At 74.0% G+C, this 56212-nt stretch carries 51 protein-coding genes and 3 pseudogenes (1 of these 54 running past the window's edge); 29 read left to right on the top strand and 25 right to left on the bottom strand.

Translation table 11 applies throughout. The features are described from left to right. Together AC069R_RS18630 and AC069R_RS18625 are read left to right on the top strand one after the other, a co-directional pair. A protein-coding gene (locus AC069R_RS18630) for an MBL fold metallo-hydrolase (RefSeq protein WP_478767880.1) crosses the window boundary here: on the top strand, positions 1–42 show its end. It extends 828 nt beyond the left edge of the window; only the last 42 of its 870 coding nucleotides appear in the window; its start codon lies off the left edge, out of view; its stop codon occupies positions 40–42. A gap of 31 nt (positions 43–73) precedes the next feature. After that, the gene (locus AC069R_RS18625; RefSeq protein WP_478767879.1) at positions 74–460 is read left to right on the top strand and encodes a DUF2267 domain-containing protein; all 387 of its coding nucleotides are present in this window, start codon (positions 74–76) and stop codon (positions 458–460) included. An 85-nt stretch (positions 461–545) separates the two neighbouring features. Here the strand turns inward: AC069R_RS18625 and AC069R_RS18620 are convergent, their stop codons facing one another. Together AC069R_RS18620 and AC069R_RS18615 are read right to left on the bottom strand one after the other, a co-directional pair. Further along, on the bottom strand, positions 546–1256 hold the full coding sequence (locus tag AC069R_RS18620; protein WP_478767878.1) for a dienelactone hydrolase family protein: 711 nt from the start codon (positions 1254–1256) through the stop codon (positions 546–548). Between the two features lie 123 nt (positions 1257–1379). Next, a complete protein-coding gene (locus tag AC069R_RS18615) occupies positions 1380–2753 on the bottom strand; it encodes a hypothetical protein (protein ID WP_478767877.1) in 1374 nt (457 codons plus the stop codon). 114 nt (positions 2754–2867) lie between these two features. Between AC069R_RS18615 and AC069R_RS18610 the strand changes: the two genes are divergently transcribed. Continuing rightward, positions 2868–4127: a molybdopterin-dependent oxidoreductase gene (locus AC069R_RS18610; RefSeq protein WP_478767876.1), complete on the top strand. Its 1260-nt coding sequence runs from the start codon at positions 2868–2870 to the stop codon at positions 4125–4127. Between the two features lie 322 nt (positions 4128–4449). On the opposite strand, the gene AC069R_RS18605 is transcribed toward AC069R_RS18610, so the two are convergent. The 3 genes from AC069R_RS18605 to AC069R_RS18595 are packed head-to-tail and all read right to left on the bottom strand — an operon-like array spanning position 4450 to position 6511. Then, positions 4450–5202 carry a class I SAM-dependent methyltransferase gene (locus tag AC069R_RS18605; RefSeq protein WP_478767874.1) on the bottom strand — a complete coding sequence of 251 codons (753 nt, stop codon included), beginning with the start codon at positions 5200–5202 and terminating at the stop codon, positions 4450–4452. After that, a complete protein-coding gene (locus tag AC069R_RS18600; RefSeq protein WP_478767873.1) occupies positions 5199–5816 on the bottom strand; it encodes a TIGR04282 family arsenosugar biosynthesis glycosyltransferase in 618 nt (205 codons plus the stop codon). The genes AC069R_RS18605 and AC069R_RS18600 overlap by 4 nt, the downstream gene beginning before the upstream one ends. Next, positions 5813–6511, bottom strand: a complete 699-nt coding sequence (locus AC069R_RS18595) for a glycosyltransferase family 2 protein (protein WP_478767871.1) — start codon at positions 6509–6511, stop codon at positions 5813–5815. Before AC069R_RS18595 ends, AC069R_RS18600 begins: the two co-directional genes overlap by 4 nt. 113 nt (positions 6512–6624) lie before the next feature. Here AC069R_RS18595 and AC069R_RS18590 point away from each other — a divergent pair, with 113 nt between their 5' ends. Together AC069R_RS18590 and AC069R_RS18585 are read left to right on the top strand one after the other, a co-directional pair. After that, positions 6625–7461 (top strand): response regulator transcription factor, encoded by an 837-nt coding sequence (locus AC069R_RS18590; RefSeq protein ID WP_478767870.1) that lies wholly within the window; start codon positions 6625–6627, stop codon positions 7459–7461. A gap of 2 nt (positions 7462–7463) precedes the next feature. Continuing rightward, complete coding sequence (locus AC069R_RS18585) at positions 7464–8573, top strand: sensor histidine kinase (RefSeq protein ID WP_478767868.1); 1110 nt, start codon at positions 7464–7466, stop codon at positions 8571–8573. Between the two features lie 50 nt (positions 8574–8623). Here the strand turns inward: AC069R_RS18585 and AC069R_RS18580 are convergent, their stop codons facing one another. From AC069R_RS18580 to AC069R_RS18565, 4 genes are all read right to left on the bottom strand, one after another. Further along, the gene (locus tag AC069R_RS18580) at positions 8624–9625 is read right to left on the bottom strand and encodes an NAD-dependent epimerase/dehydratase family protein (RefSeq protein ID WP_478767867.1); all 1002 of its coding nucleotides are present in this window, start codon (positions 9623–9625) and stop codon (positions 8624–8626) included. Positions 9626–9704: 79 nt separating this feature from the next. Then, positions 9705–10559 (bottom strand): SCO2400 family protein, encoded by an 855-nt coding sequence (locus tag AC069R_RS18575; protein WP_478767865.1) that lies wholly within the window; start codon positions 10557–10559, stop codon positions 9705–9707. Between the two features lie 129 nt (positions 10560–10688). Then, positions 10689–13571, bottom strand: a complete 2883-nt coding sequence (locus AC069R_RS18570; RefSeq protein WP_478767863.1) for a lectin — start codon at positions 13569–13571, stop codon at positions 10689–10691. 228 nt (positions 13572–13799) lie between these two features. After that, complete coding sequence (locus tag AC069R_RS18565; RefSeq protein ID WP_478767862.1) at positions 13800–15449, bottom strand: penicillin-binding transpeptidase domain-containing protein; 1650 nt, start codon at positions 15447–15449, stop codon at positions 13800–13802. A gap of 178 nt (positions 15450–15627) precedes the next feature. Here AC069R_RS18565 and AC069R_RS18560 point away from each other — a divergent pair, with 178 nt between their 5' ends. Beyond that, a complete protein-coding gene (locus AC069R_RS18560) occupies positions 15628–18087 on the top strand; it encodes a SpoIIE family protein phosphatase (protein WP_478767860.1) in 2460 nt (819 codons plus the stop codon). A 19-nt stretch (positions 18088–18106) separates the two neighbouring features. Here the strand turns inward: AC069R_RS18560 and AC069R_RS18555 are convergent, their stop codons facing one another. The 3 genes from AC069R_RS18555 to AC069R_RS18545 form a co-directional block, all read right to left on the bottom strand. Further along, entirely contained in the window at positions 18107–19210 is a 1104-nt protein-coding gene (locus tag AC069R_RS18555; RefSeq protein WP_478767897.1) for a PP2C family protein-serine/threonine phosphatase, read from the bottom strand. A gap of 223 nt (positions 19211–19433) precedes the next feature. Continuing rightward, positions 19434–19589: a DUF6131 family protein gene (locus AC069R_RS18550; RefSeq protein ID WP_086807291.1), complete on the bottom strand. Its 156-nt coding sequence runs from the start codon at positions 19587–19589 to the stop codon at positions 19434–19436. Between the two features lie 181 nt (positions 19590–19770). Then, positions 19771–20340, bottom strand: a complete 570-nt coding sequence (locus AC069R_RS18545; protein ID WP_478767858.1) for a TetR/AcrR family transcriptional regulator — start codon at positions 20338–20340, stop codon at positions 19771–19773. A 288-nt stretch (positions 20341–20628) separates the two neighbouring features. On the opposite strand from AC069R_RS18545, the gene AC069R_RS18540 reads away from it, so the two are divergent. The 9 genes from AC069R_RS18540 to AC069R_RS18500 all read left to right on the top strand — a co-directional run bounded on the left by AC069R_RS18540 (position 20629) and on the right by AC069R_RS18500 (position 28915). Further along, the gene (locus AC069R_RS18540) at positions 20629–21201 is read left to right on the top strand and encodes a (2Fe-2S)-binding protein (RefSeq protein ID WP_478767857.1); all 573 of its coding nucleotides are present in this window, start codon (positions 20629–20631) and stop codon (positions 21199–21201) included. After that, positions 21198–22190 (top strand): FAD binding domain-containing protein, encoded by a 993-nt coding sequence (locus AC069R_RS18535; RefSeq protein ID WP_478767855.1) that lies wholly within the window; start codon positions 21198–21200, stop codon positions 22188–22190. The genes AC069R_RS18540 and AC069R_RS18535 overlap by 4 nt, the downstream gene beginning before the upstream one ends. After that, a complete protein-coding gene (locus AC069R_RS18530) occupies positions 22187–24322 on the top strand; it encodes a xanthine dehydrogenase family protein molybdopterin-binding subunit (RefSeq protein WP_478767854.1) in 2136 nt (711 codons plus the stop codon). Before AC069R_RS18535 ends, AC069R_RS18530 begins: the two co-directional genes overlap by 4 nt. Beyond that, positions 24315–25454: an XdhC family protein gene (locus AC069R_RS18525; protein WP_478767853.1), complete on the top strand. Its 1140-nt coding sequence runs from the start codon at positions 24315–24317 to the stop codon at positions 25452–25454. The genes AC069R_RS18530 and AC069R_RS18525 overlap by 8 nt, the downstream gene beginning before the upstream one ends. A 78-nt stretch (positions 25455–25532) precedes the next feature. Next, complete coding sequence (locus tag AC069R_RS18520; RefSeq protein ID WP_478767852.1) at positions 25533–26819, top strand: FAD-dependent oxidoreductase; 1287 nt, start codon at positions 25533–25535, stop codon at positions 26817–26819. A 77-nt stretch (positions 26820–26896) separates the two neighbouring features. Further along, complete coding sequence (locus tag AC069R_RS18515; protein WP_478767851.1) at positions 26897–27853, top strand: hypothetical protein; 957 nt, start codon at positions 26897–26899, stop codon at positions 27851–27853. A 128-nt stretch (positions 27854–27981) separates the two neighbouring features. Next, positions 27982–28146 (top strand): 50S ribosomal protein L33, encoded by a 165-nt coding sequence (rpmG, locus tag AC069R_RS18510; protein WP_478767850.1) that lies wholly within the window; start codon positions 27982–27984, stop codon positions 28144–28146. A gap of 276 nt (positions 28147–28422) precedes the next feature. Further along, positions 28423–28680: a DUF6400 family protein gene (locus tag AC069R_RS18505; RefSeq protein WP_478767849.1), complete on the top strand. Its 258-nt coding sequence runs from the start codon at positions 28423–28425 to the stop codon at positions 28678–28680. Next, complete coding sequence (locus AC069R_RS18500) at positions 28667–28915, top strand: hypothetical protein (RefSeq protein WP_478767848.1); 249 nt, start codon at positions 28667–28669, stop codon at positions 28913–28915. The genes AC069R_RS18505 and AC069R_RS18500 overlap by 14 nt, the downstream gene beginning before the upstream one ends. A 27-nt stretch (positions 28916–28942) precedes the next feature. On the opposite strand, the gene AC069R_RS18495 is transcribed toward AC069R_RS18500, so the two are convergent. Beyond that, complete coding sequence (locus tag AC069R_RS18495) at positions 28943–29749, bottom strand: SGNH/GDSL hydrolase family protein (protein WP_478767847.1); 807 nt, start codon at positions 29747–29749, stop codon at positions 28943–28945. Between the two features lie 329 nt (positions 29750–30078). Here AC069R_RS18495 and rox point away from each other — a divergent pair, with 329 nt between their 5' ends. After that, on the top strand, positions 30079–31512 hold the full coding sequence (gene rox / locus AC069R_RS18490; protein WP_478767846.1) for a rifampin monooxygenase: 1434 nt from the start codon (positions 30079–30081) through the stop codon (positions 31510–31512). Between the two features lie 555 nt (positions 31513–32067). On the opposite strand, the gene AC069R_RS18485 is transcribed toward rox, so the two are convergent. Beyond that, the gene (locus AC069R_RS18485) at positions 32068–32997 is read right to left on the bottom strand and encodes an SDR family oxidoreductase (protein ID WP_478767845.1); all 930 of its coding nucleotides are present in this window, start codon (positions 32995–32997) and stop codon (positions 32068–32070) included. Between the two features lie 86 nt (positions 32998–33083). On the opposite strand from AC069R_RS18485, the gene AC069R_RS18480 reads away from it, so the two are divergent. Both AC069R_RS18480 and AC069R_RS18475 read left to right on the top strand, forming a co-directional pair. Beyond that, positions 33084–33671: a TetR/AcrR family transcriptional regulator gene (locus AC069R_RS18480; RefSeq protein ID WP_478767844.1), complete on the top strand. Its 588-nt coding sequence runs from the start codon at positions 33084–33086 to the stop codon at positions 33669–33671. 103 nt (positions 33672–33774) lie between these two features. Next, positions 33775–34086, top strand: a complete 312-nt coding sequence (locus tag AC069R_RS18475; protein ID WP_478767843.1) for a hypothetical protein — start codon at positions 33775–33777, stop codon at positions 34084–34086. Between the two features lie 390 nt (positions 34087–34476). Here AC069R_RS18475 and AC069R_RS18470 read toward each other — a convergent pair whose 3' ends face one another. After that, the gene (locus AC069R_RS18470) at positions 34477–35301 is read right to left on the bottom strand and encodes a trypsin-like serine peptidase (protein WP_478767842.1); all 825 of its coding nucleotides are present in this window, start codon (positions 35299–35301) and stop codon (positions 34477–34479) included. 587 nt (positions 35302–35888) lie between these two features. Here AC069R_RS18470 and AC069R_RS18465 point away from each other — a divergent pair. From AC069R_RS18465 to katG, 4 genes are all read left to right on the top strand, one after another. After that, complete coding sequence (locus AC069R_RS18465; RefSeq protein ID WP_478767841.1) at positions 35889–36590, top strand: acetate uptake transporter; 702 nt, start codon at positions 35889–35891, stop codon at positions 36588–36590. 117 nt (positions 36591–36707) lie between these two features. Beyond that, positions 36708–37445, top strand: a complete 738-nt coding sequence (locus AC069R_RS18460; protein ID WP_478767840.1) for a hypothetical protein — start codon at positions 36708–36710, stop codon at positions 37443–37445. 369 nt (positions 37446–37814) lie between these two features. Beyond that, a complete protein-coding gene (locus tag AC069R_RS18455; RefSeq protein ID WP_478767839.1) occupies positions 37815–38252 on the top strand; it encodes a Fur family transcriptional regulator in 438 nt (145 codons plus the stop codon). Positions 38253–38285: 33 nt separating this feature from the next. Beyond that, entirely contained in the window at positions 38286–40514 is a 2229-nt protein-coding gene (katG, locus tag AC069R_RS18450) for a catalase/peroxidase HPI (protein ID WP_478767838.1), read from the top strand. 333 nt (positions 40515–40847) lie between these two features. On the opposite strand, the gene AC069R_RS18445 is transcribed toward katG, so the two are convergent. Next, positions 40848–41795, bottom strand: coding sequence for a serine hydrolase (locus AC069R_RS18445; protein WP_478767837.1), 948 nt, complete (start codon positions 41793–41795; stop codon positions 40848–40850). Next, on the bottom strand, positions 41792–42763 hold the full coding sequence (locus AC069R_RS18440; RefSeq protein WP_478767836.1) for a LysR family transcriptional regulator: 972 nt from the start codon (positions 42761–42763) through the stop codon (positions 41792–41794). Before AC069R_RS18440 ends, AC069R_RS18445 begins: the two co-directional genes overlap by 4 nt. Before the next feature lie 126 nt (positions 42764–42889). On the opposite strand from AC069R_RS18440, the gene bla reads away from it, so the two are divergent. Next, entirely contained in the window at positions 42890–43801 is a 912-nt protein-coding gene (gene bla, locus AC069R_RS18435) for a class A beta-lactamase (RefSeq protein ID WP_478767835.1), read from the top strand. Between the two features lie 61 nt (positions 43802–43862). On the opposite strand, the gene AC069R_RS18430 is transcribed toward bla, so the two are convergent. From AC069R_RS18430 to AC069R_RS18415, 4 genes and pseudogenes are all read right to left on the bottom strand, one after another. Further along, positions 43863–44213, bottom strand: a complete 351-nt coding sequence (locus AC069R_RS18430; RefSeq protein ID WP_478767834.1) for an ArsR/SmtB family transcription factor — start codon at positions 44211–44213, stop codon at positions 43863–43865. A 143-nt stretch (positions 44214–44356) separates the two neighbouring features. Continuing rightward, positions 44357–44749 (bottom strand): VOC family protein, encoded by a 393-nt coding sequence (locus AC069R_RS18425; protein WP_478767833.1) that lies wholly within the window; start codon positions 44747–44749, stop codon positions 44357–44359. Between the two features lie 98 nt (positions 44750–44847). Next, positions 44848–44942, bottom strand: a pseudogene (locus AC069R_RS18420). Positions 44943–45209: 267 nt separating this feature from the next. After that, positions 45210–45716 (bottom strand): annotated as a pseudogene (locus AC069R_RS18415) (MFS transporter); the annotation flags it as partial. Between the two features lie 419 nt (positions 45717–46135). On the opposite strand from AC069R_RS18415, the gene AC069R_RS18410 reads away from it, so the two are divergent. After that, entirely contained in the window at positions 46136–46522 is a 387-nt protein-coding gene (locus AC069R_RS18410) for a VOC family protein (protein ID WP_478767832.1), read from the top strand. A gap of 359 nt (positions 46523–46881) precedes the next feature. Continuing rightward, on the top strand, positions 46882–47574 hold the full coding sequence (locus tag AC069R_RS18405) for a helix-turn-helix domain-containing protein (RefSeq protein ID WP_478767831.1): 693 nt from the start codon (positions 46882–46884) through the stop codon (positions 47572–47574). Positions 47575–47809: 235 nt separating this feature from the next. Here AC069R_RS18405 and AC069R_RS18400 read toward each other — a convergent pair whose 3' ends face one another. Next, on the bottom strand, positions 47810–48445 hold the full coding sequence (locus AC069R_RS18400; RefSeq protein WP_478767830.1) for a CBS domain-containing protein: 636 nt from the start codon (positions 48443–48445) through the stop codon (positions 47810–47812). A gap of 357 nt (positions 48446–48802) precedes the next feature. Between AC069R_RS18400 and AC069R_RS18395 the strand changes: the two genes are divergently transcribed. Beyond that, the gene (locus AC069R_RS18395; protein WP_478767829.1) at positions 48803–49681 is read left to right on the top strand and encodes a universal stress protein; all 879 of its coding nucleotides are present in this window, start codon (positions 48803–48805) and stop codon (positions 49679–49681) included. 13 nt (positions 49682–49694) lie between these two features. Here AC069R_RS18395 and AC069R_RS18390 read toward each other — a convergent pair. The 3 genes and pseudogenes from AC069R_RS18390 to AC069R_RS18380 all read right to left on the bottom strand — a co-directional run bounded on the left by AC069R_RS18390 (position 49695) and on the right by AC069R_RS18380 (position 52976). Next, a pseudogene (locus tag AC069R_RS18390) lies at positions 49695–49789 on the bottom strand. Positions 49790–49884: 95 nt separating this feature from the next. After that, the gene (locus tag AC069R_RS18385) at positions 49885–51459 is read right to left on the bottom strand and encodes an amidohydrolase (protein WP_478767828.1); all 1575 of its coding nucleotides are present in this window, start codon (positions 51457–51459) and stop codon (positions 49885–49887) included. Between the two features lie 26 nt (positions 51460–51485). Further along, positions 51486–52976 carry an APC family permease gene (locus AC069R_RS18380; protein WP_478767827.1) on the bottom strand — a complete coding sequence of 497 codons (1491 nt, stop codon included), beginning with the start codon at positions 52974–52976 and terminating at the stop codon, positions 51486–51488. 223 nt (positions 52977–53199) lie between these two features. Between AC069R_RS18380 and AC069R_RS18375 the strand changes: the two genes are divergently transcribed. From AC069R_RS18375 to AC069R_RS18365, 3 genes are all read left to right on the top strand, one after another. Continuing rightward, a complete protein-coding gene (locus AC069R_RS18375) occupies positions 53200–53823 on the top strand; it encodes a TetR/AcrR family transcriptional regulator (RefSeq protein WP_478767826.1) in 624 nt (207 codons plus the stop codon). 309 nt (positions 53824–54132) lie between these two features. Then, on the top strand, positions 54133–54945 hold the full coding sequence (locus AC069R_RS18370; RefSeq protein WP_478767825.1) for a hypothetical protein: 813 nt from the start codon (positions 54133–54135) through the stop codon (positions 54943–54945). Positions 54946–55121: 176 nt separating this feature from the next. Next, positions 55122–55751 (top strand): sigma-70 family RNA polymerase sigma factor, encoded by a 630-nt coding sequence (locus AC069R_RS18365; protein WP_478767824.1) that lies wholly within the window; start codon positions 55122–55124, stop codon positions 55749–55751. Positions 55752–56212 lie beyond the last annotated feature (461 nt).

Below are 56212 nucleotides of genomic sequence, written 5' to 3'. Positions count from 1 at the left end.
CTGCGCCCGCGTCCCGTGGACTTCACGGCCGTACGGTGGTGAGGGGGACGGCGTTCGGCAGCGGGAGGTCACCGTGCGGCTGGCGGAGTTTCTGAGCCGGGTCCAGGACCGCGGGGAGTACCGGAGCGAGGAGGAGGCCGAGCACGTCAGCGAGGCCGTGCTGTGGACGCTGGCCACCCGGATCACCCCGGAGGAGGCCGACGAGCTGGCGGCGCGGCTGCCCGCACCGCTGGACGAGGCCCTGCACCGGGACCGGGGCTGCGCCGAGTCCTTCGGCCGGGAGGAGTTCCTGCGGCGGGTGGCCCAGCAGACCGGCGCCCGGCCGCGCACGGCGGAGTGGGACGCGGGCGCGGTGCTCTCCACCGTCGCCGACTCCGTCCCCGGCGGCGAGCTGGACGGCCTGCTGGCCCGGCTCCCGGTCGACTACGCGGACCTGTTCGGAAGGCCGGAGCCCGCCTGAGCGGGGAAGGGGACTGGTAAGCGGGGCCGGGGGTTCGGAAGCGGGGCCGTAAGTGGGGCGCGGACTTACCGCTGTGCGTCCCCGCCTACGCCTCACTCCCGTGCGTCTCCGTCTCCAGCCCCCGTTCGCGCTGTTCCCGTTCCTCCCGCATGGCCCGCAGCCGTTCGTCGCACCACCGCCTGGCCGCCTCGGAGACCTGGGCCAGCGCGCGCGGGTCCTCGAACAGATGGGTGGCGTCCGGTACGACGTGCAGGGCGTGCGGGGCCCGCAGCCGCCGGGCCGCGCCCTGGTTGAGCCGCAGCACCTCGTGGTCCTGCCCGCCGACGACCAGCAGGACCGGCGCCCGCACCTTCTCCAGCGCCTCGCCCGCCAGATCGGGCCGCCCGTCCCGCGACACCACGGCCAGCACCCGGTCGGGCCGTTCGGCGGCGGCCGTCAGCGCGGCGGCGGTGCCGGTGCTCGCGCCGAACAGCACCACCGGCGTGCCCCGCGTGTCCGGCTGCTCGTCGAGCCAGTCGATCGCGCCCACCAGACGGTGCGCGAGGAGTGGGATGTCGAAGCGGTGCTCGCCGTTCAGCGCGTCGTGCCGCTCCTCCCGCTCGCTGAGCAGGTCGAGCAGCAGCGTGCCGTACCCGGCCGTGCGCAGCTCGGCGGCCACGGTCCGGTTGCGGGTGCTGTGCCGGGAGCTGCCGTTGCCGTGCGCGAACAGCACCACCGCGCGCGAGGATGCCTGGACCACGAGGTCGCCGTGGAGCGCGGCGTCGTCCATGCGGACGAGAACCATCTCGGAGATCATCGGCCTCAACCCTTTCCGGGGCGCCGTTCCCGCCGAGCGATACGGCCCGGATGTCCACCTCCCATCATGCCCACGGCACCCGGCCCCCGGCACCCGCAGAGCCGCGGACCGGGAGGACCGCCGTCACCAGCCGGTCAGCAGCAGATGATTGAGCAGCAGCGCGAGCACGGCCTGGGCGGCGAGCCAGGGCCGGGGGCGGGGCAGCAGCGCGCAGGCGGGCAGCAGCCACAGCGCGAAGGGCAGCCAGATCCGCTCGGTCTCGGCCTTGCTCATGCCGGACAGGTCGGCCGCCAGCAGGGCGAGCAGCCCGGCGCAGACGAGGAGGGCGAGCCGGGCCCGCGAGCCGGTACGGCGGTGCAGCAGCTCGGCGCCGGTGCGGCGCAGGGCCGCCGCGGTGGCCGGCCCGGTGATGAGCACGGCGCAGGCGAGATCGGCCCACACCCAGTAGCCGTAGGGGCGGACGCCTCCCACACCCTGGTAGTAACGGATCGTCAGGAGCTGGTACCCGTGCCACCAGTTGAAACCGGCGAGCGTGAACACCGCCGGGAAGACCGCCAGTCCGGCGAGCAGGGGAAGCAACAGGGCGGGCCGGGCGCGTAGTTCGCGGCGGGCGAGGAGGAGCATCGCCGCGCCCACGAGGGCGAGGAGTGCGAGGCCGTACGAGAGGTAGCAGGTCAGCCCGGACAGCAGGCCCGCGCCGGCCGCCGCCCAGGGGGAGCGACGGGTCAGGGCGAGGGCCAGCAGGGCCAGCGCCCAGGCGGCGACCGCCGCGAAGTAGCCGTCGGCGGAGACGCCCTGCCACACCGCGGCCGGGGCCAGCACCGTGAACGGGGCCGCCCGCCGCGCGAGCGCCTCGCCGGCCAGGGCGCGCACGGCGATCAGCACCGCCACGCATCCGCTCGCGCCGACGAGAACGCAGAACATCCCGGCCCAGCCGCCGCCCCGCAGCCCGATCCGGTCGAGCAGGACGAAGGTCAGCGTGGCCGCCGGGGGATGCCCCGCGACATGGGCGGGCCAGGGGCGGGGTGTGCCGCTGACGATGTGCCGGGTGAAGTCGTGCAGGGCGGCCGGGATGTCATGGAAGCGGCCGATCACCCGCAGGTACTCCTCACGGGCGGTCAGCCGGCCGGCGATGCCCCGCTGCCAGCCGTCCACCAGCGCCAGCGAGACGATCCACGCCAGCGCGGTCGCCCAGGCCGCCGCGAGCAGCCCGCGCCAGGGCAGCCGGGCCGCGAGCACGGGACCCTGCACCACGGTCGCCGCCGCCACGGCCAGTGCGGCGGGGGTGCCGGGGCCGGCGTGCGGGTCCCAGTCGGCGAACAGCGGGGGCCAGTGCACGAACAGCGAACGGTGCACGGCCTGGATATGGCGGCCGACCAGGACCGCCGCCGTCACGAGCAGGGCGGCGGCAGCGGCGGCGTACAGATCGCGTCGCCCGGCACGGGAGGGATGTGCCGCGGGGCGGGCAGCGGGGTCTCGGTGGGGAAGGAGGGTCACACCCGGCACGCTAGGCCGGGCGGGCGGCGCCGGGCCGCCGTCCGGGCCGGACGTCAGGGTTTCGTCACCGGTCGTACCGCCTGTCCCGGACGTCTTGCGGCTTACGGTCGGCACATGCGCGACCAAGACCGCCTCCCCAGCTCACCGGGTTTCTGGCGCAGCCCCCTGCGCGGCCCGTGGTTCACCTCGGTGCTCGGCCTCGTCCTTCTCGCCGGCGTCACCGTGCTGTTCGTGACCGGCCTGGTGTCGTACGCCGCCTACAACCCGAACCTGTCCCCCGTGAACGACACGACGCCGGACAAGGGATTGCTCGGCTTCTACCTGTTCGCCTGGCCGACCGACCCCGTGTGGCTGTACCGCCTCACCCAGGGCGTCCACGTCACCCTCGGGATCACCCTGATCCCCGTCCTGCTGGCCAAGCTGTGGTCGGTGGTGCCCCGGCTGTTCACCCTGCCCCCGGCCCGCTCCGTCGCCCACGGCCTGGAACGCGTCTCCCTGTTGCTGCTCGTCGGCGGCGGCCTGTTCGAGTTCACCACCGGCGTGCTCAACATCCAGCTGGACTACGTCTTTCCGGGCTCCTTCTACCCGCTGCACTTCTACGGCGCCTGGGTATTCTTCGCGGCCTTCGCCGCCCACGCCGCGCTCAAGACGCCCAAGGCGCTGCGCACCGTACGACGGCGGCTGCGCGGCGAACCCGAGGAAGGCGGCACGCCCGCCCCCGACACCCTGGTCGCCCCGCGTCCCGCTCCGCCCACCGTCAGCCGGCGCGGCGCTCTCGGACTGGTCGGCGGCGGCTCGCTGCTGCTGCTCCTGACCACGGTCGGACAGAGCCTCGGCGGCCCCTTCCGCCGTGCCGCCCTGCTCGCACCCCACGGCACGGCCGATCCGAACGGCGGACCCAACGGCTTCCAGATCAACAAGACCGCCGCCTACGCCGGGATCACCACGGCCGACACCCACGAGGACGCCTGGCGGCTCGTCGTCACCGGCCGCACCGGCACCGTCCGCCTCAGCCGCGCCGAGCTGCTCCGACTGCCGCTGCACAGCGCCTCGTTGCCCATCGCCTGCGTGGAGGGCTGGTCGACCGCCGACCAGTGGTGGCGCGGGGTACGGCTGCGCGACCTGGCCGCGCTGGTCGGCTACGACGGCGATCCGCCGGACGTGCTGGTGGAGTCCCTGCAACGACACGGTGCCTTCCGCCGCGCGGCCCTGCGCGCCAACCAGGTGGCCGATCCGCGCGCCCTGCTCGTCCTGTACGTCAACGGCGAGGAACTGTCCCCCGACCACGGCCACCCGGCGCGGATCATCGTGCCCGCCGCACCCGGTGTGCTCAACACCAAATGGGTAGCCCGGCTGACCTTCGGAGCCCTGTGATGACGCCCCGCCGGATGCGCCTCGCGCTCGGCAGTCCCTTCCAACTGCTGCTGCTCGCCTGCTCCTTCGTGCTCGCCGCCTATGCCGGGATCCGGCTGCTGGCCGGCGACTGGCGCGCGGTGGCGCTGTGGATCGTGGGCGCCGCCCTGCTGCACGACCTCGTGCTGGTGCCCCTGTACGCGGCGGCCGACCGGGCGGTGACCCACGGTCTCGCGGCGGCCGGCCGGCGTGGCTGGACCCCTTGCGTACGGGGCCCGGCCGTGCTGTCCGCGCTGCTGCTCCTCGTGTGGTTCCCTCTGATCAGCGGTATGACGGCCGAGCGCTACCGATTGGCGACCGGTCTGTCGCCGGACGGCTTCCTCACCCGCTGGCTGCTGATCACCGCCGTACTGTTCGGCGGTTCCGCCGTGCTGCTGGCGTGGCGGGTGCGCAGGGCGGCGAAGCACCGGCCGCCCGCGCCCCAGTGAGCGACGCGCCGCCACCCGGCCCGGCGCGCATGGCGCAGCAGGGCCGGGGTGCCGAGCCGGGCCCACGGGAACGGGGCACCGCCGGCGCCCGGCCCCGCGCTCACGTCGACCACCTCGACGTGAGCGCGTTCATCGACGTCGACCGGCACGGTCTCCGCGATCAGCAGACCGCCCGGCCGAAGCAGCGCGGCCACCCGCTCCAGCAGCGCGGCCGGGTCCCCGCCGATGCCGATGTTGCCGTCCATCAGCAGCACGGTGCCCCAGCGGCCCTCGGCGGGCAGCGCCTCGAACACCGAGCGGCGCAGCACCGGACCGCCGAGCCCCGTGGTGTGCGCCACGGCCGCGTCGCTGACGTCGATGCCGAGCACGGGACGGCCTCGGGCGGCGAGTTCCGCCACCAGCCTTCCCGGCCCGCAGCCGACGTCGAGCACGGTGCCCTCGCAGCGGTCCAGCACCGCGAGGTCGACCGCATCGGCCCGGCCGCACCAGCGCTCCACCTCCAGCGGCAGCAGCCAGCCGTCGACCCGGCGCAGGAACAGCGGGCCCCGGCCGGTGCGCAGCGCGGTGGCGTACGGGTCGGCGGCGGCCCAGGCGACCGAGCCGCTCATCGGGGCAGCCCCGCGGCGCAGCGGGCCATCTCGGCGGCGAACCGGCCGCGCGGAGCCAGCGCGGCGACCGCCCGGGCATCGGCGGCGACATCGACGTCCCGCAGCCGGGGCAGGTCACGCACCCGCAGCCCGGCGGCGGTCAGCCGGGCCCGCTGCGCGGCGCCGGTACCGGGCGTGGACATGGGGACGCCGCGCAGCAGCGCCGGGTCGGGCTCGGCCAGCCCCAGCGCCCAGAACCCGCCGTCCCGCGCCGGGCCCAGCCACGCGTCGCAGTCGGTGAAGTCCACCGTGAGCAGCTCCGGCGTGACCTGCGGGGTGTCCATGCCGATCAGCAGCGCGGGTCCGGCGCAGTGCGCGAAGGCGTCCGCCAGCCGCTCGTCCAGGCCGCCCGCGCACTGCGGTACGACCTCGAAGCCCGGCGGCAGCCAGGGGCCGGGTGTCCCGTCCAGCACGAGGACACGCCGGGACGCGGGTGTCCGCGCCACGGCGTGCAGGGTGTCGGCGAGCGCCGCCTCGGCGAGCCGCGCCGCTTCCGGCGGGCTGAACGGCGGAGTCAGCCGGGTCTTGGCCCTGCCGGGACGGGGCTCCTTGGCGATGACGAGCAAGGTGGTCACTGCGCCGTCCTCTCCCGGGCGCGGGCCGGGGCCTCGGTCAGCACCCGGCGCATGTCCCGCACCGCCTGCCAGGTACCGGTCCAGGTCCCCGTCACCTTGGAGGTACCGGTGCGGGGGAGGTACGGCACGTCGTACTCGGCGATCCGCCAGCCGGCGTCGGCGGCACGTACCACCATCTCCAGCGGGTACCCGCTGCGCCGGTCCGTGAGACCCAGCCCGAGCAGCGCCTCGCGCCGGGCGGCACGCAGCGGCCCCAGGTCGTGCAGCCGAAGACCGGTGCGGCGGCGCAGCATCCGCGCCAGCGCGAGGTTCCCGGCCCTGGCGTGCACCGGCCAGGTCCCTCGCGCCACCGGGCGCCTGCGGCTCAGCACCAGATCGGCCCTGCGCTCCTGGATCCGCTGGACGAAGGGCACCAGCAGGGCCGGGTCCAGCGAGGCGTCGCAGTCGCAGAAGCACACGATGCCGGCCGTGGCGGCGGTCAGCCCGGCATGGCACGCGGCACCGAAGCCGCGCCGCGGTTCGTCCACCACGGTGGCGCCCAGCGTCCGGGCGATGCGGGCCGAGCCGTCGCTGGAGCCGTTGTCGACGACGAGAGCACGCCAGCCCGCCGGGATCCGGCCGAGCACCCAGGGCAGGGCCTCGGCCTCGTCCAGACAGGGCAACACCACGTCGACGGACGGAGAAGAGATCGTCATGCCTCTCACCCTACGAACGCGAACCGGGCATAACGGACTGTCGGTCCTTACGAAACGCGGACACCGCACCCGCCGCCGCGCCCGCTCGCCGCGGGCGGTGGGACGCTTGGGGCATGCGAGCGCAGTACGGGCCCGACCGGGCCCCCACCACGGACGACGACCTGGTACGAGGCACGGACGACCCGGTACGCGACAGGGACGACCGGGTACGCGACACGGACGACCAGGCGCGAGGGCGGGACCGGGACGCAGCCCGCGCCCGGATCCTGGTCGTGGACGACGACCCCACCGTCTCCGAGGTCGTCGCCGGATACCTGGACCGCGCCGGCCACACGGTCGACCGCGCCGACGACGGCCCGACCGCACTCGCCCGCGCCCGTGACCGGTGGCCCGATCTCGTCGTCCTCGACCTGATGCTGCCCGGCATGGACGGCCTGGAGGTGTGCCGGCGGCTGCGGGAACAGGGGCCCGTGCCCGTCATCATGCTCACCGCCCGCGGCGACGAGGAGGACCGGATCCTCGGCCTGGAGGTCGGCGCCGACGACTACGTCACCAAGCCCTTCAGCCCCCGCGAACTCGTGCTCCGCGTGGAGTCGGTGCTGCGCCGCAGCCGCCCCGCTGCCACCGGGGGCATCGGGCACGGGCTGGCCGCCGCCGGTCTCGCGCTCGACCCCGACGCCCGCCGCGCCACCAAGAACGGCCGCGAACTCTCCCTCACCCTCCGGGAGTTCGACCTGCTCGCCTTCTTCCTGCGCCACCCCGGCCGGGCCTTCGCCCGCGAGGACCTGATGCGCGAGGTCTGGGGCTGGGACTTCGGCGACCTGTCCACCGTCACGGTCCATGTCCGCCGGCTGCGCGGCAAGGTCGAGGACGACCCGGCCCGGCCCCGGCTGATCCGGACCGTCTGGGGCGTCGGCTACCGCTTCGAGCCGGACGGCGCGGAGGACTGACCGTGCGCGACCTCCTCCTCATCGCCCTGTACGCCTTCGCCGCGGCCGCCGCCACCGGGCTCGCCGGGGCGGGCGTGCTGCGGCTGATCCGGCGGCGCTCGCTCACCGCCTCCCTCACCGTCGTCGCCGCCGTCGGGGTCCTCGCCATGCTCGCCGGGACCCTCGCCGTCGCCTGGGCGATGTTCCTGTCCCCGCACGACCTGACCGCCGTCACCACCGTCGTCGCCATGGCGGCCGTCGTCTCCCTGGCCACCGCCCTGCTGCTGGGCCGCTGGGTGGTCGCCCGCAGCCGCGAACTCGCGGACGCCGCACGCTCCTTCGGGGACGGCGGTGCCTTCGCCGCACCCGGCGGACCCGCGACCGCCGAACTGGAGGAACTCAGCCGCGAGTTGGCCGCCACCAGTGCCCGGCTCGCCGAATCCCGCGAGCGGGAGCGGGCGTTGGAGGCGTCCCGGCGGGAACTGGTCGCCTGGATCTCGCACGATCTGCGCACCCCGCTCGCCGGACTGCGCGCCATGGCCGAGGCCCTGGAGGACGGGGTGGCCGCCGACCCCGACCGCTATCTGCGGCAGATCCGCGCCGAGGTGGAACGCCTGGACGGCATGGTCGGCGACCTCTTCGAACTCTCCCGCATCCACGCGGGCACCCTCTCCCTGAGCCTCGCCCGGATCTCCCTGTACGACCTGGTCGGCGACGCGCTGGCCGGCGCCGACCCGCTGGCCCGCGAGCACGGGGTGCGGCTGGTGGGCGAGGGCGTCGCACCCGTGCCGGTGGAGGTGGACGGCCGGGAGATGAGCCGGGTGCTGGGCAATCTGCTGGTCAACGCCATCCGCCGGACCCCCGCCGACGGCACGGTCGCCGTCGCGGCCGAACGCACCGACGAGGGCGTGGTGCTGTCCGTCACCGACGGCTGCGGCGGCATCCCGGAGGAGGACCTGCCGCGCGTCTTCGACACCGGCTGGCGCGGCACCGACGCCCGGACACCCCCCGCGGGCGCGGGCCTCGGCCTCGCCATCGTGCGCGGCATCGTGGAGGCCCACCGGGGCCGGGCCACCGTCCGCAACATCCCCGGCGGCTGCCGCTTCGAGGTGACCCTGCCCGCCGCGCGCTAGGCTCCGCGACCCCGCCGAGATCCGAAAGAGAGGCCCTGGGAGCCGGAAGCTCAGTCCTCCCGCAGCCCGGCCCGCGCGAACTCCCGTACCCCGTCCGCGAATCCGACCCGTGGCCGCCACCCCAGCGCGGCCCGCAGCCGGGACGAGTCGGCGGTGATATGCCGTACGTCCCCCAGCCGGTACTCCCCGGTGACCACCGGTGCCGGGCCGCCGCACGCCTCGGCGAGCGCCCGTGCCAGTTCGCCGACGGTACGGGGCTCACCGCTGCCGGTGTTGTACACCGTGAGGGCTCCCGGCGCGGACTGGGCCTCCAGCGCGGCCAGGTTCGCCGCCGCCACGTCCCGGACGTGCACGAAGTCCCGCCGCTGGCCGCCGTCCTCGAAGACCCGCGGCGCCTGACCGCGGGCGAGAGCGGAGCGGAAGAAGGAGGCGACTCCGGCGTAGGGGGTGTCGCGGGGCATCCGCGGCCCGTACACGTTGTGGTAGCGCAGGGAGACCGCCGTGCCACCGGTGGCACGGGCCCAGGCGGCGGCCAGATGCTCCTGGGCGAGCTTGGTCGCCGCGTACACATTGCGGGGATCGGCCGGGGCGTCCTCCCCGACCAGTCCGGGTGACAGCGCGGCCCCGCATGCCGGGCAGCGGGGCTCGAACCGGCCCGCGTCGAGGTCGGCCACGGCGCGCGGGCCCGGCCGTACGGCACCGTGGTCCGGGCAGGTGTAGCGGCCCTCGCCGTAGACCACCATGGACCCGGCGAGGACCAGGTGCCGTACGCCCGCCTCTGCCATCGCGGTGAGCAGCACGGCTGTACCGAGGTCGTTGCGCGAGACGTACTCCGGGGCGTCCGCGACGCCGTTGCCGAGACCGACCATCGCCGCCTGATGGCACACGGCGTCCACCCCGGCCAGCGCGGCCGCCACCGCCCGTGCGCCCCGCACATCCGCGCCGGGGTCCGCCCGGACGTCGTACACCACCGGCTCGTGGCCGCGCGCCCGCAGCGCCTCGACGATGTGGGAACCGATGAACCCGGCGCCGCCGGTGACCAGTACACGCATACGGCCACGCTAGACGGGGCCCGCGCCACGCCTCGGGAAAACGCGGGTCATGTCACGACTCCGTAAGGCGTGCCGGTGCTCAGCCGATGCAGAGCACCAGCACGCAGAGCTGTTCCGGCGAGGTCGACGCGCGAGCGGGGGGTGTGCTCTCGCCGGAGCCGCCGGTGGTGGGGGAGGGCGCGGGGGCGGGGGTGGACGGCGTGGTGGGGGCCGGTGGGGTGGTGTGGCCGGTCGCCGGGGGTGTGGGGGTGGTGGCGCGGGTCGGCGCGGCGGTGCGGTGGGTGACCGGGGTGGCGGGGGCGGCGGAGTCCGGGTGGGGGTGCGCGGGCGCCGGGGGGTGGGTCGTGACGGCCTGCCGTACGGGGCTCGTGCCGTCCGGTGTCCGGGGCGCCGGGGTGGAGTGCCGGGCCGGGTGCGTGCCGGGCGGGGCCGACGGGTCGGGGGCCTGGTCGGGCGCCTCGTCCTGTGGTGCGGTGCCCGTGGCCCGGTCGTCCGGCGGCGTGGCCGCCTGCGCGCGGTCGGCGGTGTGCCGGTCCAGCGAGGCGAGGGTCAGCCCGCCCCCGACGAGGGCGACCGCGGTGGCGACCACGGCCCGGCGCTGGTTCTTCTTCCAGCGGGCCAACTGCCTGCGGCGCGCGGCCCGGCCCTGACGCACCGGCGGCGCGGACGCGATGTCGGCGGGCGGGTCCGGTTCACCGGGGGAGGGGGCCCACGCCGACTCGAACTCCGGCTGGTACGCGGGGCTTTCCGGCGCGGTGGATATCGGGTCGTCGTACCACCCGTCGTCCGGCACCGGAGCCCGGCTCGCCGTCCCCGCGGCGCCCACCGGGGATCCGCAGGTGCCGGGCGGGGCGATGTCCGGGGCGTAGGCGCCGCAGCCGGGGCACACCAGCGCGCCGTTGAGGTGCCGGCGGCACTCGGAGCAGTAGTCCATCTGCTTCTTCCGGTCTCGTACGGAGGATCGAGCGGCCAGCCACGCTAACGGGGCTTTCGAAAGGCCCTGTGCAGCCGGTGTGTCACTCCTGCGCAGATTCTCCGCCGGTCGTGCGGCCTTCCGAGCCGGTCAGGCTCCGGAGCCGAAGCCCAGCGCGAACACATGCAGGCCACCGCCGCCGACATCGGACGGCAGCCGCACGCTGCGCACCGTCTTGCCCGGAGCGAGGGCGACCGGCGCCGTGGCGAAGACGTCCGTGGTGACGTTCTCGGGCGCGGCCTTGGCATGGTTGCGGTAGGGGGTCGTGACCGCGACGGTGGTGCCGGGCAGCGGGGTGGCGCGTCCGGCGTTCAGCGTCCAGTCGGAGAAGCCGACGGGCACCGTCTGGGTCGTGCCGTCGGTGTAGGTGACGAGCGCCGTGCCCGAGGAGGGGCCGTTGTTCGCCGCGCCCAGGAAGGACAGCGTGCCCGAACCGCGCACGCGCAGCGTCTGGCCGTTCGCCAGGTAGTTGTCGGCCGTGGCGGGCGCCGACCTGGGCCAGGTGAAGGTGACACCGCCGACCGTGAGCCGGGCGCCCGGAGTGACGCCCGCGGCGGCGAGGGCGGCGGCCGAGTAGCTGTGGCCCGCGCCGTCGAAGTCGGCCGAGTCGGACGCGGTGTCGGCGGAGGTGCCGACGTCGGTGTAGCCCTCGGCGCCCGGATAGGAGCGCGGGGCCGCCGAACTGCCCGACGCCCAGGCCGGGTTGGGTGCGGTGTCGAGAGTGAAGGCGAGGGTGCCGCCGGTGGTGAGGGCGCCCGCGGGGGCGTACGCCTTGTTCCAGGCCGCGCCGCGCCAGGTGGCCGACCGTACGTACGGGGCGTCGTCCGCGGCGCCCTTGCCGTCGATGGTGAGGGTACGGCCGGACGGGAGGGTGACCTGGGCGCGGGGGAACAGGGGGCTGCCGAGGGCGAGATCGGCGGTGCCCGGTGTCTCGGGGTACATCCCGAGCGCGGACCACACGTACCACGAACTCATCTCGCCCAGGTCGTCGTTGCCCGCGAGACCGGCCGGGCCGTCGGTCCAGATCTGGTCCTGGACCTGCCGCACCACCTGCTGGGTGCGGTAGGGCAGGCCGATGTAGTCGTACTCCCACGGGATGTCGAGGCTCGGCTCGTTGCCGAGATTGGTGTACCCGCCGGCGCCGGTGAGCGAGGACAGGTCGGTGTCCAGGAACTTCGCCAGCGCCGCGGCGCCGCCCATCGCGGTGGCCAGCCCGTGCACGTCGAACGGCACCATCGGCGTGTACTGCCAGGAGTCGCCCTCCACGAAGGACGCCCCGGAGGTCGGCGAGAACCCCGCCGTCCAGGTGCCCGAGGCGTCGCGCGGCTGGAGGAAGCCGGTGCCGTAGTGGAACAGGTTGCGCCAGTCGCGTGCCCGGTTCACGAACCGGCGCTGGTCGGCGCGGTCGCCGAGGGAGCCGGCGAGCGCGGAGACCGCGAAGTCGGCCGCGCCGTACTCCAGCGTGGTGGAGACGGGCCCGTAGGCGTTGCAGCAGCCGTAGCTGCCGTTCCGGGGCAGCCGGCCCAGCTGCTCAAGATAGGCGAGGCCGGGCCGGTTGTCGTTGGCGGCGGTGGCCTCGTGGACCATCCCGCGCAGGGCCTCGGCGGCGTCGAAGTGCCGGGCGCCGAAGGCGTAGTAGCCGGCGATCATCCCGTCCGCCGGGTCGCCGACCATGACATGCGTCTCGCCGTTGTTCTCCGACCACTTGGGGAACAGGCCGGTCTGGCGGTAGTCGTCCAGCATCGACTGCGCGGTGTCGGCGGCGGTCCCCGGCGCGAGCAGCGCCTCCAGCTGGGCCTGGGAGCGGTAGACGTCCCAGCCCGAGTAGTTGGCATAGGCCGCGCCGTGCCCCGCGTCCACGGTGTGCACGGTGCCGTCGAAGCCCGGATAGCGGCGGTCGCTGTCGCTGATCACGTTCGGGTGCAGCAGGGAGTGGTAGAGCGCGGTGTAGAAGACCGTCTGCCGGCTCGGTGTGCCCCCGGCGATCCGCACCCGGCCGAGCAGCGCGTTCCAGTCCCGGTGCGCCGCGTCGCGCACCCGGTCGAGGTCCCAGCCGGGGTTCTCGACCCGGCGGTTGCGCACGGCGCCGGCCACCGAGACGTACGACAGGCCCACCTTGGCCTGGACCGTGCGGTGCGCGGTGGTGTCGAAGGTGACGTAGCCGTCGCTCCCGGTCGCGGCCGGGGTGAAGGTGCGCCCGGAGTGCGGCAGCCGGCCGTGCGGCACCGGCCGGTTGGGGGTCTCGGGGGCGTTGGGCGGGGCGACGGTCGCGGGGGCGGCGGGCGCGGCGGTGACCGGTACCGTGCCGCTCGCGGTGAACGGCCGGTCGAAGACCATGTCGAAGTAGACGGTGTACGCGTTGTGCATCCCGCAGAAGTTGCCGCTGGTGACCTGCCCGCTCACCTCGTCGTCGCCCACGGCGTCGAACTGCACGTCCGAGTCGCCCGCCTGACTGTCCATCAGCTTGAACAGCAGGTTCGCCCGGTCCGTCGCGGGAAACGTGAACCGCGCCATGCCGCTGCGGGTGGTCGCGGTCAGCTCCGTGCGCACCCCGTTGTCCAGATCGACGGCGTACGAACCGGGGGAGGCGGACTCGGCCGTGTGCGAGAAGCCGGCCGTGGCCCCGGTGTCGAGTGCTCCGGTGGTCGGCAGCACCGGGATGTCACCGGCGGCGCGGCAGCCGGGCCCCGCGATATGGGTCAGGCTGAAGCCGGTGATCGCGGAGTCGCCGTACGCGTAACCGCCGCCATAGGGCCGGTGGGGGGTGTCGGGGCTCCACTGGACCATCCCGAAGGGGGCGTCGGCGCCGGGGAAGTCGTCGGCCGCGTTGGCCGTCCCGATGAACGGGTCCACCAGGGCGGCCGGGTCGGCGACCGGCACCGGTGCCTCCGGCGCGGCATGGGCCGGGGCGGCCCCGAGCGCCACCAGCAGGGCGCCGGCGGCGAGCAGTCCCCGTCCTCTCGGTCGTGCCATGGCGACCAGGTCCCTTCGTCGGCAGGCTGAACAGCCCGAAGCGGATGGCTTCACGAGACGCAACGAGACACATGACAACGTTGTTTCGGTGGGGCGGCGGTCAACACGCCGTACGTCCGGGAACGTTGAGCCTTCCGGCCCTGGGGTGTCAAGTACGGGCCCACCGGAATCGGCCGAGATCGCGGAGGGCTTCCGGCCCGGTGGCGTCCACCGGGCCGGGAGCGCCGCTCAGTCGGTCGTCAGCAGGCGTCGTACGACATAACCGGCGGAGTCCACGCCGGAGGTGCCGCCCTCGACCAGGGCCGCGACCGCGATGTGCGGGTTGTACGCGGTCAGCCAGCCGTTGGTGTGGTCGCCCTCCTCGGCGGTGCCGGTCTTGGCGCCGACCCCGGCGAGGCCGCTCAGCCGGGGTGCGGCGGTGCCACCGGTGGCGGCCGCGCGCATCATCGACTGGAGGTAGCCGGCCGTGCGGGGCGTGATGGGCCGCGGCGCGTTCGCCTGCTGCTGCCCCGGCACGATGATGGGCTGCCGGAAGGCGCCGCCGCGCACGGTGGCCGCGACGGACGCCATGAACAGCGGGGTGGCCTCGACCCGGCCCTGCCCGATGAACTGGGCCGCCTGGTCGCTGCCCTGCGCGTCCTCCGGAATGCTCGGGTCGCTGGTGGCGACCCCGCCGCCGATGGACCAGCTGCCCATGCCGAAGACGTTCACCGCCTCGTCGTGCAGGGCGGAGGCGTCACCGTCGTGCACCAGGTAGTGGAAGCCGTCCTTGATGAAGGAGGTGTTGCAGGACACGGCGAAGGCCTGCGCCAGATTGGACCCCGGATTCGCCTTCACGCCGGGGTCGTTGTGGAACAACTGGCTGTTGGCCATCAGGGAGTCGGTGCACGGCGCCGGGCTGGCCGGGGTCAGGCCCGCCTTGTCGAACAGGGCCGCCGAGGTGATGATCTTCATGGTGGAGCCGGGGGACTTGATGCCGTTGATGGCGATGTCCCCGTCCGCGCCCGTGTGCGCGACCGCCAGGATGTGCCCGTTGCTCCAGTCGATGGCCACCGACCCCGCGGGCCTGCCCCCGAGGTGCGGGTCCTTCACCGCCTGCTCCGCCGCCGTCTGGAGCCGGGCGTCGATCGTGGTTCTGACGACCGGCGCGGTGCCCTTCTTGAAGGTCTTCAGCGTCTTCACGCCCACCCCGTCGGCGTCCACGACGGCCACACCGGTGCCGGGACGGCCGCCGGTGGCCTTGCCGTTCTGCCGGATCGTCGCCGCGATGTCCCGCAGCGAGTCGAACCCCGACAGGTCCGTCCTGCCGTCGGCGGCCACCACCTTCGCGTCGCTCGCTTCCGCGGGCAGCGTGCCCGCGGTCAGTGACTGGTCGTCCCCGAGGCCCGGATACAGCACCGAGTTGTTCCAGTGCACCGCCATCGCGCCGTTGTCGCTCTTGCGCACGGCCACCGCGCTGGGATAGCTCCAACTCCCGCCCGCCACCTGCGCGGTGACGGTGAAGGTGACCTTGGTGGCCCCGGCGGTCACGCTCGACGGCCCGGCCGCGAGAACGTTGTCGAAGGTCACCTTCTTCAGGCGCAGGCCGTCCTTGTACTGCCGCAGGGCCGGGGCCGCCGCGTCCGGCGCGTCGGTCTCACCGGCCGCGCCGCCCACGTTCTGCCCGGACCAGTGGTCCAGGAACGACCGGGCCAGCTTCACCGCCTCGGGCCCGGAGGGCGGTGTGTCCGACGCCGCCGACGGGTCGAAGCCCGTGTCCTGCGCCCGGTCGGCCGTACCACCGGTCAGCCCGTGCAGGAGGTTGTAGGTGCCTATTCCCCCCAGAACGAGCAGCGCGGTGGACGTACCGGCTATGCCGATCTTCACAGCTCTGTTCATGTGCTGGATCGTATGTACGTTCCATGAAGTGACGAGGCGACTACGGCGGGATCGTTACCGGAACGTCAATAGGGACTGCTCAAAAATCCGGCGGGACGGGACCGGTCGGCCCGGCGGCGCCCCTCTCCCCGGCTCTCGGACGATTAAACCAGTCGATACTGGTGTAAAAGTGAGACTGATGGAACCATCGCGCACGAGCGACACGGCAGCCACGTCCGTGGGGTCGGCGGACCTCTTCGACGCGTCCACGGACGCGGCCGCGGTGATCGCCCAGGACGGTGCGGTGGTCGGCTGGACCCGCGGCGCCGAGGCGCTGCTCGGCTACTCCGCGCCGGAGATGGTCGGAGCCCCGGCCGGCCGCCTGCTCGCCGCGCCCGAGGACCCCGCACGCGCCGCCGGCATCGCGGCGCGCTGCCGTGGCGGAAACGGCTGGAGCGGCACGGTTAGGGTCCGGCACCGCGACGGCCGCCCGCTCGACCTCCTGCTGCGCGTCTCGGCCGTCTTCCGCATGGGCGGCCAGGACTGCTTCCTGATGTCGGCGCGCGAGGAGCGTGAGCAGTGGACGGTGGCCCAGTCCGTCCTCGACGGCTTCCTCACCCGCTCACCGGTCGGCATGGCCGTCCTGGACCGCGAACTGCGCTACGTATGGCTGAACGGCACGCTGGAACGGCTCGGCGGGGTGCCCCGCGAGGAGCGCATCGGCCGGCGCCTGAGCGAACTGCTGCCCGGATTGCAGGCGGAGGCCCTGGAAAAGCTGATGCGCAAGGTGCTCGCCACCGGCGTGCCCGTCACCGACTACGAGTACCACGGCTGGAGCTGGGCCGACCCGCACCGCGGACATGCCTACTCGACCTCCTTCTTCCCCCTCGCGGACGCCGACGGCACCGCCACCGGCATCTGCTACATGGTCCTCGACGTCACCGAACGCTGGGCCGCCCGCCGCGTCCTGTCGATGGTCAACGAGGCAGGCACCAGCATCGGCACCACCCTCGACGTGCTGCGCACGGCCGGGGAACTGGCCGACTTCGCCGTTCCGCGCTTCGCCGACTTCGCGGTCGTGGACCTGCTCGAACCCGTGCTCGGCGGCGAGACGCCGGAGAGCCTGCCCGGCGACGCCGGGGCCGCGCCCGCCCGGCCCATGCTGCGCCGCGCCGCCCTGCGCTCGGTGCGCGAGGGCTGCCCCGAGGCCGTCTACCGGGTCGGCGACCGGGTCGGGTTCCTCGGCCCGCCGCACGACGCCAGGACGCTCGTCAAGGGCGACCCGCTGTTCATCCGGGTCCTCGACGCGCGGCAGGAACCCTGGGCCACCGCCGAGCCGCTGCGGGCCGACCGCATCCGCGAATTCGGCATGCACTCGCTGATCTCCGTCCCCCTGCGGGCCCGCGACACCACCCTCGGCCTCGCCACCTTCGCCCGCACCACCAACCCGTCCCCCTTCGACCCCGACGACGTGCTGCTGGCCCGCGAACTCGTGGCGCGCGCGGCGGTCTGCCTGGACAACGCCCGCCGCTACACCAGGGAGCACACCGCCGCCCTCACCCTCCAGCGCAGCCTGCTGCCCCCGGCGCTGACCGGCGGCACCGCGCTGGACGTGGCCTCCTCCTACCTCCCCGCCGACTCGGCCGGCGGCGTCGGCGGCGACTGGTTCGACGTGATCCCGCTGTCCGGGGCGCGGGTCGGGCTCGTCGTCGGGGACGTGGTGGGCCACGGCATCAGCGCCGCCGCGAGCATGGGCCGGCTGCGCACCGCCGTACAGACCCTCGCCGACATGGAGCTGCCCCCGGACGAACTCCTCGCCCATCTGGACGACCTCGTCCTGCGGCTGAGCGGCGAGGAGAGCTTCTGCGGCGCCGACGTCCGGGGCGCGGCGGCCTTCACCGGCGCGACCTGCCTCTACGCCGTGTACGACCCCGTCACCCGGCGGTGCACCATGGCCCGCGCCGGCCACCCGCCACCCGTCGTCGTCCCCCCGGACGGCCCCGCCTACTTCCCGCAGATCCCCGCGGGGCCCCCGCTGGGGCTGGGCGGCATGGCCTTCGAGGCCGCGGAGATCGAACTGGCCGAAAACAGCCTGTTCGGCCTGTTCACCAACGGTCTCATCCAGGCATCCGACGACGTCGAGCGCGGCCTGGCCCGGCTCGCCGAGGCACTCGCCCGGCCCGAGCCGGACCTCGGGAGGCTGTGCGCCGCCGCCGTACGCGATCTCGTCCCCGGTCCCCAGCCCGACGACATCGCGCTCCTGCTGACCCGCACTCACGCGCTCGGCGCCGACCACGCCGTCTCCTGGGACGTCCCCGACGACCCGGCCGCCGTCGGCGAGATCCGCACCCTGGCCGCCCGCCAGGTCACCGGCTGGGGCCTCGGCGAGCTGGCCATGACGACGGAACTCCTGGTGAGCGAGCTGGTCACCAACGCCATCCGCTACGCCGCCGGGCCCATCCGCGTCCGCCTCCTCCGCGACTCCCGGCTGACCTGCGAGGTCGCCGACGCCAGCAGCACCGCGCCCCGCCTTAGGCACGCCCGCAGCACCGACGAGGGCGGCCGCGGACTGTTCCTCGTCGCCCAGCTCTCGCTGCGCTGGGGCGCCCGCTACACCGGCGACGGCAAGATCATCTGGGCCGAGCAGGAGATCCCCTAGTAGGGGTCGGATGGCTCGGCTAGGGCTGGTGCGGCTGGTGGGCGGCGTGGATTCCGTCGTCGGCGAGCAGGCATGCCGCGAGGGCCGCCGTGTCGTCCTGGAGGCTGTCGCCGCTGTACGCCAGCAGATCGTGGTGGAGCCGCTCCAGCAGCTCGTGCGGGGACAGCGGGCCGAAGGAGTGCAGGCGCTGCGCCAGGGGGTAGAAAGTGCCGGACGCGTTCCTGGTCTCCGTCACGCCGTCCGTGTACAGCAGCAGCTGCTCGCCGGGCTCGAAGGGGTAGCTGTCGACGTGGTGCGGCTCCGGAAGCAGCACCCCGAGGTTGAGCGGGGGACCGGAGCAGCCGCGATCGAGTTCCCGTACCTCGTCGGCGCGGATCAGCAGCGGCGGCGGATGGCCGCAGTTGACGATCCGGATGACCCGGCCGTCGGCGGGGATCTCGGCGAAGACCGCGGTGACGAACCGCTCGCCGATCTCGCTGCCGCCGAGGTGCTCGGCCCGGCGCGTCATGCTGCGCTCCATGCGGAGGGCCAGGGCGGCGAGATCGGGCTCGTCGTGCGCGGCCTCGCGGAACGCGCCGAGCAGCGCCGCGGCCGTCTCCACCGCGAGCAGTCCCTTGCCGCGCACGTCACCGATGAGCAGCCGTACACCGAAGGCGGTGGGGACCGCCTCGTAGAGGTCGCCGCCGATGCGCGCCTCGGCGGCGGCGGACAGATAGAGGCTCTCCAGGAGGAGGTTGCCGATCCGCTGCGGCAGCGGCCGCAGCAGCACCCGCTGCGCGATGTCGGCCACGAACCGTACGTCGGCCAGGGTGCGTTCGCGGCGGATGCGGTGGGCGGCCAGGATCGTGCCGAGGGCGCCCACCAGCGCCGTGCAGACGTAGTCGGCGACGTAATGGCGGTCCCACAGATAGCCGACCGGACGGCCCGCGCAGCACGGCGTGCCGGCCAGGACCCCCTCCATGACGACCGCGAAGACCGTGGCGCCCGCGACCGCGCGCGGCCCGTGGGCGAACGCGGTCACCAGCGGGAGGGCGACCAGCAGAAAGCTCACGGGCCAGTCGACGGGCGTGATCGGTTCGAGGATGAGTACGGCTACGACGTAGAGCACCGGAAGCCAGCGCATCCAGCCCGGAGGCGCCGGCGGTCCGGTCCGCGTGGCGGCACCGACTTCCGGCTGGCGACGTGGACTGCGCACACGGGACTCCTGTCACACGGGCTGGACGAGAATCCAGCCTGGTGCGCGGGTCCACGCCGCACCGGTCATTGCTCCAGTCAGCGGCATGTTCCGGTTTCCGGGGGCCATCGGGCCGTGCCGGGGAACCGGGGTGCCCGGCCGGGGGAACGGTTCACCAGTAGTGCCGGCGGCCGGCGACCGCGTGCCCCATCGACCCGAGGATCCACAGCACCGCGCCGACCACCAGAAGGATGATCCCGATGGTCCACAGAATGGATATCCCGGTGAGGAATCCGACGATGAGCAAGATGATGCCGAGGGCGATCATGGCCCGCCTCCTGTCGACGAATGTTCCTGGTGACCGGGTGCCCCGAACTACGCCGAGTCATCATCCGGGACGCGAAAATCTGAGCGGGTTCCGTCGGCGGGGCCTTGCTCTCCCGCCGGGCCCTGCTCTCCCGTCGGGCCGTGTTCTCCCGCCGGGCCGTGAGCGCGGCGGCACCCGGCGGTCAGTTCGCGGGCGCGCCCCGGAGCAGGCCGTCCATCACCAGGTCCAGGAGCCGGGTGGCGCGCGGTCGCCAGTCCTCGCGGGGGTCGAGCTGCCACAGCCCGGCGATGGCGAGCATGAAGTCGTCCGCGGTGACGCCGGGCCGGATGGTGCCGGCCTCCTCGTTGGCCCGCAGCAGGAGCGCGGCCGCGTCGGTCACCGGGGTGTGCGCGGGCTTGGCCGGGCCGCCCGGTGCGCCGGTGACCTGCCGGATCGCGGCGGCCAGACCGGCCTTGGCCATGGCGAACTCGGAGAGCCGGTCCATCCAGGCGCGCAGGGCCTGCGCGGGCGGCCGGGTCTCGAGCAGCCGGGCCGCGCTCTGCGCGACCTGCCCCATCTCGTGGCGGTAGATCTCCAGGACCAGCGCCTCGCGGTTGGGGAAGTTGCGGTAGAAGGTCCCCTGGCCGACGCCCGCCTTGCGGGCGATGGCGCTCAGCGGGACGTCCGGGCAGCGCGAGAGCTCGGTGAGGGCCACCTCCAGGATGCGCTCCCGGTTGCGCTGCGCGTCCGAGCGCCGTGGTGAGTCCTTCATGTGCGGCACTCGTCCTCTCCGAGGGTCGTGGCCGAACCTCGCCCTTGCTAAGCGGACAGGTGTCCGTTACGTTTCCAAGGTAACGGACAGTTGTCCGGTTGACTCCACGATAGCCGCGGAACCGCCACCATGGCAGCCATCAGGCCGCCGCCCCCCCACCACGGCGATCCGCACCGGCCCCGCTACGGCCGTTCTCGGCCCCTGCACTCCACGGCTCCGCATACCAACGGCTCGGCATACAACGGCTCTGCACCCCATGTGTTCTCTGGAAATGCGAAAGAAGTTGCCATGGCCCCCTCGACGTCCAGTGTCATCACCCTGCACATCAACGGCGAGAAGTTCACACTGCCCGTCAACCACCGCACCACCCTGCTCGACGCCCTGCGTGAACGCCTCACCCTGACCGGCACCAAGAAGGGCTGCGATCAAGGGCAATGCGGGGCCTGCACCGTCCTGCTGGACGGGCGCAGAACGCTTGCCTGTCTGCAACTCGCCGTGGCGGCCGAGGGGCGGGAGATCACCACGATCGAAGGCGTCGCCGAGGGGGGCCGGCTGCACCCCGTGCAGCAGGCGTTCCTCGAACTCGACGGCTACCAGTGCGGCTACTGCACGCCCGGACAGATCTGCTCGGCGATCGGGATGCTCCGGGAACACGCGGAGGGCCTGCCGAGCGCCGTCACCGACGATATCCGGCCGGAGGCGGGGCCACCCCCGCTGACCGCCGAGGAGATCCGGGAGCGCATGAGCGGCAACCTGTGCCGGTGCGGCGCCTACGTCGCCATTGTCGAGGCGGTGGCCAGGGCGGCGGCGGACGGCGAGCGCGCGGGCGCCGCGACCGAGTCCGAGGAGGTCGTGGCATGAGGGAGTTCGACTACCGGCGGGCCGCCGACGTGGCGGGCGCCGTCGCCCTGCTCGGCGCCGACCCGGACACCCGCTACCTCGGCGGCGGCACCAACCTCGTGGACCTGATGAAGACGGGCGTCGAACGCCCCACCCGACTGGTCGACATCCGCGAACTCCCGCTGGACGCGATCGAGTCGACGCCGGACGGCGGCCTGCGCATCGGCGCCACCGTCACCAACGCCGGCCTCGCCGCCCACCCCGAGGTGCGCCGCCGCTACCCGGCGCTGGCCCAGGCGGTGCTGGCCGGTGCCTCCGGGCAGCTGCGCAACATGGCGACGGTCGGCGGGAATCTGCTCCAGCGCACCCGCTGCGGCTACTTCACCGATGTCGCCCAGCCCTGCAACAAGCGGATTCCGGGCAGCGGTTGCCCCGCCGTCGAGGGCGAGCACCACAACCACGCGATCCTCGGTGCCTCCGAGCACTGCGTGGCCGTGCACCCCTCGGACATGGCCGTCCCGCTCGCCGCCTTCGACGCCGTCGTCCACTATGAAACCGCGGACGGACCGGGCGAGTTGCCGCTCGCGGAGTTCTACCTCCCGGTCGGCGACACCCCGCACCTGGAGACCGCCCTGCCGGCCGGCGCGCTGATCACCGGCGTCGTCCTGCCGCCCGCGCCGGTCGCGGCCCGCTCCCGCTACCGCAAGGTGCGCGAGCGCGCCTCGTACGCCTTCGCCATCGGCTCCCTCGCGGCCGCCCTCGACGTCCGCGACGGCGTCGTGCACGCGGCGCGCCTCGCTTTCGGCGCGGTCGCCTCCCGGCCCTGGCGTGCCCTGGCCGCCGAAGAGGTGCTGACCGGGGCGCCGGCCGCGCCCGAGACCTACGCCGCGGCTGCGGACGCCGAACTGGCCGCGGCCCGGCCGCTGCCGCACAACGGATACAAGGTGACCCTCATGCGCAACCTCGTCGTGGCCGTGCTCACCGAACTCGCCGAGGAGGTGGCCCGATGACCACCGTCACCGACACCGGGACGGCCACCCGCACGCCGTCCGTCGGCACCGCCCGCACCCGCGTGGAGGGCGTCGAGAAGGTCACCGGCGCCGCCCGGTACGCGGGCGAGATCCCCTTCGCCGACCTCGCCCACGGCTGGCTGGCGCTCTCCACCGTCGCCCGCGGCCGCATCAGCGCCCTCGACACCGACGCGGTGCTCGCCATGCCCGGCGTCCTCGCGGTCCTCGACCACCGCAACGCCCTGCGTCTGAACACCGAGTTCGGCAGTCTGCTGGGCATGCGGCCGGACCCGACCTGCGCCGTCTTCCAGCACGACCGGGTGCCGCACCTGGGCTGGCCGGTGGCGCTCGTCGTGGCCGAGACCTCCGAACAGGCCCGCGAGGCCGCCGAGTCGCTTGTGGTGCACTACGAACCGGAGCCGCACGCAACGGAGTTCACCGCAGCGCACCCCGACGCCTATCCGGTGGACGGGGTCATGCCCGCGGTGACGGAGAAGGGCGACATCGAGTCCGAACTCGCCGCCTCCGCAGTGGTGCTGGACGCCGAGTACACCACCCCCGAGGAGCACCACAACCCGATGGAGCCGCACGCGGCCACCGCCCACTGGGACGACGGCCGCCTGGAGGTCTTCGACTCCAACCAGGGCGCCAACTGGGTGGTGGGCGACCTCGCCAACCTGTTCTCGCTGGACCCCGCCAGCGTGCGGGTGCGCTCCGAACACGTCGGCGGCGGCTTCGGCAGCAAGGGCGTGCGCGCCCACCAGGTGGCCGCCGTGATGGCCGCCAGCGTGCTGCGGCGCCCTGTACGCGTGGTCATGACGCGCCGTCAGATGTTCACGCTGGCCGGCCACCGCAGCCCCACCGTCCAGCGGGTCAGGCTCGGCGCCGACGCCGACGGACGGCTGCGCGCCCTGGAACACCGCGCCCTCAGCCACACCTCCACCGTCTACGAGTTCGTGGAACCGAGCGCCGGGGTGGCGCGGGTGATGTACGACGCCGACGCCCACCGCACCGAGAACCGCGTGGTACGGCTCGACGTGCCGAGCCCCACCTTCATGCGCGCTCCGGGCGAGGCACCGGGGTCCTTCGCGCTGGAGTCCGCGCTGGACGAACTCGCCGAGAAGTGCGGGCTCGACCCGGTCGAACTGCGGCTGCGCAACGACGCCGAGCGGGGACCGGTCTCCGGCCTGCCGTTCGCCGGCCGCCGGCTCGCCGACTGCTTCCGCGAGGGCGCCCGCAGGTTCGGCTGGGCCGACCGCGACCCGCGACCGGGGGCCCGCCGGGACGGGCGCTGGCTGCTGGGCAGCGGCGCCGCGGCGGCCTCCTTCCAGGCGGGCGCGGCACCCTCCACCGCGACCGCGACCGCCCACCCGGACGGCACCTTCACCGTCCGGATCGCCGCGGCCGACATCGGCACCGGGGCCCGTACCGCCCTCACACTGGTCGCCGCGGACGCGCTGCACACCGCGCCCGAGCGGGTCCGGGTCCGCATCGGCGACAGCGCCTTCGGGCCGGCGATGATCGCCGGCGGCTCGATGGGCACCCGCTCCTGGTCCTGGGCGGTCAAGCTCGCGGCCGAGGAACTGCGCGAGCGGCTCGCCCTCGGCGCCGACATCCCGGCCGAGGGCATCACCGTCCGCTCCGACACCACCGCGGCCATCGGCGCCCTCGCCGCCGCCGAACGGCACTCCTTCGGCGCCCAGTTCGCCGAGGTGGCCGTGGACGTCACCACCGGCGAGGTGCGCGTGCGCCGCATGCTGGGCATCTTCGCCGCGGGCCGGATCATCAACCCGCTCACCGCCCGCAACCAGTTCCTCGGCGGCATGGTCTGGGGCATCTCCATGGCCCTGCACGAGGAGGCGCTGCGCGACCGGGCCTCGGGCGGCCTCGTCGGCGCCGACCTCGCCGGTTACCACGTCGCCAGCCACGCCGACGTCCCGCGTATCGAGGCCGACTGGATCGAGGACGACGACCCGGACGACCCGGTCGGCGTCAAGGGCATCGGCGAGATCGGCATCGTGGGCGCCGCGGCCGCCGTCGCCAACGCCGTCTGGCACGCGACCGGCACCCGCCACCGCGACCTGCCGATCAGCCCGGAACGGGTCCTCGCCGCGGGGGCGCCGGATGCTTGACCTGGCCGCCGAGCTGACGCAATGGCTGGACGAGGGGCGGGAGTTCGCCGTCGCCACCGTGGTGTCGGTCGGCGGCAGCGCCCCGCGTGAGCCCGGCGCCGCCCTCGCCGTCGACCGCGCGGGCACCGTCATCGGCTCGGTCTCCGGCGGCTGCGTCGAGGGCGCGGTCTACGACCTGTGCCGGCAGGCGCTGGAGAGCGGGCGGAGCGTCGTCGAGCGGTTCGGGTACAGCGACGAGGACGCCTTCGCCGTGGGGCTGACCTGCGGCGGGGTGATCGACATCCTGGTCGCTCCGGTGGGCGCGCGCTCACCCGTCCGGCCGGTCCTCGCCGCCGTCCTCGCGCTCGCCGCCCGCGGCGAACCCGCGGCCCTCGTCCGGGTCGCCCGCGGCCCGGACGAGCTCCTGGGCCGGGCTCTGCTGCTGCGGCCCGACGGCGCGCACGAGGGCACGCTCGGCGGGCACGCGGACCTCGACCGGACGGCGGTGGCCGAGGCGGGCGCCCTGCTGGAGGCGGGCCGCACCGGCACGGTGGAGGTCGCCGCGGACGGCTCGCACTGCCCCGGCGGTCTCACCCTGCTGGTGGAGTCCGACGTACCGCCCCCGCGCATGATCATCTTCGGAGCGGTGGACTTCGCCGCGGCGCTGGCCAGGGCCGGAAAGTTCCTCGGCCACCATGTGACCGTCTGCGACGCCCGCCCCGTCTTCGCCACCCCGGCCCGCTTCCCCGACGCCGACGAGGTGGTGGTCGACTGGCCGCACCGCTATCTGCGGCGCACCGCGACCGACGCGCGGACCGTGCTGTGCGTGCTCACCCACGACGCGAAGTTCGACGTACCGCTGCTCAAGGTGGCCCTCGGCATGCCGGTGGCGTTCGTCGGCGCGATGGGCTCGCGGCGCACCCACGAGGACCGGGCGCGGCGGCTGCGCGCGGAGGGCGTGAGCGAGCGCCAACTGGCCCGGCTGCGCTCACCCATCGGCCTCGACCTGGGCGCCCGCACACCCGAGGAGACCGCCCTGTCCATCGCGGCGGAGATCGTCGCCGCCCGGCGGGGCGGCACCGGTGCCCCGCTGACCGGCGGCCGGGCACCGATCCACCGGGACCGGCCGCCCGCCGTGGCGGCGGGCGTGTGAGACGGGGACGGTGGGTACAAGAGGAATAAGGTTTTCATCGAACGATGAATTACTGCTCCGGCGAAGGGCGGGACCGGCATGGACACGGCAGGCACCGGCAGCGCTGCCGAGCGGACCACGTGCTGTGTGGTGGGCGGCGGCCCCGCGGGCATGGTGCTCGCCCTGCTGCTGGCCCGCTCCGGCGTCGAGGTGACGGTGCTGGAGAAACACGCCGACTTCCTGCGCGACTTCCGCGGTGACACCGTCCACCCCTCCACCCTGGCGCTGCTGGACGACCTGGGCCTGGCCGAGCGGTTCGCCCGGCTGCCGCAGCGCCGGGTGCGCACCGTGCGGCTGCCGGTCGACCCCGGCCGCCCGGAGGTCACCGTCGCCGACCTGTCCGTACTGCGCGGCCCCTACAACTACGTGGCGATGGTGCCCCAGTGGGACCTCCTCGACCTGCTCGCCGACGAGGCCCGCCGCGAACCCTCCTTCCAGCTGCGGATGAACACGGAGGCCACCGGCTTCCTGACCGAGGCGGGACGGGTGACCGGCGTGCGCTACCGCACCGCCGACGGCCGCACCGGCGAACTGCGCGCCCTGCTCACCGTCGCCTGCGACGGCCGCGGCTCGCTCGCCCGCACCCGGCCCGAGCTGGGCCCGCGCTCCTTCGCCTGCCCGATGGACGCCTGGTGGTTCCGGCTGCCGCGCCGCACCGGCGATCCGAGCGGGCTGGTCGGCGGCGCGGGCGACCGCTTCCTCACCGCGATGATCGACCGCGGCGAGTACTGGCAGTGCGCCGCGCTCATCCCCAAGGGCACCGACGGCAGCCGCCGCGCCGCCGGACTCGACCGGTTCCGGGCCCAGTTCACCGCCGCCGTGCCCTGGCTCGCCGACCGCACCGACGCCCTGCGCTCCTGGGACGCGGTCAAGCTCCTCGACGTACGCCTGGACCGGCTGCGCCGCTGGCACCGCCCCGGACTGCTGTGCATCGGCGACGCCGCCCACGCCATGTCCCCGGTCTTCGGCATCGGCATCAACCTCGCGGTCCAGGACGCCGTGGCCACCGCCCGCCATCTCGCCCGCCCGCTGCGCCGGGGTGCCGTGAGCGAGCGTGAACTGCGCGGGGTGCAGCGCCGTCGCCGGCCCACCACGGTCGCCACCCAGACGCTCCAGCGGCTGGCCCATGCCCGGCTCATCCGCCCCGTGCTGGAGGGGCGGCCACCGCTCGGCGACGCTGACCGGGCCCGGCGCGTCGCCCATCTGCTCGCCGGATCACGGCGGTTGCGCAGGCTTCCCGCCTGCTTCATCGCGTACGGCGCCCTGCGCGAGCGGCCACCCGCGGCGGCGATCCGGACAGCCGACGCCGAGCGGACACACAGGTAACCGCGGGTAAGCGGGGTAATCCATAACGATCTTGGCGCGGCCCTTGTGCAAGGGGCGAACACCCCTAGCCTCCCCCCATGGCTTTTCTTTCAAGTCGCCGCAGGAGAACCCGTCTGGCTCCCGAGCTGGACGATCAGGAGCTGGGCAGACTTCTCAAGTCCCTGCGGGCGACCACCCGGACGGGGACGATCGCGACGACCGACCTGTGCGCGGCGCAGATCACCCGCCTGCTCGACCAGGACCAGGGCGACTGGGACCGCCGTACCCACCGCATGGGTGTGCTGGCGGACTTCCTGACCGCGTCGCACCTGCCGCGCTCCTGGGCCGCGCGCGAGCCCCGCAGTGCCGACGCGCTCGTGCTGCACGCCTGGACCATGGTGGCCGACGCCCGTGCCCAGGGCCGCCCGGAGGACGCCTCCGAGGCCACCGACCTGTGTCTGCGGGCCGCCGGGACAGCCCCCGACGACCCCACCCCCTGGGTCGTGCTGCTGGAGGTGGCCCGCCTCCAACGCTGGGCGCAGCCCCAGGCGTTCGGCGTCTGGAACGAGGTGCTCGCCCGCGACCGCTGGAACCGCGAGGCCTATCTCGCCATGCTCGGCTACCTCAGCCCGGAGGAGGGCGGCTCGCGCATCCAGGTCCTGGAGTTCGTGGACACCCTGTGCGCCCGCATGCCGGCGAACGCCCCCTGCGCCGGCGTCGAACTCACCGCCCAGGTCCTCCAGTACCACTCCGTCCTCGGCCGGGGCGGGTTCGAGGCCCTGGTGGCCCGCAACCACTGGTCCCACGCCATGGCCGCCCAGGCCCTCGACCGCGTGGCCCACACCTGGCCCCAGCCGGGATTCCTCCGGCACGCCAGGGCGCTCGCCGACCTCAACCTGCTCGCCTACGCCCTGATGGCCGCCGACCGGCGCCGCGACGCCGCCCCCGTCTTCGAGGCCCTGGGCGGCATCGTCACGTCCTGGCCCTGGAGCACCGGCGGCGACGCCCTCGCCGAGTTCGACCAGGCGCAGCGCAGGGCGACCGTCGGCTTGTGAGGGCGGGGCCGGAATATCCGGAGCGCCGGAATATCCGGGGCCGGGGGCTCGTTGGCCTGTCCGTGATTGACATGCTCGGCACAGAGCCCGGCGAGGGCGGAAGCGAGGGCCGGGCGGAAAGGCACCCCATGGCACGCAGCACCGCGCGTCCCGTCGTCAGGCTGAAGTCGACGGCCGGGACCGGCGTCACCTATGTGACGCGGAAGAACCGTCTCAACCACCCCGACCGGCTCGTCCTGCGCAAGTACGACCCGGTCGCCGGGGAACACGTCCCGTTCCGCGAGGAGCGCTGACCGTCCGGGGGCGGCCCTGGCATTCCCGGAGGTCCGCTGGCCCCTACGGGGGTGACCCCCGCAATCCCGGAGGTCCGCTGGCCCCTACGGGGGGTGACCCCCGCAATCCCGGAGGTCCGCTGACCCGCCGGGGCGATCCCGGCATTCCCGATGGCCCACCGGCCCGGTTCCGCGAGCGGCGGCACCGGGCCGGTCGCCATGCGGCGGCACCGGCCTGCTGTGATGTCCCCCACCCGCCCTTGTCGCCGCGGGGAAGGGCTCCCTAAGTTCGTATGTATGTCCGCTTATGACCCCGCTCCGTCCGCCCAGCCGGTCGAGTTCTCCGTCGACCTCACCGCCCACGAAATGCTCCGGCGCGCCCACGTCATGGACGCGGTCGGCCCCACCTGGGACCCCGTCACGGCGCTGCGGGACGAGGACGCGGCGCGGGACCTGCTCTACTCGGGCCTCGACGAGGAGCAGCAGCGCATCTACGACGAGCTGGTGGCCGCCGGCGTCCTGCCCGAGCGCGGAGACGGCCGTGCTACCGCTTGATCCCCAAGCGGACATCGGCCGGCGCGCCTGGGTGACCTGCCCGAACTGTTCGGACCACCAGGGCTGTGCCACCTGCGGGGAACGCCGCAGGTGCACACGGCACTGGCGCTATCTGCTGTCCAACACCGGCAGCATGCTCCACCTCCAGTGCCCGACCTGCACCCACGTCTGGGACCACGAGACGGGCTTCGGCGCGAGCCGGGGCCGCCCGAACCGGGCCCCGGAGGACCGCTGACCTCGCCGGCCGCCGGGCGGGCCGGGTTCAGGCCGCGCGGCTGAAGAGGGGCAGGTAGCCGAGGGACTGCCCGGAGGCGTTGGGGTGGTACGACTCGGTGAGGTCCAGCACCTCGACGCTGCGCAGCCACGGCCCCGCGGAGCAGATCTCGTGCCCGCCGAACGCGCTCCGGGCGTCCGCGAACGCGAACCCGTGGCCGGTGGCACGCTGGGCGATCACGCCGTCGAGGTGGTCGATGGCCGCGTTGAGCGCCGCCCGCTCCTTGTCCTCAAGCCCACGCGTGCAGGTGCCGTGGAGCTGGTAGAAGTGCGGGTAGCCGAGCACCACGACACGGGCGGCCGGCGCCTTGCCCCTGATCGCCGAGTAGAGCCGGTCCAGGTTCCCAGGCAGCGTCTTGTCGACGTAGGCGCGCGCGGTGTCGATGGCGCTCAGGCACGCGGTGGTGCCGGGCAGCGCGCAGATCCCCATCACCTTGGCCCAGCCCGCGTCACTGCCGCCGACGGTGACGCTGACCAGGTTGGTACGGCCGCTCAGCGCCCTGAGCTGCTTGGTCAGCACATCGCCGGTCCTGGCGCCGTTGCAGGCGGCGAACGCGAACGACGAGGCGTGCGCCGCGGCCCACAGGGCGGGGTAGGCCCGGCGGCTGCGCAGACAGCTCGCGTCCTCGGGGAGGTAGTCCCCGGCGCCGACGCCGGCCGAGTAGGAGTCCCCGAGCGCCACGTAGTCCAGGGCCGCCCGGTTCGGTGCCGCCGGTGCGCTGGCGGGGCCGGCCAGGGTGCAGGCGCCCGCGAGGAGCACCGCGGCGGCCCAGGACTGGATGCGGAACGGTCTCATGCCCCCGTTTATCGCGGAGCCGCGACACCCCCGCCTCGTCACGGTCCGCGACCTTGACAATCCACTCCGTCAATGCGCCCGAGGCGGGGGCTCGGGCTGGAGGGCGGCGAGACGTGGGGCCGTCGGCCCGCAGCCCGCCCGGAATTCACCCGAACGGACGCCACCCGTACGGCCGAGCGGAAACAGAAAAGGCAAGGAGTACGTACTCCTTGCCACTTTCAACTTATAGCGGGTGGGGGGCCTTGCGGCAAGGCCCCTCCCATGCCGCACAATCGCCGCTCCGGACGGCGAACCGCAGGTGGGACGCCTGCTGTGGGTGAGGGAATTCCATGATTGACGTGATCATCGCGGGCGGCGGACCGACCGGTCTGATGCTGGCCGCCGAGCTGCGGCTGCACGGCGTCCGCACCGTCGTGCTGGAGAAGGAGGCGGAGCCCACCCGGATCGTCCGGGCGCTCGGGCTGCACGCGCGCAGCATCGAGGTGCTGGACCAGCGCGGCCTGCTGGAACGCTTCCTCGCCCAGGGCAAGCGGTACCCGCTCGGCGGCTTCTTCGCGGGCATCCGCAAGCCGTCACCGACGGGCCTGGACACCGCGCACGCCTACGTCCTCGGCATCCCGCAGCCCACCACCGACCGCCTGCTGGCCGAGCGCGCCACGGAACTGGGCGCCGAGATCCGCCGGGGCCGCGAACTGGTCGCCCTGAGCCAGGACGAGGACGGGGTGACCGCCGCACTGGCGGACGGCACCCGGCTGCGCTCCCGCTACCTCGTCGGCTGCGACGGCGGCCGCAGTACGGTGCGCAAGCTGCTCGGCATCGCCTTCCCCGGTGAGCCCTCCCGTGTGGACACGCTGCTCGGCGAGGCACGGCTGACCGCCTCGCCGGAAGAGGTGGACGCCGTGGTGGCCGAGGTCCGCAAGACCCAGCTCCGGTTCGGTGTCGGACCGCTCGGGGACGGCGCGTACCGCTTCGTCGTACCGGCCGAGGGCGTGGCCGAGGACCGCACGGCCCCGCCGACCCTGGACGAGGTACGGCGGCGACTGCGGGCCGTCGCCGGCACCGACTTCGGCATCCACGCGCCGCGCTGGCTCTCCCGCTTCGGCGACGGCACCCGGCAGGCCGAGCGCTACCGGGCCGGCCGCGTCCTGCTGGCCGGCGACGCCGCCCACGTCCACCCGCCGATGGGCGGACAGGGCCTCAACCTCGGCATCCAGGACGCCTTCAACCTCGGCTGGAAACTGGCCGCCCAGCTCGCCGGCTGGGCCCCCGAGGGGCTGCTCGACACCTACGAGCGCGAGCGCCATCCCGTCGCCGCCGACGTGCTCGACAACACCCGCGCCCAGATGGAACTGGTCTCCCTCGAACCCGGAGCGCGGGCGGTGCGCCGGCTGCTGACGGAACTGATGGACATCGAGGAGGTGAACCGCCGCCTGACGGAGAAGATCATCGCGACCGGCATCCGCTACGACTTCGGCGACGGCCACGAACTCCTCGGGCGCCGCCTCCCGGACCTGCCGCTGAAGCAGGGACGCCTGTACGAGCTGCTGCACCAGGGCCGCGGCCTGCTGCTCGACCGGACCGGCCGGCTGTCGGTGACCGGCTGGGCGGACCGGATCGACCACGTCGTCGACGGCAGCGACGAACTGGACGCCCCCGCCGTGCTCCTGCGGCCCGACGGCCATGTGGTCTGGGCGGGCGAGGACCCCTCCGACCTCGCCGAACGACTGCCGACGTGGTTCGGCACCCCCGCCTCACCCCGTTAGTTGCGGCCGGCCCCTACGCGCGCTCGGGAGTGCGGGGCCTCGCCCGCCGGGCTCGCATCGCGGTCCCGCGTCCTTCGCAGGGCGAGGAGGGCGCCGCTCTCGGCGTGCACGGACTTGCCCACCAACTCGACGTCCAGCGCCCGCACATGCGGATCCGGGTCGCGGGCCAGGTGCCGCAGCGCGGGCCCGAGGACCCGGTCCGCTCCCGGCGCGCAGGCGTCCCCTTGCAGCGGACGCAGGCGAGGGCGTGGAAGGCGGCGACCCTGGAACCGGCGACAAGCCGCGCGGACCGCCGGGTTCCGGGGCGGGGCCCGGCGCGGATGGCGCCCGTCGCCCGTACACCCCGGCGCGGCAGCTCCCGGTTCGCCGTGACGGCCCGCTGCGGGTCGCCCAGGCACGCGACGAGGGCGTCGTCGTCCGCACTGACGAATCCGAGCCTGGAGCCAGTCTTGACCCTCGAACTCCGATCCCTGCAACGGGATTTGCGAGGCGAGCCGTGGGAGGGCCGAGATGCGGCCCCGTGGGTGCACACGCCCAGGGGGCCGCCCTCGGGTGTCAGACGGTGCCGTCCTCGGCGGCCCGGAAGTAGTAACCCGCCTCCAGGTCGGCGAGGAGGGTCGGCCCGGTCGGGTCCCAGTCGAGCAGGGCGCGGGTGGCGGCGCTCGACGCGGGCGCGTCGAGGCCGGCGAAGCCGCTCATCCAGCCGAAGTGCCCGGCCAGCTCCTCGGCCCCCACCGACACCGTCGGCAGCTTCAGCTGACGGCCGATCACCTGTGCGATCTCGCGGAGCGGCACGCCCTCCTCGGCGGCCCCGTGCAGCACGGTGCCGGCCGGGGCCTTCTCGACCGCGAGCCGGAACAGCCGCGCCGCGTCCAGCCGATGCACGGCCGGCCACCGGTTGGCGCCGTCACCGGGATAGCCGGAGACGCCCTTGTCCCGCGCGATGCCGACCAGAGCGGCGATGAAGCCGTTGTCCCCCTCGCCATGGCAGGTGGGGGAGAGCCGCACCACGGACGAGCGCACACCGCGCTCCGCACACGCGAGCACGGCCTGCGCGGTGACCGCGCGGATCAGGACCGGCGAGTCGCCCTCGATCACCGGCATGTCCTGCTCCGTCGCCACCCGCCCCGGATTGAGCCCGGCCAGCCCGGAGGCGAGGACGAACGGGCGGTCGCTGCCGGCGAGCGCCTCGGTGAGCACGTCGACGGCCCTGCGGTCGGCCTCCGCCGCGCTCTGGAAGCCGCCGGAGAAGGCCACGTCGTGCTTGAACGCAAGGTGGATCACGCCGTCCGAGCCGGCGGCCGCGGCGCGCAGGACGTCCAGGTCGTCCAGGGTGCCGCGGACGACCTCGGCGCCGGCCTTGGTGAGCGCGTCGGCGGAGGCGTCGGAACGGGCCAGGCCGACGACCTGATGACCCGCGTCGATGAGTTCCGGTACGACGGCCGAACCGATCCAGCCGGACGCCCCGGTCACGAAGATGCGCATGAGAGATCCCCAGACATGTTGATGTCAGTTACTGACATCGACGCTAGCACTGATGTCAGTCGCTGTCATCGCGTAGGATTCGGGCCATGGGCAGATGGGAGCCGAACACGCGCGAGCGCCTCGCGAAGGCGGCGCTGGACCTGTACGGCGAGCGCGGGTACGAGCAGACCACCGTGGCGGAGATCGCCAGGACCGCGGGACTCACCGAGCGCACGTTCTTCCGGCACTACGCCGACAAGCGCGAGGTTCTGTTCTCCGGCGCCGTCGAACTGGAGCAGATGTTCACGCAGGCGGTCGCCGACGCCCCGCCCTCGGCCGCGCCGATCGAGGCGATGGCGGCGGGCCTGGACGCGGTCTGCGCGGTGTTCGAGGAACGGCGCGACTTCGCCCGCAAGCGCCACGCCGTGATCTCGGCGACCGCGGAACTGCGGGAACGCGAACTGATCAAGCTTGCCTCCCTGGCCGCCGCCCTCACCGGCACCCTCCGCCGCCGCGGCGTCCCGGAACCGGCCGCCAGTCTCACCGCGGAGACCGGCGTCGCCGTCTTCAAGGTGGCCTTCGAACGCTGGATCACCGCCGACGAGGCGCGTCCGCTGACCCTGCTGGCGCGGGAATCGCTCGACGATCTCAGGTCCGTGGCCAGGGGCGGAAACGTTCCGATGAGTGAGGTGTGACGGGTGGGGTAGGCGCTCCCACCGGCTGGTCGAGCCGCAAAACAGGGCAGATCGATACAGGGCGCCCAGGGCTCGTCACCGGCCGTACAGGAAGGAGAACGTCATGATCAAGCTGGTACGGCACGCGGGTACGGTCGGCGCCTCGGCGGCGCTGCTCGGCGGGGCCCTGCTCGCCACCGCCGGGACCGCGGCGGCGGCTCCGCAGAACGCCGCACACCTCCCCGCCCGCACCACCGCGAGCCAGACCGGCGGCCACGTCTGCTCCGCGCAGCGTGACACCCACCGGCTCGACCCCTGGATCGAGGGGCAGCTGGCGCAGTTCGTGCCCGCGGCCAAGCACCGGCTGGCCGTGTACGATCCGTGGGTGAAGGACCAGCTGGCCCGGTACGCGCCCGCCTCCTGCGGTCAGGGCTGACACCGGCTCCCCGCGTCCGTCCCCGTCGGCGCCGTCAGCGCACGAACTCCATGGCCGGGTATATCGGTGACGGTCTCTCCAGCAGCCGTCCGTCACGGCCGCGCAACCAGTGGTCGAAGTACGCCGCCACATACGCCTCGGTCGTGCGGATCGCGGTGGCCGGAGCGATCGTGCCGAGGTCAGCGGTCAGGACGGACGCCGGCAGGCCCAGCTGGGGCAGAAGCGCCTCCGCGTCGGTGAACGAGGCGTGTTCCGCGCCGCGCAGGGTGAGTTGCCGCGTCCAGCCCGAGGATCCAAGAGTGACGGCCCGTCACCGGCCGCACATCAGGGACGGACCCCGGTCTTTCGCCTCGGGGTATCCGTAGGGGACGCCGGCTCCCGGCCCCCGCGTCACTCCCGCGCGCCGCCCGGTCCCGCAGGCGGGGCCCCGGTGACGGCGGCGTCGTACAGCGCGCGGGTCGCGGAGCCGAAGTACGCGCTGTACGAGACCTGCGGGGTGTTGCCGCCCGTGTGGTACCCGCCGATCACACCGACGACCGCCCACCCGCCGGACCACGGCACGAGCATGGGGCCGCCGCTCGTACCGCCGACGAAGGCGTCGCAGGCGATGCGCGGGAACGTCCCCGGATCGGCCGGATCGTCGCTGGCCCACCTCGTGGTCCGGCTCCAGCACTCCAGCGGCTTCTCCGCTCCCGCCGGGTAGCCGATCATCCGTACCGGCGCGTGGTGGTACCCCGTCCCCGTGAGCAGCCGTACCCCGCCGACCGCGTCCTGCAAGCTCGTCCCGTCCTGGTTGGGTTCCGTCACCGCGAAGGCGAAGTCGTAGGCGGCGCCCGCGTGTTCGCCCAGGTCGTAGTACTGCTGCGGCACGTAGACGCCGTTCGCCCCGACCGGGAAGACCCCGTAGGGCTTGACCCCGTCGTGGTACCGGGGGACGAAGGCCAGGCGGCGCTGCGGGGCGGTGCCGGAGTAGCCCTTCAGGCAGTGGCCCGCGCTGAGGACCAGGTCGTGCCCGGGGCCCCGGACGACGGAGCCGCTACAGGTACGGCCGGTGCCCTGGGCGTCGGTCCAGAAGAAGGTGCCGGCCTGCGGGATGCCGTCGAAGCTCCGGCTGGGCGGAATGTACTCGCCCGGCCGGGGCCCGTCCACCGCGGGGGAGAGGGCCGGGCCCGTCCCGGAACCCTGCACGGTGTCGGCGGGCAGAGCGGCCGTCATACGGGCCGCCGTCCAGTAGGCGTCGAGCCGGGCGGCGACCGGATTCGGGCCGGCCCCCGTACCCTTCGCCGAAGCCGCCGAAGCCGCCGAAGCCGCCGAAGCCGCCGAAGCCGCCGAAGCCGCCGAAGCCGCCGAAGCCGCCGACGCGGCCGACGCCGCCCCGGCCGGGCCGCCCGCCAGCAGCAGTGCGGCCGTGCAGACGGCGAGGTGGCGTAAGCCGGGAACCCTACGCACCATCAGTTCCCTTCGGAGCAGGGGCACATGACGGTTCACCCTAGGCCCGAGGGCAGCGCGGCGAAAGAACGCACCACGGAAGGCCGCGACGCCGGTCGACCCGCGCGGCGAGCGGCTGCGATGCCGCCCCGCCCCTGCTCAGGCCCCGGTCGGCGAAGCGAGGAGACGTCGGCGGCGAAACCGTGCGAGATGCAAATGCTATGAACCGGAGTAAATGGGTACATTCCGTACAGGTGTATCTACGTGGCACGCGAGTGTCACAGCCCGCCTCGGGGGCACTGACCAGCATGTTTGCGGGCTCGGCGAGCAAGGGCCCCCGGCCCTGCTGACCATTGGTCGAAGGGATGCCGGTTATGAACGAGGACACGAGGAGCCTGCACCCGGAGCAGCCGCCCGGCGCGGACCCGCCCGGCGCGGCCGCGGCCGAGGCGGCCCCGCGCGCACCGGCCTGGGCCGACCCTGCCCCCCTGGGCCTGGCCGGCTTCGCCCTGACGACTCTGCTGCTGTCGATCGTCAACACCAATCTGCTGAAGGAGACCGCCGGCATCCTGCCGGTCCTGGGTCTCGCCCTGTTCTACGGCGGCCTCGCGCAGTTCGCCGCGGGCCTCATGGAGTTCCGCCGGGGCAACACCTTCGGTGCGACGGCGTTCGTCTCCTTCGCCGCCTTCTGGCTGTCCTACTGGTGGATCGCACCGCGTGTGGCGCTCGCCGGTGACGCGCACAACGCGCTGGGCCTGTTCCTGCTCGGATGGGCGATCTTCACCGCCTACATGACCGTGGGCGCCCTGCGCGTCAGCCTCCCTGTGCTCGCGGTGTTCGTGCTGCTGACCCTGACCTTCCTGTTCCTGGCCATCGGGTCGTTCCAGGGCGGCGCCGGACACGTCATGACCGTGGTGGGCGGCTGGTTCGGCATCCTCACGGGACTCGCCGCCTGGTACGCGTCGGCGGCCGGCGTCATCAACGAGAAGCACGGGCGCACCGTGCTCCCGGTCGGCTCGGTGCCGGGCCGGACCACGCCGGGCGAACGGGTGCGGCAGGACGAGCGACCCGTCTGACGAGGGCGGCGTGACCGCCGTACCCCGCCACGGGTGCGTCGGTGTACTCGCCGTACCCGCGCGCGCCGCGCCGTCCCGGCCGTCACCCGGCCCCCCGCGCCCGCGACAATGTCCGGCATGAGCGAGGACAACGACGACGCCGAGGGCCGACTGGCCAGGATCGAACGGCTGCTGCAAAGCGGTGAGCGCGGACTTCAGCCGGCGTGGCGGCGGGCGACGCGGGGCGAGACGCGCTGGGCCGTGACCACCGTCATGCTGGCGGCGGTCGCCCTGCAACTCGTCCTGCCGCACCGGCTCGTGCTGCTGCGTCCGGTCTGGGTCCTGCCGGTGCTGGAACTCGTCCTGCTGGCCGCCCTGGTGGCGGCCAATCCCCGGCGGGTGGAGCCGAGCACGATATGGTGGCGCTGGCTGGGGCTGCTCCTGATCGGCGTCATCAGCCTGGCCAACGGCTGGTCGGCGGGCCGGTTGGTGTGGGACCTGGTGCATGGCGTCGGCGGCCAGGACGCGGTGTCGCTGCTGCGGGCCGGCGGCGTCATCTGGTTCACCAACGTCATCGTCTTCGCGCTCTGGTACTGGGAGTCGGACCGCGGCGGCCCGATGGCGCGGGTGCGCGGGCAGCGGCAGTACGCCGACTTCCTCTTCGTCCAGATGCAGAGCCCCGACATGGCGCCCCCGGACTGGGAGCCGGAGTTCCTCGACTACCTGTACCTCTCCTTCACCAACGCCACCGCCTTCAGCCCGACCGATGTGATGCCCCTGTCCCGGTGGGCCAAGATGCTGATGATGCTCCAGTCGTCGGTGTCCCTGGTGACCGTCGGCCTGGTGGTGGCCCGCGCCGTGAACGTCCTCAGGTGAGGGGCGGGCGGTTCGGCCGGCCGCCCTCCACAGTGAACCGGCCGCCTACCACCGCGAACCGGCCGCCTACCACCGCGAACCCTGCCGCGCCGGCGGCGCGGCGAAGGCCCCAGGGGAGAGTGCATCGGCATCGCCCAGGGCCCCTCTCACCCGATCGGTGGAGGGTTCGGCTCGTCCTGTCCGGGGAGAGTGGGGTGGGGCGCATGATCCGTGTGTGCCCCCGCGCGGCCGCCGACCCAGGGCGGCCCGCACGCGGAGCAAAGCTCACAGCTGTGAACGCGGAGGTGAACGCCGTACACCGGCGGACGACCAGAATTGCATTGTTCGTTTTCTTGAATCCCTCGTGTTTGTGAGAGTAGGTTCGGCCTCATGACCGCCTCCCCGACTCCGACCACCGCGGAGGAGTTGCGCGGTGCCGGCCTGCGCGTGACGGCGGCTCGCGTCGCGCTGCTGGAGACGGTCCGGGACGGCGACCACCTCGGTGTCGAGGCGATCGCCTCCGGGGTCCGTGACCGCGTAGGCCATATATCCCTGCAAGCCGTCTACGAGGCGCTGCACGCGCTCACCGCGGCGGGTCTCGTGCGCCGCATCGAGCCGGCCGGCCATCCGGCCCGGTTCGAGGGGCGCGTCGGCGACAATCACCACCACCTCGTGTGCCGGTCGTGCGGGGCCGTCGCCGACGTCGACTGCACCGTCGGCGAAGCGCCCTGCCTGACCGCCGCCGACGACCGCGGTTTCGCCATCGACGAAGCCGAGGTCGTCTACTGGGGCGTATGCCCCGACTGTTCCACCGGCCGCAGTTCCTGAGCACCTGGTTCCGCTTAGTTCGGAAGGATTGCCATGACTGACAACCACGACGCGATCGTCACAGACGCGAAGTCGGAGGAGGGGAGCGGCGGCTGCCCCGTCGCTCACGACCGGGCCCTGCACCCGACCCAGGGCGGCGGTAACCACCAGTGGTGGCCGGAGCGGCTCAATCTGAAGATCCTCGCCAAGAACCCGCCCGCGGCCAACCCGCTGGGCGAGGAATTCGACTATGCCGCCGCTTTCCAGAGCCTCGACCTCCCGGCGGTGAAGCGGGACATCGAGGAGGTGCTCACCACCTCCCAGGACTGGTGGCCCGCCGACTTCGGCCACTACGGCGGTCTGATCATCCGCATGGCCTGGCACTCGGCCGGCACCTACCGCATCAGCGACGGCCGCGGCGGCGCCGGCCACGGCCAGCAGCGCTTCGCCCCGCTGAACAGCTGGCCCGACAACGTCAACCTGGACAAGGCCCGCCGCCTGCTGTGGCCGGTGAAGAAGAAGTACGGCCAGAAGATCTCCTGGGGCGACCTGATGGTCCTCGCCGGCAATGTGGCGCTGGAGTCCATGGGCTTCGAGACCTTCGGCTTCGGCGGCGGCCGCACGGACGTCTGGGAGCCGGAGGAGGACGTCTACTGGGGCCCCGAGACCACCTGGCTCGACGACCGCCGCTACAGCGGCGACCGCGAACTGGAGAGCCCGCTCGGCGCCGTCCAGATGGGCCTGATCTACGTCAACCCGGAAGGCCCCAACGGCAACCCGGACCCGCTGGCCGCGGCCCGCGACATCCGCGAGACGTTCCGCCGTATGGCGATGAACGACGAGGAGACCGTCGCACTGATCGCCGGTGGCCACACCTTCGGCAAGACCCATGGCGCCGGCCCCGCCGACCACGTCGGCCTCGACCCCGAGGCGGCCGGTCTGGAGGAGCAGGGCCTGGGCTGGCGGAGCACCTACGGCACCGGCAAGGGCAGGGACGCCATCGGTTCCGGCCTGGAGGTCACCTGGACCTCCACCCCGACCCGCTGGAGCAACGGCTTCTTCGACAACCTGTTCGGCTACGAGTGGGAGCTGACCGAGTCCCCGGCCGGCGCCAAGCAGTGGGTCGCCAAGGACGCCGAGCCCACGATCCCCGACCCGCAGGACCCGTCCAAGAAGCGTCTGCCCACGATGCTCACCACGGACCTCTCCCTGCGCTTCGACCCGATCTACGAGCCGATCTCCCGCCGCTTCCACGAGAACCCGCAGGAGTTCGCCGACGCCTTCGCCCGCGCCTGGTACAAGCTCACCCACCGCGACATGGGCCCGAAGTCCCTGTACCTCGGCCCCGAGGTCCCCGAGGAGACCCTGATCTGGCAGGACCCGCTGCCGGAGCGCGAGGGCGAGCTGATCGACGACGCGGACATCGCGGCCCTCAAGACCAAGCTGCTCGACTCCGGGCTCGGCGTCGGCCGGCTGGTCACCACCGCGTGGGCCTCCGCGTCCACTTTCCGCGGCAGCGACAAGCGCGGCGGCGCCAACGGCGCCCGCATCCGCCTCGCCCCGCAGCGGGGCTGGGAGGTCAACCAGCCCGACGAGCTGGCCCAGGTGCTGCGCACCCTGGAGGGCATCCAGCGGGACTTCAACGCCTCCTCCGGCGCCAAGAAGGTCTCGCTGGCCGACCTGATCGTCCTCGGCGGTGTCGCCGCGGTCGAGAAGGCGGCCAAGGAGGGCGGCTTCGAGGTCCGGGTGCCGTTCACGCCGGGCCGGGTGGACGCCGGTGAGGAGCACACCGACACCGAGTCCTTCGAGGCCCTGGAGCCGACCGCGGACGGCTTCCGCAACTACCTCGGCAAGGGCAACCGGCTGCCGGCCGAGTACCTGCTGCTCGACCGCGCCAACCTGCTCACCCTCAGCGCCCCCGAGATGACCGTCCTCATCGGCGGCCTGCGGGTGCTCGGCGCCAACCACGCCCAGTCCCAGCAGCTCGGCGTCCTCACCAAGACGCCGGGCGTCCTCACCAACGACTTCTTCGTCAACCTGCTCGACATGGGCACGACCTGGAAGTCGACCTCCGAGGACCAGACCACCTTCGAGGGCCGGGACGCCGCGACGGGCGAGCTGAAGTGGGCCGGCAGCCGTGCCGACCTGGTCTTCGGCTCCAACTCCGAACTGCGCGCCCTCGCCGAGGTCTACGCCAGCGACGACGCGAAGGAGAAGTTCGTGCGGGACTTCGTCGCCGCGTGGGACAAGGTCATGAACCTGGACCGGTTCGACCTCGCCTGATCCACGACAAGATGTCCGGGCCCGCCCCCGACCGGGCGGCCCGGACATCGCCGTGCCCGGCCGTAGAGCCTTGCCCGGCCGCAGAAGCGGGTACGACGGCCCGGCGCGCGTCAGCGGTCCAGCGCCGCCGCGCCCGTCCGCGGGTACTTTTCCCCCGAGTCCTTGTAGGGGTCGGCCGGGGCGCCGATGCATGCGACCGGTGCGGCCTCGGCGGTCACCGGGATGCCGCCGGCGAGGAAGAGCGTGCCCCGAATGCCCTTTATGGCGGGCCGCGCCGCCCGCTCCGGGACAGCGCCTGCTGTCCTGGCCCGGCGGAAGGCCACGGTGCTGCCCTCAGCGGCGCAGCGCCTCGAAGGCGTCGCGGGCCGCCGTGCCCATCGCCAGTTCGATGTCGGCGGCGAGCGCGGCGCGTCGTCCCGCGCGGGTCAGAGCGGCCATGGCCACCCGGTCGCCCGACTCCGCTTCCACCACACCGATCTCGTGCCGCAGATGCAGGAACGTGCCCGTCTTCCCGCTCCACCGCAGTGTGTCCGCGCGCAGCTCGCACGCCAGCCGCTGGGTGAAGACCTGGAAGCCCATCAGCCGCCGCAGCTCGGCCGTTGCCTCGGGTACGGCGATCTCGTCGCACCACACCCGCCGCAGCAGGCCGACGAGCGCCGCGGCCGAGCCGGTGCTGGCGTGCGCCGGGTCCAGGGCCTCCAGGGTCGGCAGGCCCGCCCTCTCGTCCCGCACGGCCAGCTCCAGCGCGAGCGAGAAGTCGTCGCCGGCGGCACCGGCCGCGCACTCGTACATGTGGTTCATCCGGTGCCGTATCCGGATGCCGTCGCACCCCCACGCGCGCAGCCGCGCGTCCACTTCCGCCACCGGCACCAGGTCGAACAGCGCGTCCGCGGCGGCGTTGTCGCTCACCGACAGCGCCATCAGCAGCAGATCGCCGACGGCCACGGTGGCCGGGTGCCGGAACGCCGCGAGACCGGTGGAGCCGACGCTGCTGCGGGCCGGGTCGACGGTCACCGGCCGCGCCGCGTCCAGCTCTCCCGCCGCGATCCGGTCCAGCACGACCAGCGCGAGCGGGACCTTCGCGACGGACGCGAGGGGCACCGGCTCCTCGATGCCGAAGCCGAGTCGGGCACCGGTGTCCAGGTGCAGGGCGAGGAAGGAGCCGCGCACGCCGAGCGCCGCCCAGTCCGCCGCGACCGCCTCGGCGACGTCCAGCAGGGCACCGTCGTCGCCGACGCAGACGGGCCGGTTCCGGGCGCCGCCGGTCTCCGCCGGGCTCATCCGCGGGCCGCCAGCCGTGAGGGGGCGTCACCGGCGGCCCGGAGGTCACCGGTGTCACCGTGCCGTGCCACGCCGACCGCCCCGACCGCCGTGGCCAGCATTCGCGTCAGCCACTCCGGTACGTCCGGCGTGCCGCGCGGGCCGGGTGGCGCGCTCACGTCGTACCCGCGGTGCAGAGCCGTGTCGCCCAGCGGTGCCCAGCGGGCGTCGTACCGGCGGGCGTACGACTCGGTGCACAGCAGCAGGGCGCGCCCGGCCAGGGTCTCGGTGAGCGCGTCGGCCGCCGGCCCGGCCGGCCTGATCAGCCCCTCGGGCAGCCCGGCGCGCGCGACGGCTCGGGCGAACCGGCCTTCGAAGCACGGGACTTGGTCCTCCGCGAGGACGAGGATCGGGAGCGGTGGGGAAGCGGGCGGTCCGTTGGTACGGCGGCGGCGTGGCCGCAGCTGTTCGAGGTGGAGGGCGCGCGGCGCCTCCTTGCCGGCCGGGGCGGACGCCAGGCCCAACGGCACCCGGAAGGCGGCGTGTTCCGGTACGACGCGCAGGAGCGCGTAGGCGAGCGATCCGTCGCTCAGGCCCGACTCGCGCTCCAGCGGCGGCAGTTCGCGCATGCCGAGGGTGATCCCGTGCTCGGTGCCGGCGTGCAGCGCACGGGCCAGGGCGGCCGGGGCGCAGTCCGCGGGCACGCCGACGGGGCGCACCCGCGCCTGCCGGGCCGCGTGGGCGGCCTGTCGTAGCCGCTCGGCGCGGTCCAGGACGTCACGGGCGTAGGGGAGGAGCAGTACGCCCAGTTCGGTGGTGGTGACCTGCCGCCGGGAACGGTCGAACAGCGGACCGCCGAAGTGGCCCTCCAGCGTCTTGATCCGGCGGCTGAGCAACGGCTGGGCGATACCCAGCCGTTCGGCCGCACGGGAGAAGCTCGCCTCGTCGGCGGTCGCCACGTACGCCTCCAGATGCGCCAGCAGATCCATCCAGCAGTCATATCAATAAGGCATGGGAGTCGCACAATTCACTCTTGGACATGATCGCGTCCCCGGTGTTTCGCTGTTCCCACGGATCGCCCCGCCCGATGGGGCATGACCTGGGAGGACTTCACCATGACCGCTTCCGGACCACTCGCGCGTCGTGGCCTGCTGAAGGCAGGCATCGCGCTCACCTCCGCCGCCGCCATGGCGTCCACCGGACGCGCCGCGGCCGCCCCGGCCGCCCCGGACCCCGGCGAGCTGGCCGATCTGGAGCGGCGCTACGGCGCCCGGCTCGGCGTGTACGCGCGCAATGTGCGCACCGGTCGGGTGCTCGCCCACCGGGCGGGGGAGCGGTTCGCGATGTGCTCGGTGTTCAAGGCGTTCGCGGCGGCCGCCGTGCTGCGCGACGAGGCGCGCTGCGCGCCGATGGACAAGGTGATCCACTATCCGCCGCACGACCTCCTGCCCAACTCGCCTCGCACGCAGGAGCATCAGGCCACCGGCATGACCGTGGCCGACGTGTGCGCGGCGGCGATCCAGTACAGCGACAACGCGGCCGGCAATCTGCTGCTGCGGCAGCTGGACGGGCCGGCTGGCCTCACCCGGTTCTTCCGCTCGCTCGGCGACGAGGTGAGCCGGCTCGACCGGTGGGAGCCCGAACTGAACACGGCGGTCCCCGGCGACCCGCGCGACACCTCGACCCCCGAGGCCCTCGCCGCCGGCGTCGAGCGGCTGGCCCTCGGCCATGCCCTGGCCGCGCCCGACCGCGAGCGGTTCGTCGGCTGGCTGAAGGGCAACACCACCAGCGCCGCACGGTTCCGCGCCGGGCTGCCCGCGGGCTGGACCATCGCCGACAAGACCGGGACCGGCGACTACGCGAGCGCCAACGACCTCGGCGTCGCCTGGACCACCCGGCGCACCCCCGTGGTGCTGGCCGTCCTGTCGACCAAGGAGGGCGCGAACGACAAGGACGCCCCGGTCGACGAGGCCCTCATCGCGGAGGCGGCCCGCATCGCGGCACGGACGGTGGCACCCGGCGAGTGAGCCCGGCCGCGCCGGGCCGCCGGGACCGGTGCCACCGGGACGGGGACCGGGCCCGCCGGGGTCAGGTGCGCGGGGGCGGTTCGCCCTGTGCGGCCTGGAGGTCGGCGAGCAGCCCGGCCTGTTCCGCGAGGACTCCGGACAGGATCGTCCGCGCCACCCGCAACAGCTCGGCCACGTGCGGGCTGGTCAGGGAGTAGTAGACGTTCGAGCCTTCCTTGCGGGTCTTGACCAGATTGGCGCGGCGCAGCACCGCCAACTGCTGCGAGAGGTGGGCGGGCTCGATGCCCACCTCGGGCAGCATCTCGGCGACCGCGTGCTCGCGTTCGCTGAGCAGTTCCAGCACGCGGATACGGGCCGGATGGCCGAGCGTCTTGAAGAACTCGGCCTTCAGCTGATACAGCGGCTTGCTCACCGGACCGTCCCTTCACCGGCCCGGCGACCCGCCCCCTGCGGCCCGGTCTCGGCCCGTCCCATCGCCCCATACGTCCACACCATGGGGTCCATCCTCACCCGGAGGCCCCGCGGGGACCCAATCGGCCCCGGACCCCCGGCTGCTTACGCGCTCGGCCAGCCGCCGTAGGGGACGGTGAGCAGTTCCATGGCGTGCCCGACCGGATCCATGAAGTACACGCCCTTGCCGCCATCGTTGTGGTTGATGGTGCCGGGGTGCTTCTGGTGCGGATCGGCGTAGTGCTCTATGCCGCGTTCGGTGATGCGGGCGTACGCGGCGTCGAACTCCTTCTCGGAGACCAGAAACGCGTAGTGCTGCGGGGTGATCTTGTCCTCGGGGATGGTGGCGAAGTCCAGCGTGACGCCATTGCCCAGGGCGACGGCCACGAACGGGCCCCACTCCCCGGTGATGTCCAGGCCTACGATCTCGGTGAAGAAGCGGGCGGATTCCCGGTTGTCCCGCGCGTGGACGATGGTGTGGTTCAACTCGACCGACAAGGAATGCCTCCAGAGGCAAATCCCGGCACCTCCATGCCTCACCCGGACGGTGACCGGCACGCGATGCCACCGTCCAGTGTAGTCAGCCGTCCGACAGGCGGAGAGGGCAGGATTCGAACCTGCGCGGGCCCCGAAGGGCCCGACCGTGAGCCGTGCTCGCTGGTCCCCGATCAACCACTCCGGGCACCTCTCCCTGTGACCGGTTCCGGTTTCCCGTCCCGCTCACAGGAACAACAGTGCCAGGAGACGCTGACCGGGACCTGACGTACGGCTGACCCCGGACACCCGTAGGGGGCGTGCGGCACGGCGCGCAGCGGGAGCGCGATCAGCAGGGCCAGGGCGGGCCAGCCGGTCAGCAGCAGGGGACCGCCCAGCGTGAGGACGAGGCCGGGGCGCCGGTCGGACAGGCGTCCGGCGATGGCGACACCGGCGAGGGAGCCGGCGCCGAACAGCACCAGGGTGAGGGAGATCCACAGCTCGCCCAGCCGAGGGCCCAGAACGCGGCCCGCCAGCCGAACAGCGTCCCCGGCACCGATCCCGCCGGGACGCCGGCGATCGTGGTGCCCGACAGCAGCACCGCGAGCGCGCGGCCCTTGCGGTCGGGCGGAACCAGCGCGGCGGCGGTCGTCAGCGCCACGGCGAGGAACCCCGCGTTCGCGAGCGCCGCCGGCACGCGGGTCGCGCACAGCAGGGGGAAACCGGTGGCGGCGGCGCCCACCGCGTGGGCCATCGCGAAGAGGAGGACGAAACCGAGCAGGGCACCGCGGCCGGACCGGTCGCGGGCGAGGGCCGCCAGCAGCGGGGCGCCGACGACCATCCCGAGGGCGAAGGCGGAGCTGAGCAGGCCCGCCGTCCCGACGGTGACGCCGAGGTCCGAGGCGATGTCCGGCACGAGACCGGCGAGCATGAACTCCGAGGTGCCCATGGCGAAGACGGCGAGAGCGAGCGGATACAGCGCGAGAGGCATCGAGAGTGACTCCGGGGTGAGGAGAAGCACGAGACGGTCATCTCGTCACCGCGGTCAGCGCCCAGGGGCGCACCCGTCCGGCCGTGGCGCGCGAAGGCGCGGCGCGACGGGGGTGGGCTCAGTGGCTTCGGGGGCTGACGGCGTGACCGAAAGCCCCCACCCTGTCCGACTCAGGACTCGGCATGGCCCCGAGGCTACCCGAGCGCCGCCCGAAACCCGTACGGCTTTGCCCCAGGCTCCTGATCACCGCTAAGGTCGGTCAGGTGATCGCCGGATCGGCCAAGGGCCAAGCACGGGCAGGGTTTCCGGCCCTGGCGTGAGCGCGCGGCGGGCAAGAGCCCCGCCTTCTCCGGGAGTTCCCGCCCGGCGCCCCCAGCACGGGCGCCCGTACCGACGATCCCGGAGACACAGAAATTCCCATGCACAGCGTCCAGTTGAACCACACCGCCGTCTACGCCAGCGACCGGTACCTGTCCGCCGAATTCCTCGCCGCGATACTGGGGCTGCGGGTCGGCGCCCCGTTCGGCCCCTTCCTCCCCGTCGACCTCGGCAACGGCGTCACGCTCGACTACTACGAGAAGCGCGACGAACCGATCCAGTCGCAGCACTACGCGTTCCTCGTCCCCGACGAGGAGTTCGCGTCGATGCTCGCCCGCCTGGAAGCGGTCGGCGTCACCTACTACGCGGACCCCGCCCACACCGAACCCGGCCGGGTCAACCACCTGTTCGGCGGTTGCGGCGTCTACTTCGACGACCCGGACGGCCACAACATGGAGATCATGACCAGGCCGTACGTCCGCCCATAGCCGGCGCCCGCCGGACCCACCGGCGGCCCGCCGCCCGGCAGGGCAACTGGGCAGGGCCGCCCGGCAGGGCCGCTGGGCAGGGCCGTTCGGCCCAAGGCGGGCGGGGCGGGGCGCCCCTAGGGTTTCCAAATGCGCGGCACCGTGTCCGGCCTCCAGTGGGGGGAGGCCGGACACGGCCTCCCCCGGATGCCCCGGCGCACCCGAGTGGTAGCCGGGGTGCCGCGGTGGTAGACGTGGTACGAGTCCGGGCCCCCGGCTGCCCGCCGGGCGAAGAAGCCGACCTGGGGGCCAGGACGCTGCCCGAGGGGCGGACACCGTGCACACCGGCGGTCCGGGATCCCCGCGAGGAGTGAGCGAGCATGGCAGAACGCCCCCCATCCGGGCACCGCGCACCGGAACCGGAGGACCGCCCCGCGCGGGGCGACCTCGGGCGCCGGCTCCAGCGGCGCCGCGCGGAACTCGGACTGAGCCGGGAAGAGGTGGCCGAGCGCGCCGGCATGGCCGAGGCGTACGTCGCCCATCTGGAGCAGCACAGCACCGCCGCGCCCGACTCCGGCACCCTGCTGCGGCTCGCCGGGGCGCTGCGCACCAGCCCCCAGGAACTCGGCGGCGGATACTCCGGGCTGCCCGCCGGACTGGGGCAGGCCGCCCGCAACCCCCGGCTGGGCGAACTCGGCGAACAGGAGTGCAGGGAACTGCTGTCGACCCACGGCGTCGGCAGGTTCTCCCTCAGCACCGAGGGCGCGCCCGTGGTCCTCCCGGTGAACTACAGCGTGGTGGACGGCGCGATCGTGTTCCGGACCCGCGCGGAATCGGTGATCACGCGGGGGCTCGACCATGAGGTGGCCTTCGAGGTGGACCGGGTGGACGACGCGTTGAGCGAGGGATGGAGCGTGCTGGTGCGGGGGACCGCCCGCGCCGTGAGCGACCCCGGCGAGGCGGAGCGGCTGACCGAGCGGGCCTACAGCACCCCGTGGGCCGGCGGCGACCGCGATCTGTGGGTGCGGATCGAGCCCGCCGCGTACACGGGGCGTCGTATCGAAGCGGGGTGAGGGCGGGCGGGGCGCGGCGCCGACGGACCTGCGGGGGTGCGGAGGTACGGGGGACAGCTTGCGGGGGTGCAGAGGTTACGGGGGCACGGACCTACCGGGGTACGGGGCCCTGGCCGTACGGGGCACGGGGGCGCGGACGTAGGGGGTGCGGGGATGCAGGGGGTGCCGGCGTACGGGATACCGGGTGCCGCCGAGGCCCGCGTTACCAGTGTCGCCGGACCCGGCGGCGCCCCCGTCACCCCGGTCGCGCCATGCCCTCGGGCGTCACCGTCGGTACCAGGTTGACCACGCCGACGACCCCGTCCAGCCGCCAGGCGGCGAAGCCGGCGCGGGCGATGGCGCCGCGCAGTTCCGCGCCGCCCGCCAGGGTGACGATGCCGTCGCGCACGGACACGGTGACGGCCTCCGGCGGCAGGCCCAGCTCGCCCGACACGATCTCCTCGGACACCTGACGGCGGATCTCGTCGTCCGCGCGCAGAAAGACCCGGAGCAGGTCGCGGCGGGTGACGATGCCGATCAGCCGGTCCTCCTCGTCCACCACGGGCAGCCGCCGCACGCCGCGCCGCTCCATCAGCCGGGCCGCGTCCGGGACCCGCTGCTCGGGATGGACGGTGACGGCGGGCGCCGACATCAGCTCGCGCGCCGGCGGCTCCCGTACCGGCTCGCCGGGGGCCCGCGGCTGCCGGGCGGCCCGGTGACGCAGCAGGTCGGAGGCAGAGACGACGCCGAGCACCTTGTCGTCGTGGTCGATCACCGGCAGCCCGCCGATCCCGTACCGGTCCAGCAACCTGGCCACGGCCGTGGACGATGTCGTCTCCGACGCGGTGACGACATCGCCGGTCATCACCTCGCCGATCGTGCTGTGCGGCACGGCTCTCCTCCTTCTGGGGTGGGCGGCCCTTCGCCGGCCGGCTCGCTCCTCACCGGGCCCGCTCGACGCCCCGGCCGCGCGCCCCCGCCGTCCGTTTCGAGCCGGTACCACCAGCGTGCCGCCTCCTTCGCCTCCGGCCGAGGGCCGGGCGCCCCCGTGAACGGGACCTTTGGTCCTGTCCACGCGCCCCTTCCGGTACCGCCGGAACGGCTGCCGGGCCGCTTCTCCGGGGGCACCCGGCCCCGCGGCGACCCGCCCGGCCCACGGGCGCGACTCACCTCGACGAGGCACGCTTGTCGTACGGGAGAGCCTCGGTGGACGGCGGGAAGCGTCGGGTCGGATCCGGAGGGACACGTCATGGCTGGTCATATCGCGGCGGGAGTCGACGGGTCCCCGCAGAGCGTCGCCGCCGCTCACTGGGCGGCACAGGAGGCGGTGCGCCGGGGCGCCGAACTGCTCGTGGCGCACGCGTGGGTCGCGAACGTGCGGCCCGCCCCGCTGGCGACGCGGGACAGCACGGAACGCGGCTGGGCGGAGCGCGTGCTGCGGGAGGCGGTCGACAGCGTGCGGGCGGCGCACCCGACGCTGGCCGTGACCGGACGGCTGATCGCCGACTCGCCCGTGCCCGCGCTGCTGTCCGTGGCCGCCGGGACGGACACGCTGGTGGTGGGCACCCTCGGGCTCAGCCGGGCCGCCGGGGTCCTCGTCGGCTCGGTCTCGCTGCGCGTCGCGGGCCGCGCCCCCTGCCCGGTGGTCCTGGTGCGGGCCGGCCGCAGCGCCGCCGACGAGCATCTGCCGACCGCTCCCGGACTCGCGCCGGACGAGATCCCGAGCATCCCGTACCGCGCCGTCCTGCTCGGCCTGGACGTCGACAGCCCCTGCGACGAGCCGGTCGGGTTCGCCTTCGAGGCCGCCCGGCGCCGCCACACCGAGCTGCGCGTATGCCATGTCCACGAGCCGGACGGCGGCGCCGGTCCCGAGGGCGCGACCGCCGCCGAGCACGCCGTCATCGCGCTTCTGCGGCCCTGGCACGAGAAATACCCGGACGTGTCCGTCGCCACCACCGTCACCGAGGGCCGGGCGGGCGACGAACTCGTGCGGGCCACGGACGGGGCCGGACTCGTCGTGGTGGGCCGCCGGATCAGCGGCGGCAGGCTCGGCGAACGCCTCGGGCATGTCGCCCACGCGGTCGTCCAGCACGCGGAGTGCCCGGTCGCGGTCGTGCCGCACAACTGAGCGGACCGACAGGCGGAGAGGGCAGGATTCGAACCTGCGCGGGCCCCGAAGGGCCCGACCGTGAGCCGTGCTCGCTGGTCCCCGATCAACCACTCCGGGCACCTCTCCCTGTGACCGGTTCCGGTTTCCCGTCCCGCTCACAGGAACAACAGTGCCAGGAGACGCTGACCGGGGACTGACACCCGGCTGACCCCGAACTCCCGCTAGCAGATGGCCCGGTGCACCACGTGCCCGCCCGTCACCGTCAACGCCACCGGCGCGTCGGCGAGTTCGTCGGCGGACGCGCTCACGGGGTCCACGCCCAGCGCGGTCAGGTCGGCGCGGAAACCGGGTGCGATACGGCCGGCCACCCCCGACTCGCCCGCCGCCGCGGCCGCGTGGCTCGTGCAGCCCTCCAACGCCTGCAACGGTGTGAGGCCCGCGCGGTGCGCGGCGGCGCCCTTGGGGCGGCGGGCGGTCGCCAGCACGGCACGGGCGTCGTAGTGCGCGATGGGCCAGTCCGAGCCGAGCGCCACGATGGCGCCCGCCTCCCGCAGATCACGCAACCGCCAGGCGCGCGCGGCCCGTTCACCGCCCAGGCGGCGGGACCACTCGTCGCTGCCGTCGTCCCGCGTGTACCCGGTGTGCGGCGGCTGCATCGAGGCCGCCACGCCCAACGCGGCGAAACGGGGCAGGAGTTCGTCCGGAGCCGTCTCGATGTGCTCGACCCGGTGTGCCCCGCGCCCGCCCGGCCCGAGCGCGGCCACGGTGTCCAGTACGTGGCGTACGGCGGCGTCCCCGATGGCGTGGGTGGCGGTGCGCACCCCGGCCGCGTGCAGGGTGCGGACGGCTTCGGCGTAGGCGTCCGGGGCCGGCCAGAACGCGTCCCTGCCCTGTCCGTGGCAGTCGGGATGCTCCAGCCACGCCGTGCCGCCCTCCACGGTGCCGTCCATGAAGAACTTCACCCCGCCGACCACCCAGTGCCGCCCGCCCCGCCCCTGGAGCGCGATCAGCTCGCGCAGCGCCTGTGCGTCCGCGCCCGGCATGCACCAGGGCGCGAACCGCAGCCGCACCGGCAGCACCGCCTCCCGCGCCACCGCCGCCACCAGCTCCAGGTCCCCGCCGTCCATCACATGGGCGCCGGTGAGCCCCGTGGCGGCCATCGCGGACAGCAACTCGCCGAGCCGGGCCCGGCGTTCGGCGTCCGAGGGGCGCGGTGCGACGGCCGTCACCAGGTCCATCGCGGCATGCTCGACCAGATGCCCGGTGGGCCGGCCCCCGGCGTCGCACACCACCTGGGCCCGCTGGTCGAAGGAGCGCGGCCCGGACACCCCGGCGGCGGTCAGGGCGGCGGCGCTGGCGAGGGCGGAGTGGCCGTCGTACAGGCGCAGGAAGGCGGGGGCGTCGCCGAGGACGCCCGCCACCAGGTCGTGGTGGATCGGGCGGCCCTCGAAGACGTTGTGGTCCAGGCCGTACCCGAGCACCCAGCCCCCGATCCGCCCGGCCCCCGCCAACTCGGCGCGCAGCCCGGCCAGATCGCGCACGCCCGACAGGTCCACGCCGGTCGCCATCTCCAGGCCCCACACCGGGTGGCTGTGGGAGTCGACCAGGCCGGGCACCAGATGCGCCCCGCCCAGCTCCACCACCTCGGTGCCGGGGCCGCGCCAGTACCGTACGTCGGCCGCCTCGCCGACGGCGGTGATCACCCCCTCGCGTACGGCGACCGCCGTGGCGGTGGGACGTCCGGGGTCGAGGGTGCGCACCTGGGCACCGGTGAGGACGAGATCGGCGGCGGGCATGTCGTGAACTCCTTCGCGGTCGGGGGTCATTCGGCGGACGGGGTGATGGGCGCCGGGGGCGCTGCGGGCTCCGCGGCGAAGGACTCGTACACCTGCGGCCGGTTGCGGCGCAGCCACCACGCGAAGGGCAGCCCGAGCAGGAAGGCGACCGGTGCCGCGAGCACCAGCAGGGTGTTCACGGCCGGGGAGGCGCCGGTGAACAGGCCGATGTGCCCCACCACCAGGACGGTCGCGGTCGCGAGCAGCACCGTGGCGAGGACCGGTGCCACCACCGTGCGCAGGCTGCCCTCGCTGTGCCGCACCCGCCGGAAGTAGCAGGGCACGGCGATCGCGGCGAGCAGCTGGAGCAGCATCAGGCCGATCATTCCGGGGGTGTTCACCCACAGCAGCAACTGCTGGTAGGGGTCGGCGTGCGCGGCCCAGAAGGCGAGGACGACGACCGCGCCGAGCACGGTCTGGGCGATCCCGGCGGCGTACGGGGAGCGGTGGCGCGGGTGGATGCGGCCGAGCCGGCGGGGCAGCACGCCCTCCTCGGCCAGCGCGAGCGCGTAGCGGTTGATGGCGTTGTGGAAGGCGAGGAGGGAGGCGATGACGCTGGTGACGATGAAGACGTGCATCAGATCCGCCGCCCAGCCGCCCACGTACGTGGTGATCGCGGTGAAGAACAGCCCGGTCGGGTCTTTCCCGGCGGCCCGCACCACCTGGTCGTCGCCGAACGCCTGGACGGCGATCCACACCACGAACGCGTAGAACAGGCCGAGGAATCCGACGGCCAGATAGGTGGCGCGGGGCACGGTGCGCGCCGGGTCGCGGGCCTCGCGGCGGTAGATGACGGTCGACTCGAAACCGGTGAACGCGGCGAACGCGAAGGCGAGTACGGCGGCCGTGCCGGGCACGAGCACATGGGAGGGGGCGAGGGAGGCCAGGGACAGCCCGTGTGCGCCGCCCTTCAGCAGCACCCCGCCGGCCAGCAGGACGAGTATCCCCGTCTCCGCGACCAGCAGGACGCCGAGCAGCTTGGCGCCGAAGTCGATCGAGCGGAAGCCGCCGTAGCCGATGAGCAGCAGCCCGGCCAGCGAGACGGGCAGCCAGGGGATGTCGGCGCCGGACAGGGCGTGCAGGGTGTCGCGGGAGGCGGAGGCGAGCAGGCCGTAGACGCCGATCTCCATGCCGTTGTAGCCGAGCAGCGCGAGCAGGGCGGCACCGATCCCGGCCGGGCGGCCCAGACCGCGGGCGATGAAGGCGTAGAAGGCGCCGCCGCCCGTGACATGGCGGCTCATGGTGGTGAAGCCGACGGCGAAGACGGCGAGGGTCAGCCCGGCGAGGAGATAGCCGACCGGGGCGCCGATGCCGCCCAGCAGGATCGCGAGCGGCGCGACCCCGGCCATGACGGTCAGGGGCGCGGCGGCGGAGACGACGAAGAAGGCGATGTCGGCCGTGCCGAGGGAACCGGTACGGAGGGCGGCCGCGGCGGACGGCGCCTTCTCCTCGGGCAGTTCGGAGGTGCTGACGGACATACGGGAGGCCCTTCTGGCGGCGGAGGGGAGGGGGTCCCGGAGACGGGCGGGCGCGACCGCGGCGGCCCGGAGGGACGGGCCCGCGCGGCGCTGTCGGTCGTACGGCCATGCGGGCGCGCGGAAGGGATGGCGGGCGCCCGGAGCCGTAAACCTAAAGGCTTTCGGTTTCCGCAATGTAACCTGCCGTTGGGCATCCGGGAAGACCTCAGGGAGAACACCGATCATGGGACGGCCGCGCACCCCGCTCCTCGACCGCGAGCGCATCACCAGCACCGCGCTCCAGCTCATCGACGAGAGCGGTGACTTCAGCGTCCCGCAGATAGCCAGGCGGCTCGGCGTGCAGACCGGGTCGGTCTACCACCACGTGGACGGCCGGGACGGCATCGTGGAACTGCTGCGCGAACGCGTCGCCTCCGCGATCGAGACGGCCACCCTCGACCTCGAACCCTGGGACGCGGCCGTCGAGGCCTGGGCCCGCTCCTACCGCGCCGCCTTCGCCGCGCACCCCCGCGCCATCCCGCTCCTGATGACCTCGCCGGTGCGCGCGCCCCGCGTCCTGGACCAGTACGAACGGGCGGTCACCCGGCTGCTGGACGCCGGGTTCGAGTCCGCCGGGATCATGGCGCTGATCACCGCGCTGGAAAACCTGGTGCTGGGCTCGGCCCTCGACCTCGCCGCGCCCGAGACGATGTGGGAACTCCCGGACCGCGCCGCGACGCCCCATCTCGCCGCGGCCCTCGCCGCCGCGGGCGACCACCGGGCCGACCGCGCCTTCGAGGTGGGCCTGAGCGCCGTCCTGAACCACGCCCGGACGCTGCGCGGGACGGGCGGATCCGGGAAGCCGTGAGTTTGTCGGCACCGGCGGCACGAGCGGCACGAGCGGCACCGGCGGCTGGGCGGCACCGCCAATACCGCCGGTAGCGGCCCGGAATGGCAAGGGCCGGAAGCCCCGCGCCGTCGGCACGCGACCCGGAATCGCCTGGGCCAGCACGCCCGCGCCGCCGGACCCGGCACCGTGGTGATGCCCCCGACCGAGCGCCCCGCCGAGGCCCCGATGTCGGCGGGGCGCCTTGCACGAGCGGGGCCGGGCACGGATGCTGCGTGGTGCGTATCCCGCTCGTCGAGGTCCGGTCACCGGATGCCAAGATGGGGCGTCATGTCTGTCTGTGGGCTGTTCCGCGCCGTGCGGGCCGCGATGTTCGCGGCCGTCTGCGTGGTGCTCGCAGCCATCGGCCACGTGCTGATGTCGGGCTCCCCGGTGCCGTGGTGGGCGCTGCTCGCCTCGGCGACGGCGGTGGGGGCCCTCGGCTGGACGCTCGGTGGCGCCGAGCGCGGCCGGACCGGCGTGGTCGCGCTGACCGTCGGCGTGCAGGCATGCCTGCACCTGTGCTTCACGCTCGCTCAGGCCGCCCGGCAGCCGGGCGCGGCCGTACCGGATGACGCCGCCACCGCCAGATGGTGGGCGCGCTTCCTGCTGTGCGGGGCCGATCCGGACACCGGTTCCGCCGCGCACGCCTATCACCTGGCGGTGCGCTCCGGACTGACGCGCATGACGGACCCGCCGTCGGCACCCGGCATGGCCGCCATGGGCCACTCCGGTCACTCCATGGCCGGCATGGGCGACGTGGCGGGCATGACAGGCATGAGCGGTATGGCCGGCATGCACCACATGGCGGGCATGGGCGGCATGACCGGAACGGCTTCCTGGGGCATGCTGGCCGCCCACCTGATGGCCGCCCTGCTGTGCGGACTGTGGCTCGCCCAGGGTGAACGGGCGGCGTTCCGCGTGCTGCGGGCGGTGGCGGACCGGGCCTTCGTGCCGCTGCGGCTCGTCCTGGCCGTCCTGCTGCCGTCCCCGCGCCCGCCCCGCCCACGGCCCCGGCGGCGGCGCACGCGATGCCCGCGGCGCCTGTTGCTCGCCCACACCCTCACCACCCGAGGTCCGCCCGGAGAGATCGCTGTCGTCTGACAGCCGGCTCCCCGCCCCGTGACGTACGCGCGGCGGGCTCCCCGCTCGTGTGTCCGCACGGGCGGATCTCTCCCACCCGTGCGCGGTCGGCGGCTCCGCCGTGCCCGCTCCCCGACGGCACCGGCATGCCCTTTCGCCGGCTTCACCGCACGGGTCCAGCGAAAGGACCACGGGCAATGAGTCCTGCCCTGCCCACCGTGACCGACGAGACGGTCACCGCATGGGCGCTGGCCGCCGCGGGCGGCGACGGCGACGCGGTCGACCGGTTCGTCCGCGCGCTCCAGCGCGATGTGCGCCGTTACGTGGCCCACCTGGCCGGCGATCCGCAGAAGGCCGACGACCTCACCCAGGACACGTTCCTGCGCGCCCTGGGCAGCCTGCACCGGTTCGAGGGACGCTCCTCGGCCCGGACGTGGCTGCTGACCATCGCCCGCCGGGCGGTGGTGGACAGCCTGCGGCACGCGTCCGCCCGGCCCCGGCTGACGGACACCGGCGACTGGCAGACCGCCGCCGAGCACAGTCAGCCGCTGGGCCTACCCGGTTTCGAGGAGGGCGTCGCCCTCATGGACCTCGTCGACTCCCTGCCGGACGACCGGCGTGAGGCGTTCGTCCTCACCCAGCTGCTCGGGCTGCCGTACGCCGAGGCCGCCGCCGCCAGCAGCTGCCCGGTCGGCACGGTCCGCTCCAGGGTCGCCCGCGCCCGGCTGAGCCTCGCCGGAGCACTGGAGGCGGCCGAACCGGTCCGCGATCCGGGGCCGGCCCACGCCGGGGGACCGGTCCGCGAGGCCGAGCCGGTCAGCGCCTGACGGCACGCCCGCCGCTGCCAACCGGCGGCTGGACGGTACGACGGTACGTCGGCCACCACCCGGAGCGGCGGGCGTGCTCCACCGCTGACGCGGGCGGCCTTCCGGGCCGTCGGCGCCCCGGCGCGCGACCCCGCGCCGCCGGTCGTCAACCGTGCGGGCGGAACTGCGGACCGTAGGCCGACTCGGTGCCGGGGACCGGCAGTTCCATGAGATCGACGGCCGGGGTCTCCAGTTGGCGCATGCGCCGCACCGCGGTCCGCAGGCTGTGGCGGTCACCTTCGCCCCACGCGGTGTCGAGCGCTTCCAGCAGGCGGGTGTACGTGCTGTCGAAGTCGTCCAGGAGCCGCCGGGCCGCGGGGGGGGGGGGGGGGGGGGGGGGGGCCGGGGGGGGGGGGGGGGGGGGGGGGGGGGGGGGGGGGGGGGGGGGGGGAGGGGGAGGGTTGATGGCTCCACCACCGACG

The organism is Streptomyces sp. NPDC043952, assembly GCF_056435325.1.
Note: the sequence above shows the minus strand (reverse complement) of the source record. Positions and strands in the feature narration are given on the sequence as shown.

Bases quoted from the DNA above. Each gene is read 5' to 3' on its own strand.
- AC069R_RS18410 (WP_478767832.1), top strand. From the start codon at position 46,136: ATGCACAGCGTCCAGTTGAACCACACCGCCGTCTACGCCAGCGACCGG.
- AC069R_RS18385 (WP_478767828.1), bottom strand. From the start codon at position 51,459: ATGCCCGCCGCCGATCTCGTCCTCACCGGTGCCCAGGTGCGCACCCTC.
- AC069R_RS18595 (WP_478767871.1), bottom strand. From the start codon at position 6,511: ATGACGATCTCTTCTCCGTCCGTCGACGTGGTGTTGCCCTGTCTGGAC.
- AC069R_RS18515 (WP_478767851.1), top strand. From the start codon at position 26,897: ATGGCTTTTCTTTCAAGTCGCCGCAGGAGAACCCGTCTGGCTCCCGAG.
- AC069R_RS18465 (WP_478767841.1), top strand. From the start codon at position 35,889: ATGAACGAGGACACGAGGAGCCTGCACCCGGAGCAGCCGCCCGGCGCG.
- bla (WP_478767835.1), top strand. From the start codon at position 42,890: ATGACCGCTTCCGGACCACTCGCGCGTCGTGGCCTGCTGAAGGCAGGC.
- AC069R_RS18480 (WP_478767844.1), top strand. From the start codon at position 33,084: ATGGGCAGATGGGAGCCGAACACGCGCGAGCGCCTCGCGAAGGCGGCG.
- AC069R_RS18535 (WP_478767855.1), top strand. From the start codon at position 21,198: ATGAGGGAGTTCGACTACCGGCGGGCCGCCGACGTGGCGGGCGCCGTC.
- rox (WP_478767846.1), top strand. From the start codon at position 30,079: ATGATTGACGTGATCATCGCGGGCGGCGGACCGACCGGTCTGATGCTG.
- AC069R_RS18605 (WP_478767874.1), bottom strand. From the start codon at position 5,202: ATGAGCGGCTCGGTCGCCTGGGCCGCCGCCGACCCGTACGCCACCGCG.
- AC069R_RS18405 (WP_478767831.1), top strand. From the start codon at position 46,882: ATGGCAGAACGCCCCCCATCCGGGCACCGCGCACCGGAACCGGAGGAC.
- AC069R_RS18455 (WP_478767839.1), top strand. From the start codon at position 37,815: ATGACCGCCTCCCCGACTCCGACCACCGCGGAGGAGTTGCGCGGTGCC.
- AC069R_RS18505 (WP_478767849.1), top strand. From the start codon at position 28,423: ATGTCCGCTTATGACCCCGCTCCGTCCGCCCAGCCGGTCGAGTTCTCC.
- AC069R_RS18525 (WP_478767853.1), top strand. From the start codon at position 24,315: ATGCTTGACCTGGCCGCCGAGCTGACGCAATGGCTGGACGAGGGGCGG.
- AC069R_RS18540 (WP_478767857.1), top strand. From the start codon at position 20,629: ATGGCCCCCTCGACGTCCAGTGTCATCACCCTGCACATCAACGGCGAG.
- AC069R_RS18485 (WP_478767845.1), bottom strand. From the start codon at position 32,997: ATGCGCATCTTCGTGACCGGGGCGTCCGGCTGGATCGGTTCGGCCGTC.
- AC069R_RS18520 (WP_478767852.1), top strand. From the start codon at position 25,533: ATGGACACGGCAGGCACCGGCAGCGCTGCCGAGCGGACCACGTGCTGT.
- AC069R_RS18460 (WP_478767840.1), top strand. From the start codon at position 36,708: ATGAGCGAGGACAACGACGACGCCGAGGGCCGACTGGCCAGGATCGAA.
- AC069R_RS18545 (WP_478767858.1), bottom strand. From the start codon at position 20,340: ATGAAGGACTCACCACGGCGCTCGGACGCGCAGCGCAACCGGGAGCGC.
- AC069R_RS18610 (WP_478767876.1), top strand. From the start codon at position 2,868: ATGCGCGACCAAGACCGCCTCCCCAGCTCACCGGGTTTCTGGCGCAGC.
- AC069R_RS18555 (WP_478767897.1), bottom strand. From the start codon at position 19,210: ATGCGCTGGCTTCCGGTGCTCTACGTCGTAGCCGTACTCATCCTCGAA.
- AC069R_RS18380 (WP_478767827.1), bottom strand. From the start codon at position 52,976: ATGTCCGTCAGCACCTCCGAACTGCCCGAGGAGAAGGCGCCGTCCGCC.
- AC069R_RS18370 (WP_478767825.1), top strand. From the start codon at position 54,133: ATGTCTGTCTGTGGGCTGTTCCGCGCCGTGCGGGCCGCGATGTTCGCG.
- AC069R_RS18530 (WP_478767854.1), top strand. From the start codon at position 22,187: ATGACCACCGTCACCGACACCGGGACGGCCACCCGCACGCCGTCCGTC.
- AC069R_RS18495 (WP_478767847.1), bottom strand. From the start codon at position 29,749: ATGAGACCGTTCCGCATCCAGTCCTGGGCCGCCGCGGTGCTCCTCGCG.
- AC069R_RS18590 (WP_478767870.1), top strand. From the start codon at position 6,625: ATGCGAGCGCAGTACGGGCCCGACCGGGCCCCCACCACGGACGACGAC.
- AC069R_RS18365 (WP_478767824.1), top strand. From the start codon at position 55,122: ATGAGTCCTGCCCTGCCCACCGTGACCGACGAGACGGTCACCGCATGG.
- AC069R_RS18375 (WP_478767826.1), top strand. From the start codon at position 53,200: ATGGGACGGCCGCGCACCCCGCTCCTCGACCGCGAGCGCATCACCAGC.
- rpmG (WP_478767850.1), top strand. From the start codon at position 27,982: ATGGCACGCAGCACCGCGCGTCCCGTCGTCAGGCTGAAGTCGACGGCC.
- AC069R_RS18560 (WP_478767860.1), top strand. From the start codon at position 15,628: ATGGAACCATCGCGCACGAGCGACACGGCAGCCACGTCCGTGGGGTCG.
- AC069R_RS18475 (WP_478767843.1), top strand. From the start codon at position 33,775: ATGATCAAGCTGGTACGGCACGCGGGTACGGTCGGCGCCTCGGCGGCG.
- AC069R_RS18570 (WP_478767863.1), bottom strand. From the start codon at position 13,571: ATGGCACGACCGAGAGGACGGGGACTGCTCGCCGCCGGCGCCCTGCTG.
- AC069R_RS18575 (WP_478767865.1), bottom strand. From the start codon at position 10,559: ATGGACTACTGCTCCGAGTGCCGCCGGCACCTCAACGGCGCGCTGGTG.
- AC069R_RS18445 (WP_478767837.1), bottom strand. From the start codon at position 41,795: ATGAGCCCGGCGGAGACCGGCGGCGCCCGGAACCGGCCCGTCTGCGTC.
- AC069R_RS18395 (WP_478767829.1), top strand. From the start codon at position 48,803: ATGGCTGGTCATATCGCGGCGGGAGTCGACGGGTCCCCGCAGAGCGTC.
- AC069R_RS18580 (WP_478767867.1), bottom strand. From the start codon at position 9,625: ATGCGTGTACTGGTCACCGGCGGCGCCGGGTTCATCGGTTCCCACATC.
- AC069R_RS18470 (WP_478767842.1), bottom strand. From the start codon at position 35,301: ATGACGGCCGCTCTGCCCGCCGACACCGTGCAGGGTTCCGGGACGGGC.
- katG (WP_478767838.1), top strand. From the start codon at position 38,286: ATGACTGACAACCACGACGCGATCGTCACAGACGCGAAGTCGGAGGAG.
- AC069R_RS18440 (WP_478767836.1), bottom strand. From the start codon at position 42,763: ATGGATCTGCTGGCGCATCTGGAGGCGTACGTGGCGACCGCCGACGAG.
- AC069R_RS18550 (WP_086807291.1), bottom strand. From the start codon at position 19,589: ATGATCGCCCTCGGCATCATCTTGCTCATCGTCGGATTCCTCACCGGG.
- AC069R_RS18620 (WP_478767878.1), bottom strand. From the start codon at position 1,256: ATGATCTCCGAGATGGTTCTCGTCCGCATGGACGACGCCGCGCTCCAC.
- AC069R_RS18565 (WP_478767862.1), bottom strand. From the start codon at position 15,449: ATGAACAGAGCTGTGAAGATCGGCATAGCCGGTACGTCCACCGCGCTG.